This is a genomic window from Burkholderia sp. Ap-955 (assembly GCF_011753045.1).
Taxonomy (GTDB): Bacteria; Pseudomonadota; Gammaproteobacteria; order Burkholderiales; family Burkholderiaceae; genus Burkholderia; species Burkholderia lata_D.
In genome coordinates this window covers 1-47487 of sequence record NZ_VWWH01000058.1, presented here as the reverse complement: position 1 = coordinate 47487, position 47487 = coordinate 1, and the positions used below count along the sequence as shown (strand labels likewise).

Genomic DNA, 47487 nt, shown 5'->3' with positions numbered 1-47487 from the left:
CGCCCTGGCCGTGCGCGCAAGCGCGCGCGGCGATCTCGACGCGCGCACCGACGCCGCGCTCGCGTGGCTCGATGCGCCGGGCAACGCGCTCGTCACGCTGAACGATCCGGCCTACCCGCCACGGCTGCGCGACCTGCACGATCCGCCGCTGCTGCTATATGTAAAGGGCCGGCTCGACCTGCTGCACGCGCGCAGTCTCGCCGTGGTCGGCAGCCGTCACGCCACGCCGCAGGGGCTCGCCGACGCAACGCGCTTCGCACGCGAACTGTCCGACGCCGGGCTGCCGATCGTGTCGGGCCTCGCGCTCGGGATCGACGCCGCCGCACATCGTGGCGGGCTCGACGGCCGGTCGGGCACGGTCGCGGTGATCGCGACCGGCGCCGATCTCGTCTACCCGGCGCGGCACCGCGCACTCGCCCACGAGATCGCCGCGCACGGCGCGATCGTGTCGGAATGGCCGCTCGGCACGCCGGCCCGCGCCGCCCACTTCCCGCAGCGCAACCGGCTGATCGCCGCGCTCGCGATCGGCGCGCTCGTCGTCGAGGCCGCGCCGCGCTCCGGCTCGCTGATCACCGCGCGGCTCGCGAACGAACTGGGGCGGGACGTGTTCGCGATGCCGGGCTCGATCCATGCGCCGTTGGCACAGGGCTGCCACGCATTGATCCGCGACGGCGCGAAGCTGACGGCGGCGCCGCTCGATGTACTCGAGGAATACGGGCTGGGAGAATCGAAAACCGGCACGGCGGGCGGTGCGGCGCGTTCCGGGCATCCGTGCGCGGACACCGGCGACCTCCGCGAAACCGAAGCCGCCGTTCAGCGTGCCGCTACCGGTGTTATCCAAACCGGCGACGCCGTTCCGGCCACCGCGCCCGCCCGAGACGAAGTACCACCGCCAGCGCCACCGCTGCCCGCCACCCCGTCCGAACAGGCCGTGCTTGCCGCATTGGGATACGGCCCCGTCACCTACGAATGGCTCGCCGAGCACAGCGGCCTGTCTGACGACGTGCTGCACCGCGCGCTGCTTGCGCTGGAACTGGCCGGTCGCATCGCCAGCCTCCCCGGCGGACGCTTCGCGCGGCTTGACGCAGCACGCACCCCGCCCGTGCATGGCGTGCTACATTCCCCCGCATAGGGGCGGCCCGGCCGCCGACGATACCCAAGGAAATCCATGCCCGCGCTGAATCTCGACACCGATGCGGATCGGATCGCCGAGCGCCTCGCCGATCCCGGCACGTTGCTCGTCGCCTGCCTGTGCGCCGAGTGGTGCGGCACGTGCCGCGACTACCGGACGGCCTTCGACCAGCTCGCCGACGCGCATCCGGACGCCTGCTTCGCCTGGATCGACATCGAAACGCATGCCGACCAGCTCGACGATCTCGACGTCGAGAACTTCCCGACGATCCTGATCGAAGATACCCACACCGCCCGCTTCTTCGGCACGGTGCTGCCGCATGCGGCGATCGTCGAGCGGATGCTGTCCGACCTGAGCGCGGTACCGGGTGCGCCGCACGCACCGAAATTGCGCAACATCCTGGCCGTCGAAGCCTGAATTCGCGAGCCGGCCCGGTGGTTTCGCGCACATTTGCGCGCCCCGCCGCGCCGGGCGCTTGCCGCCGTTGCAGCCCCCCTCTATGATGAGCCGCTTTTTGCACGCCGAGCCGCCATCGCTGCGGCGTGTGCTATAAAGCGGTCGTAAAAGGGACCCACAACCGGCGAACCCGGTCTACCAACACACACCTGTCATGTCCAAAGCACTGATCATTGCGGAAAAGCCTTCTGTCGCGAACGACATCGCACGCGCTTTGGGCGGCTTTACCAAGCATGACGAGTATTACGAAAGCGACGATTTCGTCCTTTCGTCCGCTGTCGGCCACCTGCTGGAAATCGCCGCCCCGGAAGAGTACGAGGTCAAGCGCGGGAAATGGAGCTTCGCGCATCTGCCCGTCATCCCCCCGCATTTCGACCTGAACCCGATCGCAAAAAGCGAGTCGCGCCTCAAGGTGCTCACCAAGCTGTTGAAGCGCAAGGACGTCGACCGCCTGATCAACGCATGTGACGCGGGACGCGAGGGCGAGCTCATTTTCCGCCTGATCGCGCAGCACGCGAAAGCGAAGCAGCCGGTCCAGCGCCTGTGGCTGCAGTCGATGACCCCGCAGGCGATCCGCGACGGCTTCGCGAACCTGCGCAGCGACGCGGACATGCTGCCGCTCGCGGACGCCGCACGCTGCCGCTCGGAAGCCGACTGGCTCGTCGGGATCAACGGCACCCGCGCGATGACCGCGTTCAACAGCAAGGGCGGCGGCTTCTTCCTGACGACAGTTGGCCGCGTTCAGACGCCAACGTTGTCGATCGTCGTCGAACGCGAAGAGAAAATCCGCCGCTTCATCCCACGCGACTACTGGGAAGTGAAGGCCGAATTCGCATGCGCGGGCGGCTTCTACGAAGGCAAGTGGTACGACCCGAAATTCAAGCGCGACGAATTCGATCCGGAAAAGCGCGACTCCCGCCTCTGGAGCCTGCCGGCTGCCGAAACGATCGTCGCCGCGTGTCGCGACCAGGTCGGCACGGTCTCCGAGGAATCGAAGCCGTCGACGCAGCTGTCGCCGCTGCTGTTCGACCTGACGAGCCTGCAGCGTGAAGCGAACAGCCGCTTCGGCTTCTCCGCGAAGAACACGCTCGGCCTCGCGCAGGCACTGTATGAAAAGCACAAGGTGCTGACCTACCCGCGTACCGATGCGCGCGCACTGCCGGAAGACTACCTGTCGACGGTCGAGTCCACGCTCGAGATGCTCAAGGAGAGCAACAACTACCTGCCGCATGCGAAGCAGGTGCTCGACAAGGGCTGGGTGAAGCCGAACAAGCGGATCTTCGACAACTCGAAGATCAGCGACCACTTTGCAATCATCCCGACGCTGCAGGCGCCGAAGTCGCTGTCCGAGCCGGAGCAGAAGCTGTACGACATGGTCGTGAAGCGCTTCCTCGCCGTGTTCTTCCCGGCCGCCGAATTCCGCGTCACGACGCGGATCACCGAAGTCGCCGGCCATCACTTCAAGACCGAAGGCAAGGTGCTCGTCGAGCCGGGCTGGCTGCAGGTGTACGGCCGCGACGCCGAAGGCGCGGATGCGAACCTCGTGCCGGTGCAGAAGGACGAGAAGGTGAAGACGGACGAAATCGCCGCCGTCGCGCTCGTCACGAAGCCGCCCGCACGCTACTCGGAAGCAACGCTGCTGTCCGCGATGGAAGGCGCGGGCAAGCTCGTCGAGGACGACGAACTGCGCGAGGCGATGGCCGCGAAGGGCCTCGGCACGCCGGCCACGCGCGCGGCGATCATCGAAGGCCTGCTCGGCGAGAAATACCTCGTGCGCGAAGGCCGCGAACTGATCCCGACCGCGAAGGCATTCCAGCTGATGACGCTGCTGCGCGGGCTCGGCGTGAAGGAACTCACCGCGCCCGAGCTCACCGGCGAATGGGAATACAAGCTGTCGCAGATGGAACGCGGCAACCTCGGGCGCGAAGCGTTCATGCAGGAAATCGCCCGCATGACGCAGCAGATCGTGAAGCGCGCGAAGGAATACGATTCCGACACGATCCCCGGCGATTACGCGACGCTCGAGACGCCGTGCCCGAACTGCGGCGGCCAGGTGAAGGAAAACTACCGCCGCTTCGCGTGCACGAAGTGCGAGTTCTCGATCTCGAAGATCCCGGGCAGCCGGCAGTTCGAGATCCCGGAAGTCGAGGAGCTGCTGCGCGAGAAGACGATCGGCCCGCTGTCCGGCTTCCGCAGCAAGATGGGCCGCCCGTTCTCGGCGATCCTCAAGCTGTCCTTCGACGACGAGACGAAGAACTACAAGCTGGAGTTCGACTTCGGCCAGGACACGGGCGGCGAGGAGGGCGAAGCGCCCGACTTCTCCGCGCAGGAGCCGGTCGGGGCGTGCCCGAAGTGCAAGGGCCGCGTGTTCGAGCACGGGATGAGCTACGTGTGCGAGCACTCGGTGGCCAACCCGAAGACTTGCGACTTCCGCTCGGGCAAGGTGATCCTGCAGCAGGAAATCACGCGCGAGCAGATGGGCAAGCTGCTTGCCGACGGCCGCACAGATCTGCTGCCGAACTTCAAGTCGTCGCGCACGGGCCGCAACTTCAAGGCCTTCCTCGTGAAGCAGCCCGACGGCAAGATCGGCTTCGAGTTCGAGAAGAAGGAGCCGAAGGCCGCTGCCGCGAAGAAGACGGCAAAATCAGCGACGAAGGATGCCGAAACCGTGACGGAAGGCGCCGAAGAGAAACCGGCACCGGCTCGCAAGACCGCCGCCAAGACCGCGACCAAGACGGCCGCTCGCAAAACGACGGCACGCAAGACCGGCTCGTAACGACCGGGCCGCCGGGGCTTCCCCCGGCGCATCCGGCTCCGGCAGGCAGCCATAAAAAAACGCGGATCGATTGCTCGATCCGCGTTTTTCTTTGCGCCGGCGGCAACCGCCGCCCGGCCGTCGCGCCGTTACAGCGGCGACGGTGCCGCGACGCGCGTGCGCGGCGAACGCGGCAGGCGAGGCGACAGGTTCGGGTCGGCCGGCTCCGGCTGCTCGGCACGCGTCTCGACGCCGATCGGCGCGAGCGCCGGACTCTGCGCGGCCCACTGCTCGCCCATCGTCGCGTCGGTCGAGTGGCTGAAATGCTCGACGAGGTGGTCGATGAACGTGCGCACCTTCGCGGGCAGATGGCGCCGGCTCGGGTAAGCGATGTTGATCTCGACCTGCGGCAGCCGGAAATCCGGCAGCAGCCGCACGAGCGCGCCGCGCGCGATGTCGCCGCCGATCAGGTAGCTCGGCAGGATCGCGACACCCATCCCGAGCAGCGCGAACTGGCGCAGCATCGCGGTGTTGTTCGCGACGATCACGTTGGTCGGGCGCACGCGCACTTCACCGTCCGGCCCCGTGAACACACGCTCGTCACCCCAGTATTCGGTCGGCAGGCTCAGGCTCGGGTGCTCGGCGAGATGCTCCGGATGGGTCGGCACGCCGTGCTTCTCCAGATAGCTCGGCGTCGCGCACACGGTCATGCAACCGGTGGTCAGCCGCCGCGTGACGATGCTCGCGCTGCGCATCTGGCGCGTGACGACGATGCCGACGTCAAAGCCTTCCTCGACGAGATCGACCTGCCGGTCGACCAGCGTGAGATCCGGCACCACTTTCGGGAAATTCTCCGTGTACGACTGCAACACGGGCGCGAGGTTGTGCAGGCCGAACACGACCGGCGCAACGATGCGCAACGTTCCGACCGGCTCGTGATTGCGCGCAACGACCATCTGCTCGACGTCCTCGAGCTCATCGAGGATCTGGCGAGCCCGCTCCAGATAGACCTGGCCCGACTCCGTCAGCGAAAGGCTGCGCGTGGTGCGGTTCAACAAACGCGTGCCGAGCCGGCCTTCCAGATCGGCGACGTGACGCGTCGCGACCGCGTTGGAAATATCCATTGCACTCGCGGCCCGCGCAAAACTGCCGAGATCTGCAACCTTGACGAACACGCGCATCGACTGCAAATGATCCATAAACGACTCCTGCCGCTGTTACAACTTCAAAAAGATGAAGCAAATGCGTAATTCTCCTACGACAGCGGAAATGATGCAGAGTTGCTCAACAAGGCCGTGGTTGACGATAAAAATAGTCAAAAATCCTCGGCTTCTGCGGATAGTTGATCCAATTATTCTGATTGGAGCAACAATTGGGTGAACCTCGTCGAGTAAGTGGCCGAATCAGGAAGGACGTATTTGATGCGACACAACAGCGCACCCTTCCGCCCGCCGCGCAAGCGGCTCCGGGTCAGGCTGCCGCCGATTGCGGCGGAGCGTAACAACCTGTTAAAAAGACACCATGGAGGCGGCCGACGTAGCATCATGTCGGCCCCGGCCGGGCGGGACGGGTGCGCGATGTGCGCCGCCGCCACCGCCGCTTTCAACGCGCGACACCCGCTCACCATGAAAATTGCCATCCTCGACGACTACCAGGACGCCGTCCGCAAGCTGAACTGCTTCGAGATGCTTGCCGACCACGACGTGAAGGTCTTCAACAATACGGTGCGCGGATTGGGACAACTCGCCAGCCGTCTGGCGGAAGTCGAGGCGCTCGTGCTGATTCGCGAACGGACCCCGATTTCGTCGCAACTGCTCGCCAAGCTGCCGAACCTGCGCATGATCAGCCAGACCGGCCGCATTTCGAGCCACATCGATCTCGAAGCCTGTACCGACCGCGGCATCGCGGTGCTCGAAGGCACGGGCTCGCCGATCGCCCCCGCCGAACTGACCTGGGCGCTCGTGATGGCCGCCCAGCGCCGCATTCCGCAATACGTCGCGAACCTGAAACAGGGCGCCTGGCAACAGTCGGGCCTGAAGACGTCGGCGATGCCGCCGAACTTCGGCCTCGGCCAGGTGCTGCGCGGCCAGACGCTCGGCATCTGGGGCTACGGCAAGATCGGCCGGCTCGTCGCCGGCTACGGCAAGGCGTTCGGGATGAACGTGCTGATCTGGGGCCGCGAGCATTCGCTCGAGGCCGCGCGCGCCGACGGCTATACGGCCGCCGAAAGCCGCGAAGCGCTGTTCGAGCAGAGCGACGTGCTGTCGCTGCACCTGCGCCTGCATGACGACACGCGCGGGATCGTGAAGCAGGAAGACCTGATGCGGATGAAGCCGACGTCGCTGCTCGTCAACACGAGCCGCGCCGAACTGCTCGAGGAAAATGCACTGGTCAACGCGCTGTCGCACAACCGTCCGGGAATGGTCGCGATCGACGTGTTCGAGAGCGAGCCGATCCTGCAGGGCTACAGCCTGCTGCGGATGGAAAACGTGATCTGCACGCCGCACATCGGCTACGTCGAGCGCGAAAGCTACGAGCTCTACTTCAGCGCGGCATTCCGGAACATCCTGGCGTTCGACCAGGGCGACATGTCGAGCGTCGTCAACCCGGAAGCACTGACGCCGCGCCGCGTGCGCTGAGCGCCGCGGGCCGCGCCTGCCGCGCGGCCCCGCTTTCCTGCTTCCCGTCTTCAGGCGGCCACGCGGCCGCCCGTCATCGCGCCGACGCGCGTGAGGAAATGCTCGCCGTCGCGCCGCCCGAGGTCGTACGCATGCCGCATCTGCGACGGGCTCGTGTAATCCCAACTCGAAATCGGCACCTTGCTCGACGGCTGGACGTACAGCCGCCGCTGCTCGCCGTGCGCGACCGTGAACATCTGCGGGCGCGGGTACAGCCGTGTGACGAGCACCAGCACGTCGCCCGGCGTCGGGTCGAGCGCGTCGACCGGCACGTTGTCGACCATCCCGCCGTCGAGCACGGGCCGGCCGCCGCGGCGCAGCACCGGCGTGAACGGCGGCGTGCAGGACGACTGCAGGATCAGGTCGGCGAGATCGTCGACGCGCGTGCAGGCCTGCGCGCGCACGAATTCCGGCCGAAAGCCGAGCGTGCGCCCGAGCGTCGGGTGCAGCGTCTTGCGCACATACTTCTCGATGTTGTACGCGACGAGGCCGGCGGCCACCGCGCTGCGCGCGCCGAGCCAGCGCGGCACGTGCGACACGCCGATGCGGATCTCCGGCGCCGCGGCCAGCTTCGCGAACGGCTCGCCGTAGATGTCGAGCAGCGCCTGGCGGTAAATCCGGTAATGCGGAAACACGGGCTCGCGTCCGAACAGGTTGCCCCAGTACGCGTTCTTCCGGTTGTGGCGCAGCGCCTCTTCGTAATAGCGCATCACCCAGGCGGCGTCGCGCGTATACAGCATGCACGCGGTCGCCGCGCCGGCCGAGATGCCGGTGATCACGCGCGGGCGCAGGCCGAGCGCCGGCTGGGCGACGTCCCAGAAGCCGGCCTGCCACCAGCAGCGATTGCCGCCGCCCGCAAAGACGATCTGGTCGAACATCGCGCCGCTCAGCTGACGAGCGCGTAGGTCGACGTCGCGTGAACGGCCATCTTGCCGTCCTCGTCGAACAGCTCGACTTCGCCGAATACGAGGTTGCGGCCCATCCGCAGCACGCGTGCGGTGACGAGCACGTCGCCCTTGCGCACGGGCCGCATGAAGTTCGTGTTCAGCGATACGGTGGTCATCGGCCGGAACTCGCCGAGCGCGACCGAGATCGCGACCACCATCGCGGTGTCGGCGGCCGCCGTGAACACCTGGCCGCAGATGATGCCGCCCGAATGGCGGAATTCGCCGGAAAACGGCAGGCGCAGCGTGACGCTGTCGTCGCCGATCGACACGGGGACCAGACCGAGCGAGCGGACCCAGGGGGCCAGCAGGCGATCCAGCAATTCGCGGACTGCGTTTTCGTCCATCTTCGAAAGCCCAGAAAGCGTTGCGCGACCGCCGCGCAACAGGTGTGGCGTCATCATACCGGGAGCGCGAAATCTCCGATCGCTCGATGTCGGTCCGACAGCCGCCGTTGCCGTGACGAAATATTTTCAGGAAATTCGCAGAAAGGGCTTGCAAGACCAGAAATACCCGTGCATAATCTTTCTTCTGTTGGGGGCGTTAGCTCAGTTGGTAGAGCAGCGGACTCTTAATCCGTAGGTCGAGTGTTCGAGTCACTCACGCCCCACCAGGAATTCCGAAGCCCGGTCAGCGAAAGCTGACCGGGCTTTTTCCTTTTCCGCCGCCGCATTCGTGGCGCGCCCTGTCGCAATACGCCTCCGCACGCCCGCTCCGCATCGTTTCCGCTAGAATCGTCCGACAAATATCACACGACCGGCGCAGGCACTGCCGTTTGCCCGCCGGCACTGAGAGAACATGGGACGTCAGACATGGAAGCATGTAACCGAGACCCGACCATTCAGAGAGCCTGGTTGCGCCGATATCGGCAAGTCCGTCGGGACACGCCACTCCCACGATCACGCCGGCATCCACAGTGCGACGCACGAACCGGATCCGGCCATGCCGGGTAAGGACGCGCTCGTCGCGCTGGCGCTCGGCACCGTGCTGCTCGTACTGGCAGGCGTGCTTGCCGTCACGGCCGGCCAGGCGATCGGTCATCTGGTCCGCACGCCGGGCACGGTCGTCCGTATCGTGCAGGACAGCGACGCGATGCGCGCGTACCGGCCGATCGTCGCGTATCTCGCGAACGACGGTCAGCGCCGCGAGGTCGCCGGCAATACCGCCTCGACCCTCCCTGCCTACGACATCGGCGAAAACGTCGACGTCCTGCTCGACCCCGTCCATCCCGAGCGCCCCGCGCTGATCGACGATTTCGCGCAACGCTGGTTTCCGGCGGCGGTGTCGGCGCTGCTCGCCGTCGCGTCGTTCGCGATCGGCGCCCTGCTGATCGTCGGCAAGCGCCACCGCATGCAATTCGATGCGCCGCCGACCCGAGCCGAGCGCAAGCAGGCGCGACGCCGCTGGGATATCGCGATCGTGCTGATTCCGATCACGATCGGCACGGGCTTCATCGCCGGTGCCGGCGCAGTCGGCCTGCGTCAGTGGCAGATCGTCCACCACTACGCGCGCTCTACCGGCCACGTCGTCGAGATCGCAAAAAATGCGCGGTCGGCTCGCCCGCGCACGTCGCTGTATTCGGCGATCGTCGCGTTCACGACCGACAGCGGACGCCAGATCACGTTCGCCCAGGGCTCGGCGTCGTCGCATCCGGGCCTGCGGGAAGGCGAAGCGGTCAACGTGCTGTACGACCCCGTCACCCCCGAGCGCGCGGTCGTCGACCGCTTCTGGGATCACTGGGGCCTCACGGCGATCCTGCTGGCAATCGGTGCGCCGTTCCTCGCGGCCGGGCTGTTCGTCGCCGCGACGCTGTGGCCGGAGCATCGGTCGCACGAAACCGCCCCATGACGCTCGCGCGCCGGCCGCGCACCGCCTGGCACGACAACCGGTACGGCGCGCGCGTCACCGCTCCCTGAACGCCTCCACCTTCGCGCGGTTCCCGCACGTGCGCATGTCGCACCAGCGGCGCCCGACGCCGCGGCCGCGATCGACGAAGAACCACGTGCACCGGCCGCACTGCCTTACCCGCGCGAAATCGTCGCTGCGCAGCAGTTGCTCGAAGCCGAGTGCGGCCGCATCGACCCAGCGCGATGCGGCGCGCGCGTCGGGCCGCCACGCGAACCGGCCGTCGACCGCATCGAATGCGCTGCGCCCGATCGCCTCGCGAATCGCGACGGCGAGCCGGTCGGCCGCGCGCGCGCCGGCCGTGCCGCCGCCTCCAGCCGTCAGGTGCGCGATCGCCGTGTAGGCATCCTCGCGAAAGCGATGCAGCGCCGCCAGCGCGTCCGCGTCGTCCTGCCGCGCATGGCGCAGCAGCCGCGCCAGATCGGCCGGCGCCAGCAGCCCCGATCGTTCCGCCCACGCATGCACGGCCGGCCAGTCGACGAGCTTGTCCGCATCGCGCGTCTTGCCCGTGTCGGCCACCGTGTTGAGGAAGTCGAGCGCCGGATGGCCGCCGACGAAATCGGCTGAACCCCATGCGTGCGCGGGTCGCGCGGGCTCGTGTCGAGTAACCATTTATTTTCGCCTATCGGTTTCACACCCGGGCAATCCGGAGTAACCTGTTAACAACCAAAACAGGTTAGCACGGAGATGCCGATGCTCGAACTCGCCAACCGCTTCATTTTCGAAGGCCACCGGATTGCCTGGGGAACGATCGGCGAAGGCCCGCCGCTCGTGCTCGTGCACGGCACGCCGTTTTCGTCGCAGGTGTGGCGCCGGATCGCACCGTGGCTCGCGCGGCGTCATCGCGTGTTCTTCTACGACCTGCTCAGTTACGGCCAGTCCGACATGCCGGACGCGGACGTGTCGCTCGGCCGCCAGAACGGGCTGTTCGGCGCGCTGCTCGACGAGTGGACAATCTCACGCCCCCGCGTACTCGCACACGACTACGGCGGCGCAACCGTGTTGCGCGCGCACTTCCTCGACGGCGTCGCCTATGCGGATCTCACGCTCGTGAATCCGGTCGCGATCGCGCCGCAGGGTTCGCCGTTCGTGCGTCATGTCGCGCAGCACGAAGCCGCCTTCACCGGATTGCCTGCTTACGCGCATCACGCGCTCGTGTCAGCCTATCTCGGCAACGCCGTCGCCCGGCCGCTGAGCGACGAGGCGCTGTCGATCTACCGCGCGCCGTGGCTCACGCCCGACGGTCAGGCCGCGTTCTACCGCCAGATCGCGCAGATGCGCCAGCGCTACATCGAGGAAGCCGAGGCGCGTTACGCGCCGCCGGACTTTCCGGTGCGCATCGTGTGGGGCGAGGACGACGCGTGGATTCCGCTCGAACAGGGGCAGGCGCTGGCCGATCGCATCGCGCACGGCCAGCTGATCAGGGTGCCGCGCGCGGGCCACCTGGTGCAGGAAGATGCGCCGGAGGCGATCGTCGCGGCGGTGCTCGACGGGCCAGGGCAAGGTTGACGCCTTTTGGTCATGCGCGTCGCGGGTCGCGTCAGAACACCGGCATGCCCTGCGCGAGCGTCGAGATGAACTTCGCGGTGCGCGGATCGCGCGGGTCGCCGAACAGGTCGCGCGACGCACCGGCTTCGACGACACGGCCCTCCGCGAGAAACACCGCGTCGTGCGCGATCGACGCGGCCAGGCGCAGGTCGTGGGTGGCCATCAGCATCGTCGTGCCTTCCCGTGCGAGCTGGCGCAGCACCTCGACCACTTCGACGGACAGCTCCGGATCAAGTGCCGACGTCGGCTCGTCGCACAACAGCACCTGCGGCGACGGCGCGAGCGCACGCGCAATCGCGACGCGTTGCTGCTGGCCGCCCGACAGCGTACCGGGCCACGCGTCGGCCTTGTCCGCGATGCCGACCTTCTCCAGCAGCGCGAGCGCGCGTTCGCGGGCCCGTTCGCGCGGCCAGCGCTGCACGGTGACGAGCCCTTCCATCACGTTCTGCACGACGCTCAGATGCGGAAACAGCTGGAAGTTCTGGAACACCATGCCGGTCTGGCGCCGCACCGCGAACACGGCGTCGCGCGCCGGCCGCTGCGCCGGCGAAAAGTCGATGCGCGCGTCGCCGACCGTCAGCGTACCCGCCTCGGGCACTTCGAGCAGGTTCACGCAACGCAGCAGCGTGCTCTTGCCGCTGCCGGACGGCCCGATCAGCGCCGTCACGCTGCCGGGTTGCAACGCGAGGTCGATCCCGTGCAACACGCGATGCGAGCCGAACGACTTGTCGATGCGTTCGAGCCGGATCATCGCCACTCCGCCTGGAACAGCGCGTGGCGGCCGAAGCGGGTTTCGAGGCGACGCTGCAGCGTGGACAGCACCGAGCTGAGCAGCAGATAGATCAGTGCGGCTTCCGTATAGAGAATCATCGGCTCGTAGGTCACGGCCGCGATCCGCTGCGCGGCCTGGAAGATCTCGGGCACGGTCAGCACGGCCGCGAGCGACGTGTCCTTCACAAGCGAAATAAACGAATTCGACAGTGCGGGCAGCGCGACGCGCGCGGCCTGCGGCAGGATCGCGCGACGCAGCGCCTGCGGGCGCGTCATCGCCATCGAGTACGCGGCTTCCCACTGCCCCTTCGGAATCGATTCGATCACGCCACGAATCACCTCGGCGTTGTACGCGCCGACGTTCAGCGAGAAGCCGATCACGGCGGCCGTCAGCGGATCGAGCACGATGCCGACGCTCGGCAGGCCATAGAAGATCACGAACAGCTGCACGAGCAGCGGCGAACCGCGAAACAGCCAGATGTAGAAACGCACGGCGGCCTGCGCCCAGCGCGGCCCGAACAGCCGCGTGAGCGCCGCGCCGAATGCAAGCAGCAGGCCGATCGCGAACGACGCGAGCGTGAGCGGCACCGTGAACACGAGCCCCGCGACGAGCAGGGGCCGCAGCGATTCCGCCATCAGGTGAAGCCATGCCGGCATCGTTCAGCCTCGCGTCACGGCTGCGACACGTCGCGGCCGAAATACTTCTGCGAGATCTTCGCGTAGGTGCCGTCGGCCTTGATGTCCGCGAGCGCCTTGTCGATCGCGGCCACCAGCGCGGGGCTGCCCTTGCGCAGCAGCACGCCCGATGCGTCGCTCGCGCCACCCGTGTCGGTCGCCGCGATCTTCAGCTTCGCGTCCGGCTTGTGCTTGCGGAAATCGAGGTACGACAGCGAATCGTTGATCGTCGCGTCGACGCGCCCCGAGCTCAGCAGGTCGATCGATTCGTTGAAGCCCTGCACGGGCACGACGTCCGCGCCGTGCGCGGCCGCGAGCTTGCCGAAATTGCTGGTCAGCGTGTTCGCTGATTTCTTGCCCTTGAGGTCGTCGAACGAGCGGATCGTCGTGTTGTCGGCGCGCACGATCAGCACCGCGCGCGACGTGATGTACGGCGTCGAGAAATCGTATTTCGCCTTGCGCGCGTCGGTGATCGACACTTCGTTGACGACCGCGTCGTAGCGGTTCACGTCGAGGCCCGCGATCAGCCCGTCCCACTTGCCTTCGACGAACTGCGGCTTCACGCCGAGGCGCTGTGCGATCGCGGTCGCGATGTCGACGTCGAAGCCCGTCAGCTTGCCGGTTTCGTCGTGGTACGTGAACGGCGCGTACGTGCCTTCGGTACCGACCCGGAACACGCCGGACGACTTGATCTGCGACAGGTCGTCGGCAGCCAGTGCGCTCGTGACCGAAACGGCCTGCAGCATGGCGACGACCAGGATGGAGCGAAGGAATTTCATGGTGCGGACCCCGAATGATTGGAGGGAATATTCCCGCGGCACATGCATGCCGTTCGAGAGGTCCGCGAATTCTACCGACGCGTCGATGCGCGGCAAAAACGCAAATCGGCTATCGATATGAGCCGATCGAATAACGCGCCGGCCAGCCACGCTCATCCCGCGGATGAAATCCGTCGCGATGCAGCGCAGCAATGGTCCGACGATTCGTTACCGGCGGTTACAGAAGCGACACCGCGGTATCACCCGTTCGGCATGCGCTACGTACCATGAAGGCAGATCAACCTGTTGCTCGCGGGCCTTGCCCCCGCGAACGGAGTGAACGGCAAATGAAACGCATCCTGTTCTCCAGTGCCGTCGGCCTCGCGGCCGCCTGCCTGTCGGCAAGCGCATTCGCGCACACCGACGTCGGCGTGTACTTCGGCGTGCCGGGGCCGGTGATCGAGGCGCCACCGCCTGTGTACTACACACCACCGCCCGTCGTGTACGAGCCGGCACCCGCCTATTACGGCCCGTACTACGGCGAATATCGCTACCGCCGCTACCGGCACGACAACGGCTGGCATCGCGGCTGGCGACATCACCGCGACGACGACGATTGACCGTCGCCTGGCGGCCATCGCGGGCGCATCCCGCCCGGGGAATCTCCGCGCGCCGGCCTTCGAGCCGGCGCGCGCGCATCACACGTCGCTTACCACGGCAGCGAATACGTCTTCGTATTCGTGAAGCTCTTCATCGCTTCCTGCACGCCTTCCTTGTAGCCCAGCCCCGAATCCTTCACGCCGCCGAACGGCGTCAGCTCGAGCCGGTAGCCCGGCACTTCGCGCACGTTCACGCTGCCGACTTCCAACTCGGTGATGAAGCGCGTGATGTTGTCGAAGCGGTTCGTGCAGACCGACGACGACAGCGCGTAGTCGGTGCTGTTCGACATCCGGATCGCTTCGTCGATGTCGCGGAAGCGCATGATCGGCGACACGGGGCCGAAGGTTTCGTACTTCACGAGCGGCATGTCGGGCGTCACGCGATCGATCACCGTCGGCGAATACAACGCGCCGCTGCGGACGTTGCCGACCAGCAGCCGCGCACCGCGTGCGATCGCGTCGTTCACCTGCTGCTCGCAGAACTTCGCGGCCGCTTCGTCGATCACCGTCCCCATGTCGACCGACGGATCGGAAGGATTGCCGTATGACCACGCCTTGGTTTTCTCGACCACCAGCTCCGTGAAGCGATCGGCCACCGACTCGTGCACGAGCATCCGCTTGATCGCCGTGCAGCGCTGGCCCGAGTTCTTGTAGGAGCCCGACACCGCGAGCGTGCTCGCTTCGTCGAGATCGGCGTCTTCCATCACGATGATCGGATCGTTGCCGCCGAGTTCGAGCACCGCGCGCCGGTAGCCCATCCGCGACGCGATCGACTTGCCGATCGACACGCCGCCCGTGAACGTGATGAGGTCGATCGCCGGGTTCGTGATCAGCTCGTCAGCGATCTCCTTCGGGTCGCCGGTGAGCACTTGCAGCATCTGCGGCGGCAACCCGGCTTCATACAGGATGTCCGCGAACAGGTAGCACGACAGCGGCACCTTCTCCGACGGCTTCACGACGATCCGGTTGTTGGTCGCCACCGACGGCACGATCTTGTGCGCGACCTGGTTCATCGGGTGATTGAACGGCGTGATCGCCGAGATCACGCCGAGCAGCGGGTCACGCTGCGTGTACACGCGGCGCTTCTTGCCGTGCGGGGTCAGGTCGCACGAGAAGATCTGCCCGTCGTCCTTCAGCACTTCTCCGGCACCGAACGTCAGCACGTCGGCAACACGGCCGGCTTCGTACGTCGAATCCTTGATGCACAAGCCGGCCTCGGCCGTGATCAGCGCTGCAATCTCCGCAGTGCGCGCACGCACGATGTCGGCCGCACGACGCAGGATCGCCGCGCGATCGTGACGCGTGAGCGTCGGCCGGTAGGCACGCGCGGCCGCGAAGGCGCGCCGCACGTCGTCCAGCGTCGCCTTCGGCACGGTGCCGACCAGCGCGCCGTCGTACGGGTTGCGCACTTCGATTACCGCGTCCCGATGAATCCGCTCGCCGTCGATTCGCAGTGCTTCGCGACGAATCTCGCGGACGTCCGTCGATGCTGCAATGGCGTTCATGAGTGTGTCCCCTTACGGATGCGTGCGCATCACTGCAGATGGTTGAGCGCGATGTCGATGATGTCGAAGTTGCGCAGCCGCGCGCGGCCCGAGACGTCGCCCGCGACCGGCTTGCTGAAGATCAGCGGCACGATCTGCTCGGAGATCCCGCCGTGCGAGCGCAGCGGCACGTCGAGGCCCGACAGGTCGTGCTTGATGCGGCGCGTGCCGAGCACGACGTCCTGCTTCGAGATCACGATCAGGTCGCCCATCCGCGCCGGCGGCAGCTCGAAGCGCGCGCAGCCCTCGGCGCCCGTCAGCACGACCTCGATGCCGTCGACCGCGGCCAGCCGTGCGCGCAGCGCTTCGGCGTCGGCCGTCGCCGGCACGTAGACGGTCGCGAACGAGCCGAGCGCGCCGTGGTGCACGACGTACGGATCGGTGATCGGCAGGATCACGCGCGCCGCATCCTCGCCGAGCCACTCGTCGAACAGCTCCTGCAGGTAGATCACGTTCGGCTCGCCGGTTTCATCGTCGTGCTTCGCGTTCATCCCGTGGTCGGCCGTGATCGCGACGATCGCGCCGAGCGCGTCGAGGCGCTGCAGGTAGGTGTCCATCATTGCGTAGAACGCGTTCGCGCCTGCCGTGCCGGGGGCGCACTTGTGCTGCACGTAGTCGGTGGTCGACAGATACATCAGGTCGATCGGGCGCGTCTCGAGCAGGCGCACGCCGGCCGCGAACACGAATTCCGAGAGATCCGCGCTGTACACGCTCGGCACCGGCTTGCCGACCAGCTCGAGCACGTTGTCGATGCCGTTTTCCTCGATGCTCGCCTCGTCGGCCTTTTCCGACGAGAAGCAGATGCCCTTCAGCCCCTTGCCGAGCAGGCGGCGCAGCTTGTCCTTCGCAGTGACGACCGCGACCTTCGCACCCTGCTCCGCGAAGGTCGCGAGCACGGTCGGTGCGACCAGGTACTTCGGATCGTTCATCAGCACTTCGGCGCCGGTGTCGCGATCGTAGAAGTAGTTGCCGCTTATCCCATGCACCGCCGGCGGCACGCCTGTCACGATCGACAGGTTGTTCGGGTTCGTGAAGCTCGGCACCACGCACTCGCCCTTGAGCGCCGTGCCCGGCTTCAGCAGCGTGCGCAGGAACGGCGCGACGCCGGCCTCGGCCGCTTCCTCCAGATATTCGTATGCGCAGCCATCGACGCACACGACCACCACGGGCCGGCTCATCCAGTTGTAGCGGCGGCCGTTCACTTCCACGGATACAGGCGTTTCATTCATGACGTTCATTCCTTTCAGTTCGAAGGGTAGAGCCGTCGGCGCCCGCGCCGCGCCGAAGGGAGGTGTTTTCCATGCTTGACATTAAAATTGATGATTTGTAGATTGTCAACAACATGCAGAGAACAGAAAGCAAAACAACGTAGCAGCAAGAGGGCTGGTCTCCACTCATCCGCCGCGTGCCGCGGCGCCACAGTCAAGGGGTCTGAAGATGAACGAAGTGCCGGTAAACAAGCGTTTGAACGCATGGGCGGTGGGCGCGGCCCGCTTCGCGCTGGCCGCGGCGGTCGCGCTCGGCGCGGTGCAGGCGCACGCGAAGACGTCGCTGCTCGTCTATACCGCGCTGGAAGACGAGGCGATGAAGCCCTACAAGGACGCGTTCGAGAAAGCGAACCCCGATATCGAGATCCGCTGGGTGCGCGACTCGACCGGCTCGGTCACCGCAAAGCTGCTCGCGGAGAAGAACAACCCGCGCGCGGACGTCGTGCTCGGCCTCGCCGCGTCGAGCCTGACGCTGCTGGACCTGCAGGGGATGCTGATGCCGTACGCGCCGAAGGACTTCGACCAGCTCACGCGCAAGTACAGCGACGCGAACACGCCGCCGCACTGGGTCGGCATGGACGTGTGGGGCGCGACGATCTGCTACAACCGCGTGGCCGCGCAGGCGAAGGGCATCCCGAAGCCGACGTCGTGGGAAGACCTGACGAAGCCCGTCTACAAAGGCGCGATCGTGATGCCGAGCCCGGTTTCGTCCGGCACCGGCTACCTCGACGTGACCGCCTGGCTGCAGACCTTCGGCGACGACAAAGGCTGGAAATTCATGGACGCGCTCGACAAGAACGTCGCGCAATACGTGCACTCGGGCTCGAAGCCGTGCACGCTCGCCGGCACCGGCGAATTCCCGATCGGCATCTCGTTCGAGTTCCGCGGCCACGAACTGCAGTCGCAGGGCGCGCCGATCGATCTCGTGTTCCCGAAGGAAGGGCTCGGCTGGGACATGGAAGGCACCGCGATCATGAAGACGACGAAGCAGCCCGACGCCGCGAAGAAGCTTGCCGACTTCATGGCGAGCAAGGAGGCGAACCAGATCACCGCGCGCTGGTGGGCGATCGTCGCGTACCCGGGTGTCGCGCGCAAGCTCGCCGGCATCCCCGACAACTACTCGGACCTGCTCGTGAAGAACGACTTCGTATGGTCGGCGAAGAACCGCCAGTCGATTCTCGATACGTGGCAGAAGCGCTACGGCGCGAAAGCGCAGCAGTAATACCGCGACCCGCCGCGGGGCCGCGCCGCGCGCCGCCCCGCGACCCCCTTTCCGTCGTCGAATCCGGCCCCCGGGCCGCCCCAGCATGGAGGCGCGCATGGCACCTTATCTGAGCGTAGAACGCATCGAGAAGCGGTACAACGACACGCAGGTCCTGACCGACATCAACCTGAGCGTGATGAAGGGCGAAATGATCTGCTTCCTGGGGCCGTCCGGCTGCGGGAAGACCACGCTGCTGCGGATCATCGCGGGGCTCGAGACGCAGAACGCCGGCCACATCATGCAGGACGGCCGCGACATCTCGCGGCTGCCGCCGCAACTGCGCGACTACGGGATCGTGTTCCAGTCGTACGCGCTGTTCCCCAACCTCACGGTGTACGACAACGTCGCGTACGGGCTCGTGAACCGCAAGATGAAGCGCGACGCGATCCACGAGCGCGTGCACACGCTGCTCGCGCTGGTCGGCCTGCCCGACAGCCATCGCAAGCATCCGGGCCAGCTGTCCGGCGGCCAGCAGCAGCGCATCGCGCTGGCGCGCGCACTCGCCACCTCCCCCGGCCTGCTGCTGCTCGACGAGCCGCTGTCGGCGCTCGACGCACGGGTGCGCGTGCGGCTGCGCCAGGAGATCCGCGCGCTGCAGCAGCGGCTCGGCGTGACGACGATCATGGTCACGCACGACCAGGAAGAAGCGCTGTCGATGGCCGACCGCATCGTCGTGATGAACCACGGCGTGATCGAGCAGATCGGCACGCCGCTCGAAATCTACCGGCAGCCCGCGTCGCCGTTCGTCGCGGACTTCATCGGCCGCGTCAACACGATTCCCGCCGAAGTCGCGCAGGACGGCACGCTGCGCGCGGGTGCGGTCGGTCTCGACTGTCGCCATGGCACGGCCCGCCCCGCGCAGGGCGCGGCCGTGTCGGTCTATGTGCGGCCGGAAGACCTGCGCATCCGCGTGCCGGGCGAGACGGCCGACAATGTGCTGGCCGGTCGCGTCGAGAAGCTCGAATTCCTCGGTGCGTTCTGCCGCGTGAGCTTCCGGATCGACGGGCTCGACGGCCAGGAGATCGTCGCCGACCTGTCGTATCACGACGTCGACCGCACCGGCGTGCAGGCCGGCGCGCGCATCGACCTCGCGCTCGATCGCGAGCATGTCCGCGTGTTCCCGAGCGCGAAGGAGCGACTGCAATGAGCACCGTCCTGACCGAGCGCCGCCGCGGCGCCTCCGCCCCCGCCGACGTGCGGCAGATCACGCACTGGCACGACCGCATCGCGCAACTCGCGCTCGTCGCGATGGCCGCGCTGATGTCGATGTTCCTGCTGCTGCCGCTCGCGCTCGTCGTGCAGAAATGCTTCGTCGATGCGGACGGACGCTTCGTCGGCGCACACAACTTCGTCGAGTATCTCGAGGACAGCGGCGTACTGCGCTCGATGCTGCACTCGCTGACGGTCGGCGCGCTCGTCACGTCGATCGTCGTGCCGATGGCGTTCACGTTCGCGTATGCGCTGACCCGCTCGTGCATGCCGTTCAAGAACGCCGCGCGTACCGTCGCGCTGCTGCCGCTGCTCGCGCCGACGCTGTTGTCCGCGGTGTCGTTCATCTACTGGTTCGGCAACGCGGGGCTGCTGAAGCCGCTGCTGCACGGCCATTCGATCTACGGGCTGCCGGGCATCGTGCTGAGCATGGTGTATGCGTCGTTTCCGCACGTGCTGATGATCCTCGTCACCGCGCTGTCGCTCGCCGACGGCCGGCTCTACGAGGCCGCCGACGCGATGGGCACGCGCCGCATGCGCAAGTTCTTCACGATCACGCTGCCGGGTGCGAAGTACGGGCTGATCAGCGCGACGATGGTGGCGTTCACGATGTGCATCAACGACTTCGGCGTGCCGGTGGTGATCGGCGGTTCGTACAACGTACTGTCGACCGATATCTACAAGCTGATCATCGGCCTGCAGGACTTCAACCGCAGCGCGGTCGTGAGCCTGATGCTGCTGTGCCCCGCCCTCGTCGCGTTCGGCGTCGACTTCTTCATCCGCCGCCGCCAGCAGTCGCAGCTCGGCGCGCGCTCGACGCCGTACCAGCCGAAGCCGTCGCGCGGCTTCGACGCCGCGATGCTCGCGTACTGCGGCATCGTGTGCGCGTTCTTCATCGCGGTGGTCGGCATCTCGGTGTTCGCGTCGTTCGTGAAGTTCTGGCCGTACCAGATGAGCCTCGGACTGCAGCACTACGAGATGGGGCTGATCGGCGCCGGCATCTTCGACGCGTACAAGAACAGCCTGCGGATGGCCGCGACGGTGGCGCTCGGCGGCACGATCGTCGTGTTCGGCGGCGCCTACCTGATCGAGAAGACACGCGGCGCACGCTGGCTGCGCGGCTTCATCGCGCTGTGCGCGATCCTGCCGATGGGCGTGCCGGGGCTCGTGCTCGGCATCAGCTACATCTTCCTGTTCAACGCGCCCGGCAATCCGCTGAACGGGCTGTACGGGTCGCTGTGGCTGCTCGCGATCGTCACGGTGGTGCACTACTACGCATCGAGCCACCTGACCGCCGTCACCGCGCTCAGGCAGATCGACAGCGAGTTCGAAGCCGTATCCGCGTCGCTGAAGGTGCCGTTCTACAAGACCTTCCTGCGCGTGACCGTGCCCGTGTGCCTGCCCGCGATCCTGCTGATCGCGCGCTACCTGTTCGTCAACGGGATGACGACGGTCTCGGCCGTCGCGTTCCTCTACTCGCCCGATACGCAGCCCGCATCGGTCGCGATCCTGAACCTCGACGACGCGGGCCAGATGGGCCCGGCCGCCGCGATGGCCACGCTCGTGCTCGCGACCTCGTCGTTCGCGTGCGTGCTGTTCGCGTGTATCTCGCACCGACTGTTGTGCCGCACGCAGGCCTGGCGCAACCCGCATCGCCATTGATTCTTTGACCCTATTCACGTGACGTCCCGACTTCATCAAGGAGACACCATGACGCTCGCCGCCCAGCCCATCCTGCTCACCCCTGGCCCCCTGACGACCTCCGACACCACGCGCGACGCGATGCTGCGCGACTGGGGATCGTGGGACAGCGACTTCAACGCGATCACCGCGCGGCTGCGCGAACGCCTGCTGCAGATCGTGCATGGCGAAGGCACGCACGAATGCGTCCCGCTGCAAGGCAGCGGCACGTTCTCGGTCGAAGCGGCCATCGGCACGCTCGTGCCGCGCGACGGCCACGTGCTCGTGCCAAACAACGGCGCGTACTGCCAGCGCATCGCGAAGATCTGCCGCGTGCTCCGCCGCAAGCTGACGACGATCGACTACCGCGAGGATCGCCGTGTCGATCCGGCCGACGTCGAGCGCGCGCTCACCGCCGATCCGACCATCACGCACGTCGCGCTCGTGCATTGCGAAACGGGCGCCGGCGTGCTGAACCCGCTGCACGACATCGCACAGGTCGTCGCGAAGCACGGCCGCGCGCTGATCGTCGATGCGATGAGCTCGTTCGGCGCGATCGACATCGACGCGCGCACGACACCGTTCGACGCGGTGATCGCCGCATCCGGCAAATGCCTCGAAGGCGTGCCGGGGCTCGGCTTCGTGATCGCGAAGCGCAGTGCGCTCGAACGCTGCGAAGGCAACAGCCACTCGCTCGCGATGGACCTGTACGACCAGTGGGTCTACATGCAGCGCACGACGCAGTGGCGCTTCACGCCGCCGACGCACGTGGTCGCGGCACTCGACGCCGCGGTCGCGCAATACGTCGACGAAGGTGGGCTCGCGGCACGCGGCGGCCGCTACCAGCGCAACTATCGCGCGCTGATCGACGGGATGCTCGCGCTCGGTTTCCGGCCGTTCCTCGATCCGGCGATCCAGGCGCCGATCATCGTCACGTTCCATGCACCGGACGATCCGAACTACGACTTCAAGCGGTTCTACCAGGAGGTCAAGCAGCGCGGCTACATCCTGTATCCGGGCAAGCTGACCGAGGTCGAGACGTTCCGGGTCGGCTGCATCGGCCACTTCGGCGAAGCCGGCATCCCGGGCGCGGTCGCGGCTATCGCGGACACGCTGAAGGCGATGGGCGTGCGTCGCGTGTCGGCCGAAGCGGCAGCGTGACGTGATGGTCCCCGCCGCATGCACGTTCGCATGTGGCGGTCAGTTGTTTCGGGCCGTGCACGGCATGGCCCCTTTTCGGCGAACCCTCCCATGCGACCCTTCTGGATCGAACAAGCGCTGTTCAACGACGGCGATCTCGCCCCCGCGCTGCAAGGTGCGACGCAGGCCGACGTGTGCATCGTCGGCGGCGGCTTCACCGGGCTCTGGACGGCCATCCAGGCGAAGCAGCAGAACCCCGCGCTCGACATCGTGATCGTCGAGGCCGACCTGTGCGGCGCCGGCGCAAGCGGTCGCAACGGCGGCTGCCTGCTCACGTGGTCCGCGAAATTCCTGACGCTGCGGCGGCTGTTCGGCGAAGCCGAGGCGATCCGGCTCGTGAAGGCATCCGAAGCGGCCGTGCAGCACATCGCCGATTTCTGCCGCGCGCACGACATCGATGCCGAGCTGAGGCTCGACGGCACGCTGTACACCGCGACGTCGCGCGCGCAGATCGGCACGCTCGCGCCGGTGCTCGACGCGCTCGCCGCGTGCGGCATCCACAGCTACGAGCCGCTGCCGCCCGCCGAAGTCGCGCGCCGCTCGGGTTCCGCCCGCAATCTCGACGGCGTCTACTCGCCGATCGCCGCGACCGTGCATCCCGGCAAGCTCGCGCGCGGGTTGCGCCGCGTCGCGCTCGCGATGGGCATCCGGATCTACGAACGCACACCGATGCTCGACTTCACGCCCGGCCAGCCTGCCGTCGTGCGCACGCCGTCCGGCAGCGTGAGCGCGGGCAAGCTCGTGTTCGCGATCAACGCGTGGATGGCGAGCCGCTTCCCGCAGTTCGAGCGCACGATCGCGGTCGTGTCGAGCGACATGGTCATCACCGAGAAATGCCCGGAGCTGCTCGAGAAGACCGGGCTCGTGGACGGCGTGTCGGTGCTCGATTCGCGGATCTTCGTCTACTACTACCGCACCACCGCCGACGGGCGGCTGATGCTCGGCAAGGGCGGCAACACGTTCTCGTGGCGCAGCCGCATCGCGCCCGTGTTCGACCGGCGCTCGCCGTACGAGGCGCAGCTCACGCAAAGCCTGCGCGCGTTCTTTCCGTCGCTCGCGGGCGTGCCGGTCACCGCGAGCTGGAACGGGCCGTCGGATCGCTCCGTCACCGGCTTCCCGTTCTTCGGCCGCCTCGACGACGCGCCGAATGTGTTCTACGGCTTCGGCTACTCGGGCAACGGCGTGGGGCCGACCTACATGGGCGGGCAGATCCTGTCGTCCCTCGTGCTCGGCCTCGACAACGCGTGGACGCGCAGCCCGATCGTGCGCGGCCCGCTGGGTCATTTCCCGCCGGAGCCGATCCGCTATGTCGGCGCGCACGTCGTGCGCAATGCGATCCGCCGCAAGGAGCGCGCGGAGGACGAAAGCCGGCCGCCGGCAGTTGTCGACACGTGGCTCGCGAAGTTCGCGAGCGCGGCCGGGAAAGCCGACAAGGCGTGACGATGCGTTGACCTTCAGGACCTTCAGGACCTGAAGCCGCAATGAAAAAAGGGACGCTGCGAAGCGTCCCTTTGCCTTTGTGCGGCAACCATTTCGTGGCAACCCACGCAGGCGTTGCCGCGCAGTTACGCGCGCACGGGCTTTTCCCGCGCCGACTTGCCCGTCGAGGGCAGGCCCTGCTCATGCGTACGGCGCATGCGCTCGAGGCCGTGCGACAAGTGCTCTCGCACGAGCGCCACGGCCTGCTCCTCGTCGCCGCCCGCGAGCGCCTGCACGATCTTGTCGTGCTCGGCCGCGGACACGGCAATCGCGTCCTCCTCGGCCTCGATCGCCGCCTGGCGCAGCAGGCCGAGCTGGCGCACGAGCCGGCGGTAGGTATCGGTGAGATGCGTATTGCCGACGCCCACGACCATCGCGTCGTGGAACTGCACGTTCAGCTCGGTATAGCGCGTGACGTCGTGCGTCTTCGCGGCGTCCTTCATCGACTGGATGATGCCCTTCAGCACCTTCAGCGTGTCGGGCGAGATGCGCTTCGCGAGCGCGCGCGCGACCGACTCGTCGAGCATCGCGCGCACTTCGTAGATCTCCTCGGCTTCGCGCAGCGGCACGACGCGCACCGTCACGCCGCGGTTCTTCTCGTTGCGCAGCAGGCCGGCCTGTTCGAGCGCGCGGAAGGCTTCGCGCACGGGGCCGCGCGACACGTTCAGCTTGGTCGCGATCTCGACTTCGTTGAGCTTCTCGCCGGGCGCGTATTCGCCGGAGACGATCGCGCGCTCGAGCATGTCCTGGACGATCATCGCGAGCGACTGGCTTTGCAGGAGTTCGATGGCGCTGAGCGCGTTCGGGGCTGTCATGGTCGGGCAGGCAGCAGGGCTGCGGTAGAAAACGAGGGCGCCATATCGGCGAATGATCCTTGTATACCCTCGACCCGGCACATTGTCAACAGTTTTCAGTTTCCAAAAGCCAATTCCGCCTGCCGGAATGCAACCGAAACGCGCCCGGCAGGCGGCAGTCGCGCGGCGGGCCGACCTCGCCCGTATCGCGCGACGCGTGGCAGCCGTCAGGCCGCCGTGTGCTTCACCGGCCCCGGATCGCTCTGGCTCGGCCGGCCCGTCTCGACGTGGCCCGCGAAGCGGCGCACGACCTTGTCGTCGCCGCCGCGCAGCGTCGTCGCGGTGATCGTCAAATCGTACCAGCCGTGGCTCGACGACAGCTCGAAGTGATCCTCGATGCGCTCGCCCGGCTCCAGCGTGTAGGTCCGCGCATGCTGGTGGCTGTATGCGTTGTCGACCGTCACGCGGCACGTCGCGCGCCCGCTGTTGCGCAGTTGCAGGTACACGTGGCGGTTGCGCACGTCGTAGCCGATCCGCGCTTCGGGGTTCGCGTGGCGGCCGTCCGCCGCGAGCCGCGTGTTGCCCTGGAATTCGCACAGATAGCCGTTCGGGCCGTAGGCCGCGAGATGGTAGTCGCCGCGCGCGGCCGACGTGTTCCACGTGTCGACGAAGCGGTCGTGCGCGGACACCGCATAGCGGCGCGGCGCCGTCGTCGGGTTGCGGCGGTCGTACACGTAGAACGCCGCGCCTGCGTCACCGGTGTTCGCGAAGTCGAGCGACACGCTGTCGTCGTGCCCGTTCACGCGGCTGTGCACGAACAGCTCGTACGGCAGCGCACGTGCCGGGCGCGTGCCCGGCTCCTGCGCCGGCATCGACTGCTGCGCGGGCACCTGGTACGCCTGGCCGGCCGTCGTGATGTGCTGCGGCACCGTGAAGCTGACCGTGCGCGTATCGGGCCGTGCGGAAAAGTCGAACGCCGACGTCAGGTCGCCGCAGATCGAGCGGCGCCACGCGCTGATGTTCGGCTCCTTCACGCCGAAACGCGCTTCGAGGAAACGCAGCACCGACGTATGATCGAACGTCTCCGAGCACACCCAGCCGCCCTTGGTCCACGGCGAGATGATGATCAGCGGCACGCGCGGCCCGAGGCCGATCGGCTGGATGCCGCCCGGGTCCGCACCCGGCACGAGCGGGCTCATTTCGCCCGGGTACTTGTTCAGGTCGAGCAGCTCGTCGCCGAGATTCGACAGCAGGTTCGACGACACGATGCCCTGGCCGCCCACGCCGCTCGTCACCGGCGGCACCGGCGGCACGACGTGGTCGAACAACCCGTCGTTCTCGTCGTAGTTGAGGATGAACACCGTCTTCGCCCACACTTCCGGGTTCGACGTGAGCGCCTCGAGCACCATGTTGATGTAGAACGCGCCGTCGGTCGGCGACGCCTGCGGGTGCTCGCTGTACTTGTACGGCGACACGATCCACGACACCTGCGGCAGCCGGTTCGCCTGCACGTCGGCCTTCAGCTCGGCGAGCGTGTGGTCCGACGCACCCTTGTCGACCAGCGGGCCGCTCGCGCCTTCCTTCACCTGGAAGCGCTTGAAGAACATCAGCGAGTTGTCGGTGTAGTTGTCGGTCGGGTCGCCCGGGATGCCCGTGCCGCCCTGGTACACCTTCCAGCTGATCTTCGCGTTCTCGAGGCGTTCCGCGTAGGTCGTCCACGTGTAGCCGTTCACGTCGTCACGCTCGCCGATGCCCGGGCCGTTCGGCGGGTTGCCGTAGATGTTGCGCGGGTCGACCGTGCCGGTCCACAGGTAGATGCGGTTCGGTGCGGTGTCGGCATGCGCCGAGCAGAAGTACGAATCGCAGATCGTGAACGCGTCGGCCAATGCGTAGTGGTACGTGAGATCCTGGCGCTTCAGGTAGCCCATCGTCAGCACGTCCTGCTTCTGGTTCACCCACTGGTCCCACTGGCCGTTGTTCCAGGACAGGTGGCCGCTGCTCCAGCCGTGGTTGGTGCCCGGCTGGAATTCGGTCGTCTGCTTCGGATCGAGGTAGAACGGCAGCACGTATGGCGCCGACGGATCGAGGCCGCGCGAATGGTAGTGCTTCGTGAACACCGACGCCGGCGGCTGCTGCCACACCGGCGCACCGCTCGGCAGCAGGTGCGGGCGCGGGTCGTTGAAGCCGCGCACGCCGCGCAGCCCGCCGAAGTAATGGTCGAACGAACGGTTTTCCTGCATGAAGATCACGACGTGTTCGACGTCGCGGATCGTGCCCGTGCGATAGGCGGCCGGCATCGCCAGCGCATTGCGGATCGCGGGCGGGAAGCCCGCGTAGGCGGCCATCGCGCCGGCCGACTGCGCGGCGAGGCGCAGGAAATCGCGTCGATTGTTCGAGGACATGAAGAGAACCCTGTTGTCGATAGGAGTGGGGCGCCGGTCGAGCGGGGCCGGCGGTGGTGCGTTGCCGTTATTACCCCGCATCGGCGTGTCCCGGCCGTGACCGGTTACCGCAGGTTTCTTTGGGTTACCCACAGGAATTTTTTCGAAGCGGCGCACGACGCGCCTTTCATCCGGCCGACATACGCATGCGCTACGCTGACGCGCGATACAGAGGGGAGAAGCCGAGTCGTGTTCGATCAGCTGAAGGCGTTCCACGCGACCGTCCGGCAGGGCAGCATCACGCGCGCCGCGCGCCACCTGGGCGTGAGCCAGCCGACGATCGCCGCGCAGATCCGGCAGGTCGAGCAGGTGTACGGCGTCGAGCTGTTCTACCGCAGCGGCCGCAAGCTCGAGGTCACCGAGACCGGCATCGAGCTGCTGCCGCTCGTCGAGAAGATGATCGCGCTCGAGGCGCAGGCCGACATCATGCTGCGCAACGTCGGCGGCCTGTTCGAAGGCCATCTGCGGATCGGTGCGACGGGGCCGTACTACATCATGGACGCGGTCGGCCGCTTTTCGCACGCGCATCCGTCGATCGCGCTCACGTGCCGGATCGGCAACTCCGAGGAGATCCTGCAGGCGCTGCAGGAATTCCGCATCGATCTCGCCGTCTCGTCGCAGCGCAACGATGCCGACGGACTCGAACGCAAGGTGATCTCGACCGACCCGCTCGTGCTCGTCGTACATCGCAACCATCCGCTCGCGCGTTTCGACGCGATCGATCCGGCGCAGCTCGCCGACGTGCGGTTGCTGATTCGCGAGGAAGGCTCGGTCACGCGCCGCTGCACGGAGACGATTCTCGAGGCGGCCGGTGTCGCGGCCGTCTCGGTGGCCGAGATCGGCAGCCGCGAAGCCATTCGCGAGGCGATCCTGCACGGCGTGGGCGGCAGCCTGTTTCCGCTCGGCGAGGCCGAGCGCCATCCGGATTTGCGCGTGATCGCGCTGCGCGGCGTCGACACGACGATCGACGAATATGTGTACTACCTGAAGGCGCGCCGCCAGAGCCCCGCGATCGACGCATTCCTCGCATGCATCCTGCCGGCCGGCAGCGACGCGCCGGGACGGAAGAAGCAGGACGAACGGCGCGGCGGATGAACGCGCGCTGAACTGCCGCGCGCTCATCGGCTCCGCACTTGACTAGCGCTTTTCCCGCGCCTTCCCTCGTTTTTCCTCGTGCCTTCCTTCTGTCGTTGCGCTCACATCATTTCGGCAGTGCCGGAATCATCCACGTCAGCACGTGCTGCTGCAGGAACACCAACACACCGAGCAGCAGCGTGAGAATCACGCTGTGCCAGAAGGTGCGCGCAAACACGACACCTTCCTGCCCTTTCAGGTCCGTCGTCGATACACCCGTCGCGATGTTCTGCGGCGAGATCATCTTGCCCATCACGCCGCCCGACGAGTTGGTCGCGGCCATCAGCACCGGATCGAGGCCGAGCTGCCGCGCGGCGACGACCTGCAGGTTGCCGAACAGCGCATTGCCCGACGTATCGCTGCCGGACAGGAACACGGCGATCCAGCCGAGCGACGCGGACACCAGCGGGAACAGCGCGCCGGTCGACGCGACGCCGGTGCCGAGCGTGTAGCTGATCCCCGAGTAGTTCAGCAGGTACGCGAGCCCGACGATCATCATCACCGTGACGATCGCGATCCACGTCTGCCGCCAGGTCTTGACCACGCATTCGAAGAAATCGCCCACGCCGGTGCGCGTCAACGCGGCCGTGATGATCGCCGAGAGCAGGATCGCGGTGCCCGTGCCGAGCGGCTGGAAGTCCCAGATCGCCGCGTAGGGCTTGTGGTACAGCGACACGAACACGGCGTTGTGCAGGCCCGGCCACTTGATCTTCACGTCGCCGATCGCCGCGATGTTCGCGTGCACCCATACGATCACGACCACCGACACGACGAGCCACGGCAGCCAGCCGCCGAAGCCCGCGCGCGCGGCGCCGGCCGTCGCCGGCACGCTGCGCGCGAGCGCGTATTGCGGATCGGGCTGTGGCTTCCACATCTGCAGGAAACCGATCGTGACGATCAGCGACGTGAGCGACGACAGCACGTCGGTGAGCTGGTAGCCGAGGAAGTTCGACGTGACGAACTGCGCGATCGCGAAGCTGCCGCCCGACACGAGCAGCGCGGGCCACAGCTTCGAGATCGAGCGCAGCCCGCCGTACGCGCCGACCACGTAGAACGGCAGCAGCAGCGCGAAGAACGGCAGCTGGCGGCCGACCATCTGCGCGAGGGTCGCGGGCGGCAGCGACGTGACCGCACCGAGCACGGTGATCGGCACGCCGAGCGCACCGAACGCGACCGGCGCCGTGTTGAACAGCAGCGTGTAGGTGAGCGCTTCGAGCGCGGGGAAGCCGAGCGCGATCAAGAGTGCACTCGTGATCGCGACCGGCGTGCCGAAGCCCGAGATCCCTTCGAGCAGACAGCCGAACGAGAACGCGACGACGAGCAGCACGAGGCGGCGATCGTCGGGCAGGTTGTCGAGCATCCACTGCCGGAACTGGTCGAAGCGGCCCGACTTCACCGCGATGTTGTACAGCAGCAGCGCGTTGAAGACGATCCACATCACCGGCACGAGCGCGAGCGCCATGCCCGCGCCGACCGCGTTGAACGCGAGCCCCGCCGGCATGCCCCATGCGCCGATCGCGACCGCGAGGCCCGCGACCAGCCCGGCGAGCGACGCCTGCCACGCGGGGCGGCGCAGCACGCCGAGCGCGATCAGTGCGACCGCGATCGGGATCACGGCGACGAGGAAGGACAGCAGCAGCGAGTTGGCGACCGGCGTCAACGGCTGTGCGAAGACGATGCCGGGCGGTAGGGCGTCGGTGGGGTTCATCGTGTCTCCAGAGTCGACCCGAGCTGGCAACGGGATGCCCCGGGTTCGGTACAAGGCGATGTCCTGCGGTCACGACAACAATCAGGCGCTTGCGCACGCAACGACGTTGCACGGCCAACCGATCAGTCGCTTAAAAGAGGTTAGGAGGCGCGCGGCGCTTGTACAAGGGGGACAAGCCCGATCCGTGCCGACCCGATACGGACCAGCCGCCACATGCTGTCCGGCAGCGGGCAGCCCGCTGTCGCGTTCGACAGGAATGCTCGCCACGAGCGGCTCACCCGCGCAATGTTGCACATGCGGCAAAGGTGCCTGACGGCGGGCGGGATGTTTCGTTTGGCGTCCGAAGCCTAGACTGGCCGCATCGATTCCGCCCGCGCCGACCACGGCAGGCCCGGCACCGGAACCTCACAGAGTGAACACGATGAAGACGATGAAACAGGCTGCATGCGCGTTCGCGCTGATCGGCGCGGCCTTCGCCGCTCACGCGCAGGCCGCGTCGACGCTGACGCGTGCCGAGGTCCGCCATGAACTCGTGGAATTGCAGGCCGCCGGCTACCGGACGAGCCTCGCGAGCAGTCCCGACTTTCCGGACCACATGCAGGCGATCATGCGCCGTGCCGCGCAGGCGCGCGGCGAGGACACCGGCTACGGCAGCGATGGCGGGGCAAACGTGGAATCGGGCAAACCGGCGCTGCCGCACGCAATCGACCGCGGCACGTACGCGCATCACTGACGGCAGATTCAACCGGATCGAGCGCACAACGGTGCGACCCGACCGGTGACGGAGAGACGCATCGCGCACCGCGCCGACCGACGCGATGCGCGTGCGCAGGCATCACACGCTGAAGCGGTTCAGCGTATAGGCGCGATAGGCCGCGACGAACGCGTCGAACGATCCGGCCTCCTTCGCTTCGAGCTCGGCCTGCTCGGCCAGCGATTTCGCGGCAAGCGCCTGCTCGGTACGCAGCGTCTCCGCCGACGGCGGATTCGCACGGAAATGCGCGGCATGCGCTTCGCTCTGCGCCAGCGCGAACCCGAGGAACGACTGGCCGCGCTCGCGCATCGTGCGCAGCACGCGCGCGGACGGCGTGCGCTCCGGATCGGCGAGCTTCTCGCGTTGCGCGGCGATTGCACGCGCATGCTCGTCGCCACCGCGGATCTCGTCGAGACGACGGCCGACGGTCTCGATATCAGCCATCAGGTCGTCCGCCCATGCCTGCAGCGTGACCGGTTGGCCGTCGCGCTGCAGCGTAAGCCCCGGCTTGCGCCCTTCCATCGTCACGCTGCCGAAGTTCGCGTTCGCTTCCTTGTACGCGGGACAGTCGAGCGCCGGGCTCTCGTCGAGCGCGCACGCGAGCAGGAACGCGTCGATGAAGCGCGCGGTTTCCAGTGCGATGCCGGTCGGCTCGAACGGATCGATGTCGAGACAGCGCACCTCGATGTACTGCACGCCGCGCGACGCGAGCGCATGCAGCGGCCGCTCGCCCGAATACGTGACGCGCTTCGGCCGGATCGTCGAGTAGAACTCGTTCTCGATCTGCAACACGTTCGTGTTGATCTGGATCCACTCGCCGTCGCGATGCGTGCCGATCGCCTCATACGCCGGATACGGCTCGCTCACGGCTTTCGACAGCGCGTCGAGATAGCCCGGCAGCGTGTTGTAGTCGACGTGCAGCGCGGCCTGGGCCGTCGTGTTCGAGTAGCCGAGATCGCTCATCCGCAGGCTCGTCGCATACGGCCGGTACAGCGTATCGGCGTCGAACGTGTCGAGCTTGTGCGGCTTGCCGCGCAGGAACTTCGTGTCGAGCACGGGCGATGCGCCGAACAGGTACATCAGCAGCCAGCTGCGGCGGCGGAAGTTGCGGATCTGCGCGAGATAGCGTTCCGACTGGTAGTCGACGAGCGTCGCCGTCGACTCTTCATCCGCATGCAGACGCCGCCACACTTCCTCGTGCAGCGAGTAGTTGTAGTGGATGCCCGCGATGCACTGCATCGTGCGGCCGTAGCGGTACGCGAGGCCGCGCCGGTACACCGTCTTCAGGCGGCCGATGTTCGACGTGCCGTAGTTGGCGATCGGGATCTGGTCGTCGGCCGGCAGCAGGCCCGGCATCGAGTCGTTCCACAGGATCTCGTCGCCGAGCGATGCATATACGTAGCGATGCAGATCGTCGAGGCGTTCGAGCGTGAGCGCGGCGTCGCGCTCCGCGGGCGTGATCAGTTCGATCAGCGCTTCGGAATAGTCGGTCGTCAGCGCCGGATGCGTGAGCGCCGAACCGAGCGCGCGCGGATGCGGCGTGAACGCGATCATCCCGTCGCGCGTCACGCGCAGGCTTTCCTTTTCGATGCCGCGCAGGCCGTCGGGCAGATGCTGCCGCGTCGGGCCCGAGCTCAGCGCTTCGAGGCGATTCAGCAGCAGTTCGGACTGGCGGTGAGTCATGGTGTTCGACATGGAGACGCAAGTGCGTGACGGCCGCGCGCAGAACGCCGCGCGCGGCCGGCTGGATTGTTGGTCGCTTCGTTGGTAGCGGGCACTTTAACATCTCGCCGAAACACGCGCTTGAGGTGGCGCCGGGCACGGTGCGCGGGCCGGAGCGGGCCGCCGGGCGGGCCGGTCGCGGCGGTCGCCGTATCTGCGACCGGTTCCATGCGGCGGCAACGGGCACGCCGGTTACGCGAATTCGTCGGACGGAACGTGATGCGCGGACGGGTGGCGGCAGGTGCAACCCTGCCGCTGAACCGATCGCGGAAAGCGGGGTAAGTGGGCATCGCGCGCTTGGCATCCGGCCGGCGACGGATGCGCGGAATTGCCGTTACGGTCGGTGTCCGGTGTCCGGTGTCCGGTGTCCGGTGTCCGGTGTCCGGTGTCCGGTGTCCGGTGTCCGGTGTCCGGTGTCCGGTGTCCGGCGGTTAGCCTACGCATGTCGGCACGACCTGCGCAACGGGTTGCATCGCGGCCTCGCCAGGTCGCACCCGGCCGCACGCCACAGCGGTCACCCGCCGCGCGCGCCGCCCGCCCGGTCGGCCACTTCGTTCCACAAATGCAGCGCCGCGTACGCGCGCCACGGCCGCCAGCCTTCGGTGCGGTGCTTCTGGGTCGCGAGCCGGTCGAGCGCCGGATCGCGTGCGGCGATCGACTGCATCAGCACGAGATCGGAGGCAGGCCACGCGTCCGGATCGCGCCATGCGCGCATCGCGATGTATTCGACGGTCCACGGGCCGATGCCGGGCAGATCGAGCCACGCGCTGCGCAGCGTCGCGAGGTCCGCGTGCTCGCGATCGACCGGCACGTCGCCGGCCGCCACCGCGCGCGCCACGCCCGTCAGTGCCGCCACCCGCTTGCCGGGCATCCCGATCTTGTCGAGATCGCAGGCGGCCAGCGCATCGGGCGTCGGGAAGCGCCATGCGGGCGCGCCGTCGTCCTCCTGAACCACGCGCTCGCCGGCCCGCTCGACGAGCCGGCCGACGATCGTCGTCGCGGCCTTCACGCTCACCTGCTGACCGACGATCGCGCGCACGGCCAGTTCGAACCCCGACCACGCGCCCGGCACACGCAGCCCAGGCGCGGCCTCGACGAGCGGTGCAAACCACGGATCGCGCGCGAGCCCGTCGCCGATCGCGGCCGGATCGGCGCCAAGGTCGAACATCGTCGCGACGCGCACGGCGAACGCCTCATCGACATGACACGCGACCGCGCCTTCGACCGTCGCGACCAGGCAGTGCTTGCGCGGATGTTTCGCGACCGTGAGCCGGCCGGCATCGCCGTGCAGGTCGACGATGCGGCGATACACGCCGTCCGCGACCTGCTCGACACCCGGAATCGCGCGCCCGCTGAAGAAGCGCAGCACGCGCGCCCAGTCGTAAGGCGCATTGAAGCGCAGTTCCATTTGTGCGGACGGCGGCACCTGGCCGCCGTTCACGATGGAGGTGATGGTTGTTTTTGCGATGCTCAAACTGCGCTGCCCTCCGCAACGAATTCGGTTTGATCGTCGTGCACATGACGCGCTTCGGACGCGAGCAGCGTCGCCTTGCGGCGCACGCCCCAACGATACCCGGAAAGCGCACCGCCCTTCTGTACGACGCGGTGGCACGGGATCGCGAGCGCGACCGGATTCGACGCACACGCGGACGCGACGGCGCGCACCGCGCGCGGCGCACCCAGCGCCTCGGCGATCTCCGAGTAGCTGCGCGTTTCGCCGTACGGAATATGCGTCAGCGCCTCCCATACGCGCTGCTGGAATGCGGTCGGCGCGATGTCGAGCGGCAAGTCGAACGCGTGCCGCGTGCCGTCCAGGTACGCGCGGATCTGCGTGATGAACGGCGCGAGCCGTGCCGGCGCTTCGACCAGCTCGGCGCGCGCGAACGCATCCTTCAGTTCGCCGACGAGGGCTACCGGTTCGTCACCGAACGCGATCCGGCAGATGCCCTGCTCGGTTGCAGCGACGAGCACGGTGCCGAGCGACGTCGATGCGGTCGCATAGTCGATCCGCAGACCCGCGCCCTGCCGGCGGAACGCCGACGGCGCCATCCCGAGCTCGCGCGGCACCGACGCATAAAGCCGCGACGGGGAATTGAAGCCCGCGTCGACGGCCGCCTGCGTGACCGGCTGGCCGCTTTGCAGCGCCTGCCGCAGCGCGGCGCCGCGTTGCGCGGCCTGGTACTGCCGCGGCGACACGCCGACCACGCGCTTGAAGAGCCGCTGAAGGTGAAACGGGCTCACGTGCACGGCATCGCTCAGTTGCTGCAGCGTGAGCCGTTCGGCATGCGCGTCGAGCACCGCGCACGCGCGGTTGACGATCTCGAGCTCGCGCGGCAACCCTTCCGGCTGGCAACGCTTGCAGGGCCGGAAGCCGGCCGCACGCGCGGCGGCCGTGTCGGCGAAGAAGGACACGTTTTCGCGACGCGGCAGCCGCGACGCGCAGGTCGGGCGGCAGAACACACCGGTCGTGCTCACGGCGTAGAAGAACGCGCCGTCCGCATGCGGATCGCGCTCGGTGACGGCGCCCCAGCGGGCATCATCGGTCGGATAGGCGGTTTTCATCTGAACCTCGCACTCTCTAGTGTAGATGGTGCCTACTCTAGACATCGGCACGTGCCGTCGCGCCCTGAATCTTGCTCTGTGATTCGCCCCGGATAACCGGGGGCGCATCAACTGAAAATAAATCCGACAAAACGCGCGCGCCGGCTGTTCCGGCGCGGTTTTCGTCATCGTCCCGTCACCATTTTGTTGCACTGCGGATGCGACAAATCGCCGTCCTGACGTTTTTTTGCATTCGGAATATTGCGTCGCACCATCGCCGTGTGTATAGTTGGAACTGTCTCCTCCATGTCTCCTCCTGATATGGATTAAGCCCGTTCCGCTCTGCGTGAACGGGCTTTTTTTCGTCCGTCGATTGTGCCGCGTTCCGGCCGGCGGCGCAGGCGCGATGCGTCTACACTCGATGCTCGTGGACTGCGAAGGAGAGCCTTGCCCATGAAACCGACCATCCGCGCGATCGATCACATCGTGCTGCGCGTGACCGACATGGCCGCGATGACGCGCTTTTACTGCGACGCCGTCGGCTGCCATGTGGAGAAGGAACAGCCCGATCTGGGCCTTGTACAACTGCGCGCCGGCGACGCGCTGATCGACCTGCTGTCGGTCGGCGGCCCGATCGACCGGCCCGACAGCGGCCCGCCCGGCACGGGGCGCAATCTCGATCACCTGTGCCTGCGCGTCGAGCCGTTCGATCCCGACGCCTTGACCGCCCATTTCGCCGCGCATGGCGCACGGCCGGGCGCGCCCGCGGAACGCTACGGCGCCGGCGGCTACGGGCCGTCGATCTACCTGTTCGACCCGGAAGGCAACATGCTCGAATTCAAGGGGCCGCCGACTGCGATCGGCTGAACGCGGGCGGCACGCGGGCCGTCACGCGTCCGCGCGCGCCTTCAGCACCGTCCACTCGACCGCCACCGGATCGTGGTCGGCACTCGAGATCCATGCGGCACCGTCCTGCACCGTGCATTGCAGGCGCATCGTGCGCTCCGCGAGCTTCCCGAGCGCGGCCGCGACACCGTCGTTGAGCGACAGCACCTGCACGTTGCGCAGCCGCTCGACCTTGCTGCGCACGCCCTGCCACCAGATATCCGACGTCTTGCCGCCATATGCGATCACCGTGACCTGCCCGGCGCGGCCGGCCGCCTTCGAGATGCGCCGCTCGTCGGGCTGGCCGGCTTCGATCCAGACGTCGATCGCGCCGGTCAGGTCCTTCTGCCACAGATCGGGCTCGTCGACGTCCGACAGCCCCTTGCAGAATTCGAGCCGCTCGTGCGCGAACAGCGCGAACGCGACGATGCGCACCATCATCCGGTCGTCGGTTTCGGACGGATGGCGCGCCACCGTCAACGCGTGATCGGCGTAGTAATGCCGATCCATGTCGGCGATTTGCAGTTCGGCTTTGTAGATCGTGGATTTCAGCGCCATGCGGAGTCGGCCCGGGCGGGCATTCGGTTCGGTCGGGCCGTGATGATACCGAATGCGGGCCGTGCAGCGCGTGTCATGCGCCACCCACAGCGCAACGGCCCGGCATGTGCCGGGCCGTGTTCGGTTCGCGCCGCCGGCTCAACGGGCCGGCGCGCTCGCGCGTCGTGTGACGGCGCGGTGAATGGACGCTTACTGCTTGACGAAGCGCGAATCGGTCCAGAGACCCTGCTGGTCGCTGTTGTCGGCGCTGACGAACTGCACGTCGCCCTGGTCAACCGACACCACGCGGAAGCGCTGGCCTTCCGGCACCGACAGGCACCGGTAGTCGTCGAAGTATTGCTGCTTCGCCTGCGACTTGCCGTCACGCTCGTGACTCAGTACGGAGTCCAGATTGTCTTTCGACAGGCAGCCCCATGCGTTCTTCGTCAACTGGATTTCCTGCTTCGGCTTGACGGCCGAATCGCCGCCGGCTTGGGCAATCGACACCGCGCAAAATGCGCCGACGAGGGCAAAAAGGATACCGGTACGTTTCGTCATGTTCTGTCTCCAGGCTTGCGGGCACCAGGCTTGGGTTAGCTATGTGTTTAAAGGTGATCGTGAACCCGCGTTTTTCACTTTAGAAGACCGGCAAGCGATAGCAAGCACATTTGTTGTGCGACCGCAATAGCGGCGGATTGTCGCACCCCGTGCGCAGCCTGTTTTTCACATCCCGCACAGGCACGACGACACGCACCACCCGACGAACGGGCTCGCGCCGCCGGGCGGAAAGCGTTACTCAGCAAGACTTTCATCAAAGTTACAACGCGGCGATTGAACGGTTTGGATAATCCATTTCTCTATCCGGATCATTTTGATGCGCCGCACATAAAGTCATCCGAAACGATTCGACTTTACCGCAACGCGGAATCGCATTTACCCGATACAAGAAAAATGCCAGGTATAAGCGCATCCGTATTTATCCGTACTTCTCCGCATGGTTTCAGCGCCCGCGAAAGCCCCGTCGCAGGCGCCTTTCACCAGCGTGTTTACCCTGCTTTATTCAGGGTGGCTTACTGGCGCTCGAAATAATCGCGCTGAAAAATGCACATGCGATAAGCGTTGTGATACGCGCCGTTTCCGAAAAATTCTTCCTTCAATTCGGCCTCGTGCTGGAATCCGCATTTCTCGTACACATGAATCGCCGCCGCATTCGACGTATCGACGATCAGGTACAGCTTGCGCATGTTCAGCACCTTGAACGCGTACTCGATCGCAAGACGCGTCGCCTGGCCCGCGTAGCCGCGCCCTTGGCGTTGCGGCGCGATGATGATCTGGAACTCGCCGCGACGATGGATGTAGTCGAGCTCGATCAGCTCGACGAGGCCGACCAGTTCGCCTTGCGCGTCGACCGCGACGAAACGGCGCTCGCGCTGGTCGTGCACGTGGCGGTCGTACAGTTGTGACAGTTCCGAGAAGGTTTCGTACGGCTCCTCGAACCAGTAGCGCATGATCTTGGCGTCGTTGTTCAGCTCGTGGACGAAGCGCAGGTCCTGGCGCTCCAGCGGCCGCAGCGCGAGCGTGTTGGTATCGTTCTGGAGTTGCATGTTCATGTCCTTTTTTGATGCCGGCGCACGTGCGGCAAGGCCGCATCCGGGCCTGTTTCGCACTGTAAGAAATTGAACGCGGGCGAAGTTCAGAGCCTAGAATGGGAGCAAGGGTTCCTGCCACCGCAAGGAGGCTATCGTGTTCGAGCAAGTCATACTCGGAATATTCCTCGTGCTGCCGCTCGTGATTGTCGCGGCGCTGTTTTCCGACGAACTTTGGCAGGAACATCGGCGCCAGCATCCGCGCGACGAAAACACACCGCACATCGACTGGAAGCATCCGTGGCGCCGCGTGCGACGCGAGCATTGAGTCGATTGCCGTTCATCCGCGGGGCGTGCCGGCCCGGCCGCCTTGGCATGCGAACGCGTGACGCGCCCTGTTAAGCATCCGAATTTCGCCGCGATCCAATTCCCCCTTGATCCGCTCACTCCGCGAGACGCCGCCGTGAACGACCAGCCCGCCCAGCCTCCGCACGACATTCCCAGCGAAACGATCGACCTGCAGATCGCCGACGTCCTCGCGGCCGTCCGCTATCCGGCCAACAAGGATGCGATCGTCGATGCCGCGCGCGACGCCGGCGCCAGCAACGAAGTGCTGTCGATGCTCGACGGCCTGCCCGAACAGGACTACGCGGACGTGAACGCCGTCACGCAGTGGGTCGCCGGCAACTTCGGTCCCGGCCTCGGGGTTTGAGCGCGCACCCATAACGCGATAGGATCAGGCCGCACCGGTCGCGCGGCGGCCGGTTGCCTGTCGCCCGGCGCAAGACCGGGCGTTTCCGCGTACATGCCCGGGGAACACCATGGAAGGCATCCTGATCCAGCACACGACACGCCGTCAGCTCTGGTTCGGCGCCCTGACGGCGCTCGTCATCGTGCTCGCGCTCGGGATCGCCGCGCCGCACGCGAACGTCGAGCTGCCGGCCGTCGAGCCGTTCATGCCGATGTGCGCGCTCACCGTGTTCACCACGGCGAGCATCGCGGCGTTCTTTCTCGGCGCGCAGTTCACCGTGACGCGCCAGCCGGTGCTCGGCGTACTCGGCGGCGCCTACGCGTTTACCGCGCTCGCCGTCGCCTTGCAGCTGCTCACCTTTCCCGGCGTGTTCGCACCACACGGGCTGTTCGGCGCGCAACCACAAAGCGCCGCGTGGATGTGGATCTTCTGGCATGCCGGCTTCCCCGGTTTCGTGATGGTCGCGCTGCTCGCGCGCGAGCGGCTGGCACGCGCCCCGATCAGCGCGCAGCAGACACGCTGGTGGACACTCGCGCTGATCGGCGGGCCGGCTGTCGTCGCCGGGGTGCTGTGCCTGTTCGCGCTGAACGTATCGCTGCCACCCGCGTTTCATCCGCCGGGTGACGCGGCCATGCTGCCCGTCAACGCCGTCGCGCTGATCGTGTGGCTGCTCAATGCGCTGGCGCTCGTGGCCGTGCTGGCCACCGGCCGGCTGCGCACGACGCTCGATCTGTGGCTCGCGATCGCGGTGCTCGCCTGCCTCACCGACACGACGCTGAACCTGATGAGCACCCATCGCTTCACGGTCGGCTGGTACCTCGCGCGCGTGTTCAGCATGTTCACGCCGGGCGTGCTCGTGTGCGTGCTCGCGTGGGAAGTGACGATGCTGTACCAGCGGTTGTTCGAGGCGCACGCGACGCTGATCCGTTCGTCCGCGCGCGACGGCCTGACGGGCGCCTTCAACCGCATGCATTTCAACGACCATTTCCACACGCTGTTCCTGCAGGCGCGGCGGCAAGGCGAACCGCTGTCGCTGCTGATGGTCGACGTCGACCGCTTCAAGGCGTACAACGACGCGTTCGGCCACGTGAGGGGCGACGCGTGCCTGATCGCGGTCGCGAATGCGCTCGCCGGCGCGGTGCGGCGGCCCGCGGACATGGTCGCGCGTTACGGCGGCGAGGAGTTCGCGATCGTGCTGCCGAACACGGGGGCGCGCGGGGCGCGGCTGGTCGCCGAGGAAGCGCGCGAAGCGGTGCTGCGGCTCGGCCTCGCGATGCCCGACTCGCCGGCCGGGCGCGTGAGCGTCAGCGTCGGCTGCGCGACCGTGTCGGCCGACGACCTGTCGACGCCCGATGCATTGATCGAAGCCGCCGATGCCGCGCTGTATCGTGCGAAGGATACGGGGCGAAACAGGGTCGTCACGGCCTGAAAACGTCTGCGGTTTCAGGGATTCTTCGGGGATTTGTTACGGTCATTGTGACCGGAATAATCCGCCGTTACGGATTGCGGCGCGGGGAAACGATCGCTTACAGCCTGGGCCGGAGCCGCTCGCTATGCTGGGTTTCATATTGAACCCGAGCAGGTGAGCGCGATGAAGAAGGTCCTTTTGCTGATTGCCGGCGTCGCCGTGCTGTTGAGCGGCTGTATCGTGGTGCCTGACGGTGGCGGGTATTACGGGGATGGGTATTACCACCATCATCGTCATTGGGATTGATGGCGGGATGACAGCCTTGTAACTGGCGACGTTGTTGAAACGGAAGGGGCGGGCTTATCCCGCCCCTCATCGCGATGATCGCCGTCGTCAGCGTCGGTCGCGCAGGTCACGACGCATCACGCTGACCCATCTCGCATCGACTGCGCCGATCAGAAAGGAATGGAGATGATCGCTCCGCCGCACGCGCCAATGCACCACCCCTGGCCAGGGCCGCGGTGGTCCTTGTAGTCCGGGTGGTTGTACCCGGCCAAACGATCCCAACTGGGCGTCTGCACATAGATCACCAGGTTGCCATCCGGCTGGAATGCGAACAAGGCATTGCTATTCCCGCCCGTGTTGGTTTTCCAAATCGGCGTGCCAGCATCGTTATACAAGACGAAATTCCCGTCGTTCTGCATCCATGCGGACGTTACACCCTTGCCTGCCGTACCGGTGTTCCAAATCACAGCACCGTTCTTGTACAGCACCAAGTTCCCATCGGCCTGCAGAATGAAAAAGTATTGCCCGATCGAATAACTCACTCCGGCCGTCAGCTTAGTGTTCGGGTAAAGGACACGAGCCTCGTTTGATTGCATGCTCGAAACATCGCTCGTCTTGCTATCCCAAATCGGACGCATCCAGTAGAAGACAATATTTCCGTCGTCCTGAACATTCAGAAACGAGTTGGAGCGCTCCGTCTTGATTACCCAGATCGGACGGTTATCATCGGTATAAAGCACGAAATTTCCGTCCGGCTGCATAACGGCACGTGTCACGCCTTTTCCGTTCGTCTTTGCTTGCCACACGGCCTGGCCGTTGGATGCATAGAGAACCAGGTTTCCGTCTGATTTCTGCAGCGTCAGGCAATACTGGTTGTTATCGGAACATACCGACTGCCCCGCCCACATCGTAACACCAGGCTCAAGACGCTTTGCGAATGCAAGCGATTGACAAACCAAGAAAATAAAAGCAAAAACAGACAGCTTTTTCACGCTTTCCCCCGGAATCAGTTGAGTTTGATAGCTTTCTTCTTTCTTCACATCAACCTGCGCGACGCAATCCTACAATTGTTCATACAAATGAAGCAAGATTTTTATCGCACGTGTCAGATTCCGGAATTCACCACACATTTTCTGCTCAAGACACAATCTGATGAGTCATTGCGATCAGCGCATTTTTCGAAACAGACCGCGTTCAATTTTCCCAAAAACCGGCAATGACACATTGCGCTCCGCAGGCAGGCGCGTCAGTTGCTTCTCAGACACGGCAAACAGGACCGACACCGACTTAGCCAAACAACTCTGGCTCCATCGATAGACGGAGTCACTTCCCGATACAAAACCTGCTGAAAATCACCCCCAGCAGATCATCCGAAGTGAATTCTCCGGTAATCGCATTGAGTTGCTCCTGCGCGAGCCGCAGTTCCTCGGCAAACAAATCGAGCGACTGCGCCCTCTGCTCCGCATGATCCGCCGCCTGCGCCATATGCTCCTGCGCGGCCCGCAGCGCGATCAGATGCCGCTCCCGCGCGAGATACACCCCTTCCGCCCCCGCCTGCCACCCTGCAATCCGCAGCAGCTCCGCACGCAGCATGTCGATCCCGTCGCCACGCTTCGCCGACAGATGCACCTCGGTCAAATCACCCTCAGCCGCCGGATGCTCGACACACGCCGCCACCCCGGTCAGATCCGTCTTGTTCAGCACGCGCACCACCGGCACGCCGCCCGGGAACCGCGCCGCGATCGTCTCGTCATCCGCCGTCATCCCGGTGCGCGAATCGAGCAGATGCAGCACGACATCCGCCCGCTCGATCTCGCTCCACGTGCGTGCGATACCGATCCGCTCGACCTCGTCCTCCGTCTCGCGCAGCCCGGCCGTATCGATGATGTGTAACGGAATCCCTTCGACCTGAATCGTCTGCGCAACCTTGTCGCGCGTCGTGCCCGCGATCGGCGTGACGATCGCCAGCTCCGCGCCGGCCAGCGCATTCAGCAACGACGACTTGCCGACGTTCGGCTGCCCCGCCAGCACGACCGACAACCCTTCACGCAGCAGCGCCCCCTGCCGTGCATCGCCCAGCACGTGCGCGAGCTGCGCGCGGATCTTCGCGAGCTTGCCGCGCGCGTCGGCCGCCTCCAGAAAATCGATCTCTTCTTCCGGAAAATCGAGCGTCGCCTCGACCAGCATCCGCAGCGTGATCACGTCGTCGACGAGCGCATGGATCTGCCGCGAGAACGCGCCGTCGAGCGAACGCCCGGCCGAACGCGCGGCGGCTTCGGTGCTCGCCTCGATCAGGTCGGCGACGGCCTCGGCCTGCGCGAGATCGAGCTTGTCGTTCAGGAACGCGCGCCGCGTGAATTCGCCGGGCTCCGCGAGCCGCAGCCCGAAACCACGCCCCGCATCGAGGCAGCGTTGCAGCAGCAGCTGCATCACGATCGGCCCGCCGTGCCCCTGCAGCTCGAGCACGTGCTCGCCGGTGTACGAATGCGGCGCCGGGAAGTACAACGCGATCCCGCGGTCGAGCGGCGCGCCGTGCGCGTCGAGGAACGGCACGTAGCTCGCGTGGCGCGGGGCGAGCTTCTGCCCGCACAACGCGTCGATCAGCGGCAACGCGGCCGCCTCGCCGCCGCGCCCGAACGACACACGGACGACCCCGATGCCACCCCGGCCGGCAGCAGTGGCAATGGCGACGATCGGATCGGAATCGGTAGCGAGCATGGGAATCGGATGAATGGGATGAATCGGGTGATCAGTGAGTATGGTGCGCCCGCGCAACACTTCGGGCATCGGAACGCCGGCATTGTAGCGTGCCGGCACACACGCCACCGGCCACCCCGCAGGATTCGGACACACTCGAATTTATCCCGCCGGGGATAAGCCAAGTATCATCCCGGCGCCATGTCGCAGCCACCGTTTCGGACGAGTATGCCTGCTGGAGCGGCCCAACGCTGCGGCCCTCAATTCCACCATCCACCTCGATCAAGACCGGGATTCGTCTGAACGAGCTATGTTTATCCTGAATGGTTGTCTGAGAGGCGGCGGTGGAATTGCACAATCTCCCCATGCCGACATCCGAAGAAAAAGCCGCGTTCTCGGAACGCCTGAAATTCGCCCTGCGGCGCAGCCCGGAGAAGGTCACCGGTGCGACTGAGCTGGCGAACCGATTCAATCTGCGCCACCGCGGAGCGCAGCCCGTTTCGCCGCAAACCGCGCACAAATGGCTGACGGGCCGCACGATCCCGACGTCGGACAAACTCGCCACGCTCGCCGAATGGCTGCGCGTCGAAGTCCACTGGCTGCATTACGGCCCGTCGCCGAGCGTGATCGAACACCCGACGCCGCAACCGCTGCCGCGCGACGAGCGCTATCCGCCGACGCCCGAGACGATCGAACTCGCGTCGAAGATCGAAGCGTTGTCGCCGCATCATCGCTACCTCGTGCAGGAACTGGTCGAACAGTTCTACGGCGACTCGGGCGAATCGAAGAAGGGCTGAACCCGCATTACCGGCCCCGCAAAAAGCAAAAAGCCGCATGGGCGAACCATGCGGCTTTTTTTCGTGCATCGCGGGGCGAACGCGCCGCCCCGCGTGTGCAACGGGCGTCAGGCCGGTTTCTTCTTGGCCCCGCCGAGCTTGCGCGTGATGTAGTACTGCTGTGCGATCGACAGCACGTTGTTCACGACGTAGTACAGCACGAGGCCTGCCGGGAAGAAGAAGAACATCACCGAGAACGCGATCGGCATGAACTTCATCATCTTCGCCTGGACCGGGTCCGGCGGCGTCGGGTTCAGGCTCGTCTGCACGTACATCGACACGGCCATCAGCACCGGCAGGATGAAGAACGGATCGCGCTGCGACAGGTCGTGAATCCACAGAACCCACGGCGCGCCGCGCATTTCGACCGATGCGAGCAGCACCCAGTACAGCGAGATGAACACCGGGATCTGGATCACGACCGGCAGGCAGCCGCCGAACGGATTGACCTTCTCGGTCTTGTACAGCTCCATCAGCGCGGCGTTCATCTTCTGCGGATCGCTCTTGAAGCGTTCGCGCAGCGCCTGCATGCGCGGCGTGATTTCCTTCATGCGCGCCATCGACTTGTAGCTCGCAGCCGACAGCGGGAAGAACACGGCCTTGATCAGGATCGTCAGCAGCACGATCGACCAGCCCCAGTTGCCGATGTAGCCGTGGATCTTCTCGAGCAGCCAGAACAGCGGCTTCGCGATGATCGTGACCCAGCCGTAATCCTTCACGAGTTCCAGGCCCGGCGCGATGCCTTCGAGCATGCGCTCTTCTTCCGGACCGGCGAACAGGCGAGCCTGCACGTCGGCCGACTGGCCAGGAGCGATCGCGGCGACCGGCTGCTTCACGCCGACGCGGTACAGCGTCGGGTCGATCTTTTCAGCGTAGATATCGCGCTTCACGCCCTGCTGCGGAATCCAGGCCGACGCGAAGTAGTGCTGCACCATCGCGACCCAGCCGTTGTCGGCGGAGTTCACGTAGTCGGCCTTGTTTTTGTCGAGGTCGCTGAAGTTGATCTTCTGGAAGTGCTTCGCGTCCGTGTAGACCGCCGGCCCAAGGAACGTGTGCGAGAACATCGGCGTTTCGACGGCCGTGTTGTCGCGCACCAGTTCCATGTAGACCGTCGGCGTGACAGGCGCCGTGCCGACGTTGTCGATCTTGGTGTCGACGCCGATCACGTAGCTGCCGCGCGTGAACGTGTAGGTCTTCACGACCTTCACGCCGCCCTTCACCGGCGATTCGAACGACAGCTTCAGCGCGTTCTGGTCACCCGTCAGCGACGTCGAGCCGGGGTTCAGCTGCGTGTAGACGTCGTTGTGGTTGGGGAAATCGCCGCCGAGCAGGCCCGAGCGTGCGAGATACGTGTGGCCGGCCGTGTGGTCGAACAGCGTGATGTACAGGTCGGGCTGCTTGCCGTCGCCCTGCTTCTTCAGCGTCAGCTTCGCGAGCGTGCCGCCGCGCGTGTCGATTTCGCCGTCATACACGTCGGTCGAGAACTTCACGAGCTGCGCCTGGGCGGCCGGTGCCGTCGTCGACGGTGCGGCGCCGGCTGCGGCGGCAGGCACTTCACCTGCAGTCGTCGTCGTCGCGCCCGTGCCCGATGCACCGCCGGCAGCGGCCGCGGGGGCCGTCTGCGTGGCACTCGGGAAGAACATCGACGGGCGTCCATGGTCCCGCTGCCAGTTGTCGTACAGCATGACAGCTGACATGAAGAAGATCACCCATAGGACGGTGCGTTTGATATCCATGCGTTGTCTCAGAGTCGATGGGACCGCGCGTCGGCTTCGCCGCGAGCGCGAGTGTCGGAGTTGGGCGGCGGGACGAGGTCGATGCCGCCCGCGGAAAACGGATGGCATCGGCACACGCGCCTGACGGCGAGATACGTGCCGCGCGCGGCGCCATGATACTGGATTGCCTCGCGCGCGTAATCCGAACAGGAAGGATAAAAACGGCAACGGTTGCCGAGCATCGGGCTCACGGCAACCTTGTAGAAGCGCAGCAAGGCGATCAATACCGTTTCCATACCTTGGGCGACGCCGTTCGGCGCCGCGTCAAAACCGGCCGGGCAGGCGCGAACGCCGCACCGGGCACGGATGCGTCACTCGGACGCGGGCTTCGACGCACGGCGGGCGATCTCCCGGACTGCCCTGTCGAGCAGTTCGCGAATCTCGGCCGCGCACATCGCCGCGAGCGGGGCGGAAGCCGCGCTCGGCAGCGCTTTCTTGTCGAAGCGCGTGTGCTGCCGCAGCAGCAGGTCGTAACCGGCGAATTCGGCCCGGCGCAGGCGAAACTGATCGCGCGCCAGCCGCTTCACGAGGTTACGAGTCACCGCACGCGGCGCATACTTCTTGCCGACGACGAGCCCCAGACGCGCGGGCTGACCGGTCGGCTTGCCGTAAATCACGAAGTGCGCGGAGCGCCGCCAGGGGCGCAAACGAAAAACGGATGAAAATTCATCCGTTTTCAGAAGTCGCGCAGCTTTCGGGAAGGCGGCTTTCGTCTGCGACGGATTCGCACCCGGCTCGACGGCACCTTCCGCAGGACTGCGGACGGCGGACACAGCGCGCAACCTGCCTTAGATGGCGAGGCGCTTGCGGCCCTTCGCGCGGCGAGCGTTGATGACCTTGCGGCCACCTGCCGTCTTCATGCGGACACGGAAGCCATGGGTGCGCTTGCGGCGCGTCACGGACGGTTGGTAAGTACGTTTCATGATGTTCTCACTTGTTCGAGAATGTCGAAATTCAGGGGACCGCGTGCCCTTAACCGGAGGCATTCGGGCGAACGCAATCGCCGGGAATACAGGATTGGTTTTCGCGGAACCCGCTATTTAAACCGTTTTTCCGTTGACGGTCAATACTTTAGGAGTCGCTCGCCTGTGCCCGCCCCGAGCGATCCGGCCCCGCGCCCCACACAACCGGCCTGTGGATAACTCGCTCTGTGGCCGCGTTTGGCGGTAGAATCTCGCCTTATCTCCAAGAATCCCGCACGCCGCTTCGGTGCCCGCCTGCCCCTCCGACACTGTGACGCAGGCGTCCGACGCACGCTCGCACGACCGCTTCGGGCCTTGTTGCGCCACCGCGACAAGGGCGCCGGCGAGCCGCGCTGTGCATGCAAAAAACGACAGTTACTTGATGAACGATTTCTGGCAACACTGTTCCGCACTGCTGGAGCGCGAGTTGACGCCCCAGCAGTACGTGACGTGGATCAAACCCTTGGCCCCGGTGGCCTTCGATGCGTCGGCGAACACGCTGTCCATCGCCGCGCCGAACCGCTTCAAGCTGGACTGGGTCAAGAGCCAGTTTTCGGGACGGATCTCCGATCTGGCCCGCGAATTCTGGAGCGCACCGATCGAAGTCCAGTTCGTCCTCGATCCGAAGGCGGGCATGCGCAGCGCCCCCGCCGGTGCAGCACCGGCCGCCCCGCGCGCACCGCTGGCACCCAGCGGCCCCGCCGCGACGGTGGCTGCGATCGCCGCCAACCTGGCCGCGAATGCCG

General features: G+C 66.3%; 45 protein-coding genes and 1 tRNA gene. 22 read left to right on the top strand and 24 right to left on the bottom strand.

The window, feature by feature from the left end; all coding sequences use genetic code 11:
* The 3 genes from dprA to F3J15_RS25450 all read left to right on the top strand — a co-directional run.
* A partial coding sequence (dprA, locus tag F3J15_RS25460; protein WP_166894781.1) for a DNA-processing protein DprA occupies window positions 1–1132 on the top strand: 1132 nt, incomplete at its 5' end.
* A gap of 36 nt (window positions 1133–1168) precedes the next feature.
* Window positions 1169–1549: a thioredoxin family protein gene (locus F3J15_RS25455; protein ID WP_039353754.1), complete on the top strand. Its 381-nt coding sequence runs from the start codon at window positions 1169–1171 to the stop codon at window positions 1547–1549.
* Window positions 1550–1742: 193 nt separating this feature from the next.
* Window positions 1743–4364: a DNA topoisomerase III gene (locus F3J15_RS25450; protein WP_166894778.1), complete on the top strand. Its 2622-nt coding sequence runs from the start codon at window positions 1743–1745 to the stop codon at window positions 4362–4364.
* Between the two features lie 128 nt (window positions 4365–4492).
* Here F3J15_RS25450 and F3J15_RS25445 read toward each other — a convergent pair whose 3' ends face one another.
* Window positions 4493–5542 carry a LysR family transcriptional regulator gene (locus F3J15_RS25445; RefSeq protein WP_166894776.1) on the bottom strand — a complete coding sequence of 350 codons (1050 nt, stop codon included), beginning with the start codon at window positions 5540–5542 and terminating at the stop codon, window positions 4493–4495.
* 426 nt (window positions 5543–5968) lie between these two features.
* Here F3J15_RS25445 and F3J15_RS25440 point away from each other — a divergent pair, with 426 nt between their 5' ends.
* Window positions 5969–6982 carry a D-2-hydroxyacid dehydrogenase family protein gene (locus tag F3J15_RS25440; protein ID WP_089426599.1) on the top strand — a complete coding sequence of 338 codons (1014 nt, stop codon included), beginning with the start codon at window positions 5969–5971 and terminating at the stop codon, window positions 6980–6982.
* Window positions 6983–7032: 50 nt separating this feature from the next.
* Here the strand turns inward: F3J15_RS25440 and F3J15_RS25435 are convergent, their stop codons facing one another.
* On the bottom strand, window positions 7033–7899 hold the full coding sequence (locus F3J15_RS25435; protein ID WP_069249157.1) for a patatin-like phospholipase family protein: 867 nt from the start codon (window positions 7897–7899) through the stop codon (window positions 7033–7035).
* Between the two features lie 8 nt (window positions 7900–7907).
* A complete protein-coding gene (locus F3J15_RS25430; protein ID WP_059232891.1) occupies window positions 7908–8312 on the bottom strand; it encodes a PaaI family thioesterase in 405 nt (134 codons plus the stop codon).
* A gap of 190 nt (window positions 8313–8502) precedes the next feature.
* Here F3J15_RS25430 and F3J15_RS25425 point away from each other — a divergent pair.
* Window positions 8503–8578, top strand: a tRNA-Lys gene (locus tag F3J15_RS25425).
* Window positions 8579–8763: 185 nt separating this feature from the next.
* Window positions 8764–9813 (top strand): DUF3592 domain-containing protein, encoded by a 1050-nt coding sequence (locus F3J15_RS25420; protein WP_166894774.1) that lies wholly within the window; start codon window positions 8764–8766, stop codon window positions 9811–9813.
* A 54-nt stretch (window positions 9814–9867) separates the two neighbouring features.
* On the opposite strand, the gene F3J15_RS25415 is transcribed toward F3J15_RS25420, so the two are convergent.
* Window positions 9868–10482: a CGNR zinc finger domain-containing protein gene (locus tag F3J15_RS25415; protein ID WP_166894772.1), complete on the bottom strand. Its 615-nt coding sequence runs from the start codon at window positions 10480–10482 to the stop codon at window positions 9868–9870.
* Between the two features lie 81 nt (window positions 10483–10563).
* Here F3J15_RS25415 and F3J15_RS25410 point away from each other — a divergent pair, with 81 nt between their 5' ends.
* Window positions 10564–11379 (top strand): alpha/beta fold hydrolase, encoded by an 816-nt coding sequence (locus tag F3J15_RS25410; RefSeq protein WP_166894771.1) that lies wholly within the window; start codon window positions 10564–10566, stop codon window positions 11377–11379.
* A 31-nt stretch (window positions 11380–11410) separates the two neighbouring features.
* On the opposite strand, the gene F3J15_RS25405 is transcribed toward F3J15_RS25410, so the two are convergent.
* The 3 genes from F3J15_RS25405 to F3J15_RS25395 are packed head-to-tail and all read right to left on the bottom strand — an operon-like array spanning window position 11411 to window position 13643.
* Complete coding sequence (locus F3J15_RS25405) at window positions 11411–12169, bottom strand: amino acid ABC transporter ATP-binding protein (RefSeq protein WP_166894769.1); 759 nt, start codon at window positions 12167–12169, stop codon at window positions 11411–11413.
* Window positions 12166–12846, bottom strand: a complete 681-nt coding sequence (locus tag F3J15_RS25400; RefSeq protein WP_166894768.1) for an amino acid ABC transporter permease — start codon at window positions 12844–12846, stop codon at window positions 12166–12168. Before F3J15_RS25400 ends, F3J15_RS25405 begins: the two co-directional genes overlap by 4 nt.
* 14 nt (window positions 12847–12860) lie before the next feature.
* Window positions 12861–13643, bottom strand: a complete 783-nt coding sequence (locus F3J15_RS25395; protein ID WP_043185191.1) for an amino acid ABC transporter substrate-binding protein — start codon at window positions 13641–13643, stop codon at window positions 12861–12863.
* Between the two features lie 326 nt (window positions 13644–13969).
* Here F3J15_RS25395 and F3J15_RS25390 point away from each other — a divergent pair, with 326 nt between their 5' ends.
* Complete coding sequence (locus tag F3J15_RS25390) at window positions 13970–14242, top strand: hypothetical protein (RefSeq protein WP_166894767.1); 273 nt, start codon at window positions 13970–13972, stop codon at window positions 14240–14242.
* Window positions 14243–14331: 89 nt separating this feature from the next.
* Here F3J15_RS25390 and phnY read toward each other — a convergent pair whose 3' ends face one another.
* Both phnY and phnA read right to left on the bottom strand, forming a co-directional pair.
* Window positions 14332–15786: a phosphonoacetaldehyde dehydrogenase gene (phnY, locus tag F3J15_RS25385; protein WP_166894766.1), complete on the bottom strand. Its 1455-nt coding sequence runs from the start codon at window positions 15784–15786 to the stop codon at window positions 14332–14334.
* A 29-nt stretch (window positions 15787–15815) separates the two neighbouring features.
* On the bottom strand, window positions 15816–17054 hold the full coding sequence (gene phnA / locus F3J15_RS25380) for a phosphonoacetate hydrolase (RefSeq protein WP_166894765.1): 1239 nt from the start codon (window positions 17052–17054) through the stop codon (window positions 15816–15818).
* A 208-nt stretch (window positions 17055–17262) separates the two neighbouring features.
* Here phnA and F3J15_RS25375 point away from each other — a divergent pair, with 208 nt between their 5' ends.
* From F3J15_RS25375 to F3J15_RS25355, 5 genes are all read left to right on the top strand, one after another.
* Window positions 17263–18315: a putative 2-aminoethylphosphonate ABC transporter substrate-binding protein gene (locus F3J15_RS25375; protein ID WP_166894764.1), complete on the top strand. Its 1053-nt coding sequence runs from the start codon at window positions 17263–17265 to the stop codon at window positions 18313–18315.
* Between the two features lie 97 nt (window positions 18316–18412).
* Complete coding sequence (locus F3J15_RS25370) at window positions 18413–19504, top strand: putative 2-aminoethylphosphonate ABC transporter ATP-binding protein (protein WP_060223952.1); 1092 nt, start codon at window positions 18413–18415, stop codon at window positions 19502–19504.
* Complete coding sequence (locus tag F3J15_RS25365; protein ID WP_166894763.1) at window positions 19501–21228, top strand: putative 2-aminoethylphosphonate ABC transporter permease subunit; 1728 nt, start codon at window positions 19501–19503, stop codon at window positions 21226–21228. Before F3J15_RS25370 ends, F3J15_RS25365 begins: the two co-directional genes overlap by 4 nt.
* A gap of 48 nt (window positions 21229–21276) precedes the next feature.
* Window positions 21277–22407 carry a 2-aminoethylphosphonate--pyruvate transaminase gene (locus tag F3J15_RS25360; RefSeq protein ID WP_166894761.1) on the top strand — a complete coding sequence of 377 codons (1131 nt, stop codon included), beginning with the start codon at window positions 21277–21279 and terminating at the stop codon, window positions 22405–22407.
* A gap of 90 nt (window positions 22408–22497) precedes the next feature.
* Complete coding sequence (locus tag F3J15_RS25355; RefSeq protein ID WP_166894759.1) at window positions 22498–23886, top strand: FAD-dependent oxidoreductase; 1389 nt, start codon at window positions 22498–22500, stop codon at window positions 23884–23886.
* Between the two features lie 125 nt (window positions 23887–24011).
* On the opposite strand, the gene F3J15_RS25350 is transcribed toward F3J15_RS25355, so the two are convergent.
* On the bottom strand, window positions 24012–24740 hold the full coding sequence (locus F3J15_RS25350) for a phosphonate utilization associated transcriptional regulator (RefSeq protein WP_089461792.1): 729 nt from the start codon (window positions 24738–24740) through the stop codon (window positions 24012–24014).
* Between the two features lie 206 nt (window positions 24741–24946).
* Window positions 24947–27121, bottom strand: coding sequence for a phospholipase C, phosphocholine-specific (locus F3J15_RS25345; protein WP_166894757.1), 2175 nt, complete (start codon window positions 27119–27121; stop codon window positions 24947–24949).
* A 228-nt stretch (window positions 27122–27349) separates the two neighbouring features.
* On the opposite strand from F3J15_RS25345, the gene F3J15_RS25340 reads away from it, so the two are divergent.
* On the top strand, window positions 27350–28255 hold the full coding sequence (locus tag F3J15_RS25340) for a LysR family transcriptional regulator (protein ID WP_166894755.1): 906 nt from the start codon (window positions 27350–27352) through the stop codon (window positions 28253–28255).
* 106 nt (window positions 28256–28361) lie between these two features.
* Here the strand turns inward: F3J15_RS25340 and F3J15_RS25335 are convergent, their stop codons facing one another.
* Window positions 28362–30002 carry an L-lactate permease gene (locus tag F3J15_RS25335; protein ID WP_166894753.1) on the bottom strand — a complete coding sequence of 547 codons (1641 nt, stop codon included), beginning with the start codon at window positions 30000–30002 and terminating at the stop codon, window positions 28362–28364.
* A 421-nt stretch (window positions 30003–30423) separates the two neighbouring features.
* Between F3J15_RS25335 and F3J15_RS25330 the strand changes: the two genes are divergently transcribed.
* Window positions 30424–30735, top strand: coding sequence for a DUF4148 domain-containing protein (locus F3J15_RS25330; RefSeq protein ID WP_166894751.1), 312 nt, complete (start codon window positions 30424–30426; stop codon window positions 30733–30735).
* A 102-nt stretch (window positions 30736–30837) separates the two neighbouring features.
* Here F3J15_RS25330 and gshA read toward each other — a convergent pair whose 3' ends face one another.
* The 3 genes from gshA to ada all read right to left on the bottom strand — a co-directional run bounded on the left by gshA (window position 30838) and on the right by ada (window position 35040).
* Window positions 30838–32451, bottom strand: a complete 1614-nt coding sequence (gene gshA / locus F3J15_RS25325) for a glutamate--cysteine ligase (protein ID WP_166894749.1) — start codon at window positions 32449–32451, stop codon at window positions 30838–30840.
* Window positions 32452–32992: 541 nt separating this feature from the next.
* Window positions 32993–33952 (bottom strand): AlkA N-terminal domain-containing protein, encoded by a 960-nt coding sequence (locus tag F3J15_RS25320; RefSeq protein ID WP_166894747.1) that lies wholly within the window; start codon window positions 33950–33952, stop codon window positions 32993–32995.
* The gene (ada, locus tag F3J15_RS25315; RefSeq protein ID WP_166894745.1) at window positions 33949–35040 is read right to left on the bottom strand and encodes a bifunctional DNA-binding transcriptional regulator/O6-methylguanine-DNA methyltransferase Ada; all 1092 of its coding nucleotides are present in this window, start codon (window positions 35038–35040) and stop codon (window positions 33949–33951) included. Before ada ends, F3J15_RS25320 begins: the two co-directional genes overlap by 4 nt.
* A 432-nt stretch (window positions 35041–35472) precedes the next feature.
* Here ada and F3J15_RS25310 point away from each other — a divergent pair, with 432 nt between their 5' ends.
* Window positions 35473–35886 carry a VOC family protein gene (locus F3J15_RS25310; protein WP_069249176.1) on the top strand — a complete coding sequence of 138 codons (414 nt, stop codon included), beginning with the start codon at window positions 35473–35475 and terminating at the stop codon, window positions 35884–35886.
* A 21-nt stretch (window positions 35887–35907) separates the two neighbouring features.
* Here the strand turns inward: F3J15_RS25310 and F3J15_RS25305 are convergent, their stop codons facing one another.
* The 3 genes from F3J15_RS25305 to speG all read right to left on the bottom strand — a co-directional run bounded on the left by F3J15_RS25305 (window position 35908) and on the right by speG (window position 38045).
* Window positions 35908–36462 (bottom strand): YaeQ family protein, encoded by a 555-nt coding sequence (locus F3J15_RS25305; RefSeq protein WP_039364653.1) that lies wholly within the window; start codon window positions 36460–36462, stop codon window positions 35908–35910.
* A gap of 189 nt (window positions 36463–36651) precedes the next feature.
* On the bottom strand, window positions 36652–36999 hold the full coding sequence (locus F3J15_RS25300; protein WP_069249177.1) for a hypothetical protein: 348 nt from the start codon (window positions 36997–36999) through the stop codon (window positions 36652–36654).
* Window positions 37000–37511: 512 nt separating this feature from the next.
* A complete protein-coding gene (gene speG / locus F3J15_RS25295; RefSeq protein ID WP_166894743.1) occupies window positions 37512–38045 on the bottom strand; it encodes a spermidine N1-acetyltransferase in 534 nt (177 codons plus the stop codon).
* A gap of 139 nt (window positions 38046–38184) precedes the next feature.
* Between speG and F3J15_RS25290 the strand changes: the two genes are divergently transcribed.
* The 4 genes from F3J15_RS25290 (at window position 38185) to F3J15_RS38140 (ending at window position 40492) form a co-directional block, all read left to right on the top strand.
* On the top strand, window positions 38185–38355 hold the full coding sequence (locus F3J15_RS25290; protein WP_166894741.1) for a hypothetical protein: 171 nt from the start codon (window positions 38185–38187) through the stop codon (window positions 38353–38355).
* A 135-nt stretch (window positions 38356–38490) separates the two neighbouring features.
* The gene (locus tag F3J15_RS25285; protein WP_046544145.1) at window positions 38491–38739 is read left to right on the top strand and encodes a DUF2795 domain-containing protein; all 249 of its coding nucleotides are present in this window, start codon (window positions 38491–38493) and stop codon (window positions 38737–38739) included.
* 109 nt (window positions 38740–38848) lie between these two features.
* A complete protein-coding gene (locus F3J15_RS25280; RefSeq protein WP_166894739.1) occupies window positions 38849–40207 on the top strand; it encodes a sensor domain-containing diguanylate cyclase in 1359 nt (452 codons plus the stop codon).
* Between the two features lie 162 nt (window positions 40208–40369).
* Complete coding sequence (locus F3J15_RS38140) at window positions 40370–40492, top strand: hypothetical protein (RefSeq protein WP_256218021.1); 123 nt, start codon at window positions 40370–40372, stop codon at window positions 40490–40492.
* Between the two features lie 149 nt (window positions 40493–40641).
* Here F3J15_RS38140 and F3J15_RS25275 read toward each other — a convergent pair whose 3' ends face one another.
* The gene (locus F3J15_RS25275; RefSeq protein WP_345891571.1) at window positions 40642–41511 is read right to left on the bottom strand and encodes a curculin (mannose-binding) lectin; all 870 of its coding nucleotides are present in this window, start codon (window positions 41509–41511) and stop codon (window positions 40642–40644) included.
* Window positions 41512–41794: 283 nt separating this feature from the next.
* The gene (mnmE, locus tag F3J15_RS25270; protein WP_166894737.1) at window positions 41795–43189 is read right to left on the bottom strand and encodes a tRNA uridine-5-carboxymethylaminomethyl(34) synthesis GTPase MnmE; all 1395 of its coding nucleotides are present in this window, start codon (window positions 43187–43189) and stop codon (window positions 41795–41797) included.
* Window positions 43190–43533: 344 nt separating this feature from the next.
* On the opposite strand from mnmE, the gene F3J15_RS25265 reads away from it, so the two are divergent.
* The gene (locus F3J15_RS25265) at window positions 43534–43965 is read left to right on the top strand and encodes a transcriptional regulator (protein ID WP_085043236.1); all 432 of its coding nucleotides are present in this window, start codon (window positions 43534–43536) and stop codon (window positions 43963–43965) included.
* 107 nt (window positions 43966–44072) lie between these two features.
* Here the strand turns inward: F3J15_RS25265 and yidC are convergent, their stop codons facing one another.
* The 4 genes from yidC to rpmH form a co-directional block, all read right to left on the bottom strand.
* Window positions 44073–45740 carry a membrane protein insertase YidC gene (gene yidC, locus F3J15_RS25260; RefSeq protein WP_166894735.1) on the bottom strand — a complete coding sequence of 556 codons (1668 nt, stop codon included), beginning with the start codon at window positions 45738–45740 and terminating at the stop codon, window positions 44073–44075.
* Window positions 45741–45748: 8 nt separating this feature from the next.
* On the bottom strand, window positions 45749–46015 hold the full coding sequence (gene yidD / locus F3J15_RS25255) for a membrane protein insertion efficiency factor YidD (RefSeq protein ID WP_006750110.1): 267 nt from the start codon (window positions 46013–46015) through the stop codon (window positions 45749–45751).
* Between the two features lie 75 nt (window positions 46016–46090).
* Window positions 46091–46552, bottom strand: a complete 462-nt coding sequence (gene rnpA, locus F3J15_RS25250; RefSeq protein ID WP_039364627.1) for a ribonuclease P protein component — start codon at window positions 46550–46552, stop codon at window positions 46091–46093.
* 15 nt (window positions 46553–46567) lie between these two features.
* Entirely contained in the window at window positions 46568–46702 is a 135-nt protein-coding gene (rpmH, locus tag F3J15_RS25245; RefSeq protein ID WP_004198824.1) for a 50S ribosomal protein L34, read from the bottom strand.
* A 421-nt stretch (window positions 46703–47123) separates the two neighbouring features.
* Here rpmH and F3J15_RS25240 point away from each other — a divergent pair.
* Window positions 47124–47487: DnaA N-terminal domain-containing protein (locus F3J15_RS25240; RefSeq protein WP_275692405.1), on the top strand; the 364-nt coding region annotated here is incomplete at its 3' end.

Bases quoted from the DNA above. Each gene is read 5' to 3' on its own strand.
- F3J15_RS25455 (WP_039353754.1), top strand. From the start codon at position 1,169: ATGCCCGCGCTGAATCTCGACACCGATGCGGATCGGATCGCCGAGCGC.
- F3J15_RS25450 (WP_166894778.1), top strand. From the start codon at position 1,743: ATGTCCAAAGCACTGATCATTGCGGAAAAGCCTTCTGTCGCGAACGAC.
- F3J15_RS25445 (WP_166894776.1), bottom strand. From the start codon at position 5,542: ATGGATCATTTGCAGTCGATGCGCGTGTTCGTCAAGGTTGCAGATCTC.
- F3J15_RS25440 (WP_089426599.1), top strand. From the start codon at position 5,969: ATGAAAATTGCCATCCTCGACGACTACCAGGACGCCGTCCGCAAGCTG.
- F3J15_RS25435 (WP_069249157.1), bottom strand. From the start codon at position 7,899: ATGTTCGACCAGATCGTCTTTGCGGGCGGCGGCAATCGCTGCTGGTGG.
- F3J15_RS25430 (WP_059232891.1), bottom strand. From the start codon at position 8,312: ATGGACGAAAACGCAGTCCGCGAATTGCTGGATCGCCTGCTGGCCCCC.
- F3J15_RS25420 (WP_166894774.1), top strand. From the start codon at position 8,764: ATGGGACGTCAGACATGGAAGCATGTAACCGAGACCCGACCATTCAGA.
- F3J15_RS25415 (WP_166894772.1), bottom strand. From the start codon at position 10,482: ATGGTTACTCGACACGAGCCCGCGCGACCCGCGCACGCATGGGGTTCA.
- F3J15_RS25410 (WP_166894771.1), top strand. From the start codon at position 10,564: ATGCTCGAACTCGCCAACCGCTTCATTTTCGAAGGCCACCGGATTGCC.
- F3J15_RS25405 (WP_166894769.1), bottom strand. From the start codon at position 12,169: ATGATCCGGCTCGAACGCATCGACAAGTCGTTCGGCTCGCATCGCGTG.
- F3J15_RS25400 (WP_166894768.1), bottom strand. From the start codon at position 12,846: ATGCCGGCATGGCTTCACCTGATGGCGGAATCGCTGCGGCCCCTGCTC.
- F3J15_RS25395 (WP_043185191.1), bottom strand. From the start codon at position 13,643: ATGAAATTCCTTCGCTCCATCCTGGTCGTCGCCATGCTGCAGGCCGTT.
- F3J15_RS25390 (WP_166894767.1), top strand. From the start codon at position 13,970: ATGAAACGCATCCTGTTCTCCAGTGCCGTCGGCCTCGCGGCCGCCTGC.
- phnY (WP_166894766.1), bottom strand. From the start codon at position 15,786: ATGAACGCCATTGCAGCATCGACGGACGTCCGCGAGATTCGTCGCGAA.
- phnA (WP_166894765.1), bottom strand. From the start codon at position 17,054: ATGAATGAAACGCCTGTATCCGTGGAAGTGAACGGCCGCCGCTACAAC.
- F3J15_RS25375 (WP_166894764.1), top strand. From the start codon at position 17,263: ATGAACGAAGTGCCGGTAAACAAGCGTTTGAACGCATGGGCGGTGGGC.
- F3J15_RS25370 (WP_060223952.1), top strand. From the start codon at position 18,413: ATGGCACCTTATCTGAGCGTAGAACGCATCGAGAAGCGGTACAACGAC.
- F3J15_RS25365 (WP_166894763.1), top strand. From the start codon at position 19,501: ATGAGCACCGTCCTGACCGAGCGCCGCCGCGGCGCCTCCGCCCCCGCC.
- F3J15_RS25360 (WP_166894761.1), top strand. From the start codon at position 21,277: ATGACGCTCGCCGCCCAGCCCATCCTGCTCACCCCTGGCCCCCTGACG.
- F3J15_RS25355 (WP_166894759.1), top strand. From the start codon at position 22,498: ATGCGACCCTTCTGGATCGAACAAGCGCTGTTCAACGACGGCGATCTC.
- F3J15_RS25350 (WP_089461792.1), bottom strand. From the start codon at position 24,740: ATGACAGCCCCGAACGCGCTCAGCGCCATCGAACTCCTGCAAAGCCAG.
- F3J15_RS25345 (WP_166894757.1), bottom strand. From the start codon at position 27,121: ATGTCCTCGAACAATCGACGCGATTTCCTGCGCCTCGCCGCGCAGTCG.
- F3J15_RS25335 (WP_166894753.1), bottom strand. From the start codon at position 30,002: ATGAACCCCACCGACGCCCTACCGCCCGGCATCGTCTTCGCACAGCCG.
- F3J15_RS25330 (WP_166894751.1), top strand. From the start codon at position 30,424: ATGAAGACGATGAAACAGGCTGCATGCGCGTTCGCGCTGATCGGCGCG.
- gshA (WP_166894749.1), bottom strand. From the start codon at position 32,451: ATGTCGAACACCATGACTCACCGCCAGTCCGAACTGCTGCTGAATCGC.
- ada (WP_166894745.1), bottom strand. From the start codon at position 35,040: ATGAAAACCGCCTATCCGACCGATGATGCCCGCTGGGGCGCCGTCACC.
- F3J15_RS25310 (WP_069249176.1), top strand. From the start codon at position 35,473: ATGAAACCGACCATCCGCGCGATCGATCACATCGTGCTGCGCGTGACC.
- F3J15_RS25305 (WP_039364653.1), bottom strand. From the start codon at position 36,462: ATGGCGCTGAAATCCACGATCTACAAAGCCGAACTGCAAATCGCCGAC.
- F3J15_RS25300 (WP_069249177.1), bottom strand. From the start codon at position 36,999: ATGACGAAACGTACCGGTATCCTTTTTGCCCTCGTCGGCGCATTTTGC.
- speG (WP_166894743.1), bottom strand. From the start codon at position 38,045: ATGCAACTCCAGAACGATACCAACACGCTCGCGCTGCGGCCGCTGGAG.
- F3J15_RS25280 (WP_166894739.1), top strand. From the start codon at position 38,849: ATGGAAGGCATCCTGATCCAGCACACGACACGCCGTCAGCTCTGGTTC.
- F3J15_RS38140 (WP_256218021.1), top strand. From the start codon at position 40,370: ATGAAGAAGGTCCTTTTGCTGATTGCCGGCGTCGCCGTGCTGTTGAGC.
- mnmE (WP_166894737.1), bottom strand. From the start codon at position 43,189: ATGCTCGCTACCGATTCCGATCCGATCGTCGCCATTGCCACTGCTGCC.
- F3J15_RS25265 (WP_085043236.1), top strand. From the start codon at position 43,534: ATGCCGACATCCGAAGAAAAAGCCGCGTTCTCGGAACGCCTGAAATTC.
- yidC (WP_166894735.1), bottom strand. From the start codon at position 45,740: ATGGATATCAAACGCACCGTCCTATGGGTGATCTTCTTCATGTCAGCT.
- yidD (WP_006750110.1), bottom strand. From the start codon at position 46,015: ATGGAAACGGTATTGATCGCCTTGCTGCGCTTCTACAAGGTTGCCGTG.
- rpmH (WP_004198824.1), bottom strand. From the start codon at position 46,702: ATGAAACGTACTTACCAACCGTCCGTGACGCGCCGCAAGCGCACCCAT.